Source organism: Clostridium caldaquaticum (assembly GCF_023806125.1).
Taxonomy (GTDB): Bacteria; Bacillota; Clostridia; order Clostridiales; family Clostridiaceae; genus Clostridium_AT; species Clostridium_AT caldaquaticum.
On the sequence record NZ_JAMSKT010000012.1, the window covers coordinates 57,672 to 101,015 of the forward strand.

The window sequence follows — 43,344 nt, forward strand, 5'->3', positions numbered from 1 at the left end:
TTTAGCACTTATTTACAAAAATCAGATTTAAAATAATAAAAAACGCATTAAAAGTAATAAAATTTTGTATTACTTTTGGTGCGATTTTTTATTTGCTATGTTTAATAGTTGTACGCTATTGATTAATAATATCGTTTAAAGTATAACCGTTATCATTGATTTGTTTTTAACAATTTTTAGTGTTATAATGTTTTTAAGAGGAATTTACAGAAAAATCAGCAATGTCAATATTTAAAGGAAGTTTAAATTATTTTCGTATTTATTTATAAGTTTTATGTAAATTACTTAATACATATATGTATTAGATAATACACATATGTATAAGGGACGAGCTGTTTTAATTCATTATTTTGATAGTAGGGGTAAATATTATGGAAAAAAAGTTGTTTAAAATCGATAAATTTATAAGAGAAGGAATAGAAAAATTGAAAAATAAAGAGTTTATTGAAGTAGATGATGCAGTATTTGATATTTTAATATATTATCAGGATGTAATAGAGAAGCAAAAGAATGATTTAGAGCAGCTTAACAGGTATAAGGAAAGAGAGTTAGATGCTTTTGCAATAGGAGATGCTGTATCCGATGGAATATGTATAGTGGATAAGAATGGAATTGTTACAGCCATTAATAAAGGTTATACTGAAATAACTGAAATAAATGAACAGGATATAGTTGGAAAGCATATTGAAGAAGCAATTAAACAAGGAATGTTTAATAATGCTGTTTCAATGCTTGTGATTAAAGATAAGAAAAAAGTAACTTCATTAGCCACTATAGGTAAAAATAACAAAAAAGTTTTAATAACCGGCAATCCCATCTTTAACAGAAATGGTGAAGTTGAGCAGGTTCTAACAGTTATGAGAGATTTGACGGAATTAATTAAATTAAAAGACAAACTAGAAAAGACAGAAAAAAAGAATGAGAAATATTTGAATGAATTAAATTATTATAGAAACAAAGCTGTTGATAACAGGAATTTTATTGGTGAAAGTCCCAATATGAAGGAAATAAAGGAACTAATTAAATACGTAGCAAAAACGGAGGCAACTATTTTAATAACTGGTGAAACAGGCAGCGGTAAAGAAGTTGTTGCCAAGGAAATTCACGATAAGAGCGACAGGCGAAAGGAACCTTACATTAAAGTAAATTGTGCTGCTATACCAGAGAGTCTTATTGAGTCAGAATTATTTGGGTATGAAAAAGGGGCTTTTACAGGGGCTTTAAATAAAGAAAAGCTTGGTATGTTTGAAATGGCTAATGGGGGGACAATCCTACTTGATGAGATAGGTGAAATGCCTTTAAATTTACAGTCAAAATTACTTAGAGTGCTGCAGGAAAAAGAAATTATGAGGCTTGGTGGAACTAAAAGCATAAAGCTTGACGTGAGAGTAATAGCATCAACAAATAGGGACCTAAAAGAACTGATAAAACAAGGCAAGTTTAGGGAAGATTTATTTTATAGATTAAATGTATTGCCTATAAAAATTCCAGCACTAAAAGATAGAAAAGAAGATATATCTATTTTAGCACAGACATTTTTAGATAAATTTAATATTAAATATGGAAAGAATAAGAATTTTGACAGTTTAGCAATACAGGCTTTAGAGTATTATGATTGGCCGGGCAATGTAAGAGAACTTCAGAATGTTATTGAAAGACTGACAATTATTGATGATGAAAAATATATTACCTATAATCAGGTATCAAATATAATTGGAAATAATAAAATACCTTCAGACAATGTAGAAGATAACTTACTGCTTAAGGATGCCTTGGCTAGAGTTGAGAAAGAAATTATAGAACGTGCTCTCAGGAAATACGGCAGTACTTATAAAGCGGCAAAGGTACTTGGTGTTACTCAGCCTACAGTTTTTAGAAAGGCTAAGGCTTTGGGGATAAAATTAAGCAATGAAGTGGAGAAAGTTGGCACATAAATTGCTTGAATAGTTTTTTGAAGCAATTTTTTTAAAAATTTTTAAGGAGGTTTTTTTATGGGAACTAGTATTAAAAATATTACAGTATTCGGACCAGGACTTATGGGTAGTGCTATTGCTCAAGTATTTGCAGGATGTAAGGATTTAAAGGTTACAATTTTTATAAGAGAAAAATTTGAATACGAGTGCATGGATAAAATAAAATCTAATCTTGAGCAGCTAAAGGAAAAGGGCATAATAGACGATAATACAATTGAAGACATTTTCAGCAGAATAATATTAACAGAAGATATGAAAGAAGCAACAAAGGATGCAGATTTTGTAGTTGAATGTATTCCAGAGAATATGGAGCTTAAGCAAAATTTATTTGCAAATCTTGAAAATTATTGCAGACAAGATACTATATTTGCTTCAAATACCTCTGTTATGAGTATTACAGAAATCGCATCAAAATGTAAAAACAAAGCAAGGGTAGTTGGAACGCATTTCTGGAATCCAGCTTATTTAATTCCTCTTGTTGAAGTTGTAAAGGCAGATGATACTTCTGATGAAGTTATGGACAAGACTATGGAACTTCTTACTTTGGCAGGAAAACGTCCTATAAGAGTTAATAAGGATGTGCCCGGATTTGTAGCAAACAGACTTCAGCATGCTCTCTGGAGAGAAGCAATATCTATAGTAGAGAGAGGAATTGCAGATGCAGCAACTGTAGATGAAGCAGTAAAATACAGCTTTGGATTAAGGCTACCAAAGCTTGCTCCAATGGAAAATGCAGATATGGTAGGTACTGATTTAACCCTTTCTATTCACAGTTATATTTTAAAACATCTTGAAAATTCTACTGAGCCATCACCTCTTCTGAAAGAGAAGGTTGAAAAGGGAGAGTTAGGTTTTAAGACAGGAAAGGGATTTCAAGAGTGGACTTCTGAAGAAATAGACAAGTCAAACAAGGAGTTAAGAGAATACTTAATTAAAATGATATATAATAAATAAAAAGAAAACAGGGGGACTACAATGGAAAAAAAACTTCAATATTTATTAGAGGTTATGCCAGTCATAAGAGATATAATCGATGGTGATTTTTCGTTAACTGTCACCGACACAAGCGAATGTATATATTCACAAGATGGAAACAAAGTAAAAGCTCCTTTTAAGGTAGGACCTCTGAAAAGTGATCAGCTAAGCGGAGTACAAAAGATTATTAAAGATAAGAAAAAATTAGAAAAAATCCTAACAAAAGAAGAGCATGGTATAGATATGAAAGTTAATGCTGTGCCGATATTTAATGAATATGGAGAAGCAATTGGAACTCTTGGAGTTTCACAAAGTACAGAAAAGCTGGCAGAGATACAAAACTCTTCTGTTAGTTTAATGAGTTCTCTTCAACAAGCTAGTGTAACAATAAATGAAATAGCAAATAATGCTTTAAAGCTTTCAGAACAGTTAAGTGCAATGATTGAAAAAGCAAAACAGGCGGAAGAAAGTATAAAAGAAAGCAATGAGGCTATAGGTTTAATTCATAACATATCAAAGCAATCCAATCTTTTAGGATTAAATGCTTCTATAGAAGCGGCTAGAGCAGGAGAAAATGGAAAAGGATTTTCTGTGGTAGCAAGTGAGATGAGAAAACTAGCATTACTTAGCGGAGATACTTCTCAAAAAATATCTAAAGCTCTTTATGAAATAGAGGAAAGTATAAAGGTTGTTTTAAATGCTACTAAAGAAATAGGTGAAATTGCTACAGGGCAGGCTGCTACTGTTGAGGAAATAGCTGCTACTATAGAACAAATAACTTTAAATTCTCAGGTATTAGTTGATAACGTAAAAGTTAATATCTAAATAAATTAAGCACAGCTTTAATTGCTGTGCTTAATTTATTGGAAAAAATATTGATGCTAAACATATATTCTGTTATTATTTTTGTAGCAAGTGAAAATCTTGCATCTTATAAAATATAAAAAATTAGAATATTACATAAATATTTTCACGGGAGGATTAAAAATAATGGCAGCAATAGTAAAACAATCTTTAGTTGATCAAATATACGAACATTTGAGAGAAAAAATTATAAACCTTGAAATTGAATGGGGAGAAAGAGTTAATGTAAATGAATTACAGGAAAAATTAGGAATAAGCTGCACTCCAATTAGAGAAGCAATTAACAGACTTCAGAAAGAAGGATTAATTGAGTATAAAAACAATATAGGTGCCAGAGTAATTAATTTCACAGAAAAGGATATATTAGAGGTTCAGGAAGTTGCTTTTACCTTAGATTGTGCTGCTATAACATATGCTATGAAATCAGCAAATGGTGAGGATATTGCTAAAAAGCTTCTAGAACAAATTAACTTATATAAGGCAGCAAAGAATGAGGTGGAACGTTCACGCTGTGTGGAAAAATTTATATATGTTTTTTATGAATACGCAAATAATTCCAGACTTATATCAGTATCACAGCTTATAAAAGTTCAGCAAAGTATGCTTAGAAGTGCTTACAGAAAACAGAAAAAAGATTCTTCAAACATGGAAGAACATATAAGAATTTATAATGCAGTGCTTTCAGGTGATATTGAAGGGGCAATAAAGGCTCTTAGGGAGAATTATGATAAAGGAACTGAAATACTAATGAGTATAATTAATAATAAATAACCGATAGTTTTATAATAAACATTAAAATCCTGTGTATGTACAGGATTTTAATTATGGTACATTGAAATTTATTGTAAATACTATAAAAATTATTCAATTTAAAATCTTGCAACATATATTATGCATGATATATAATAAATATATAAAAATAAATAATATATTTTCATGAAGGGGAGTAAGTTAGTATGGAAGTAAAGGTAATACAAGATGCTATGGGGACACATTTAGACTGGAAGCATGAAGGAGTAACGCCTGTAATGATAGATTGGTTCTGGAGCAATATGGAGAAGGCATTTCTTTTATGGCATCCATCACAACATGAGCCTTTAGAATGGGCAATAGCTCCAAAACATGGTAATCCAATAGGATCAGTACATATAGCACCACAAACTTGGAACGATGGAACACGTCAGAATCTATATATAAGGTTTGAAGATTTAGCTACAGTACCAGCAGAAGTTAAGGAGTATATTATTTATGAACACTGTGTTGTTGTTGCAGGTCTTGGTTTTGGCGCTGAGGCTTTAAATACAAAAGAAGTAATGGGATACAGAATACATCAATGGCAGAAAACTGACTATGGTGTAGTTGGTAAATCTTCAGCAATAGGTATGAAAAAGAAAGAAACACCTGAAGAAGGTATTATATGGTCTCAGCATTGTGCAGAAGAGATTGGTAACTGGGGAGTATTTTTGCCACAGCTATACAATTTGTATAAAGTAGTTACTAATACAAAATATAATCCTTATGCTGACCTTACAGTTGAAGGAAAAGGGAAGGATTTAAGATACAAGTACATTAAATAATAAGTATAATAAGTTAAGAATTAAGAATTAAGAATTAAGAATTAAGAGTTAAAAGTTAAGAATTAATGTTAAAAGATACTGCTATTATAATGTCAGCAGTGTCTTTTTTTTATGGGAAATTTTAAGTTATATAAACTAATATCAAAGATAATATCAATTTATAAATTGATACAAAAAATCTTATTTCAATAAAAAACAATAACAGGAAAATAATACTAAAACGTATTATATTAAATGCAAATATGTATCATACCATAGTAAGCAATAAAGCTATGTTTCAAATAATAAAAAAGCATTAATACAATTTTGTATTAGGAAAATCTATGTTTATTACCTGCAAAAAAATTAGGAGTAGAAAGTTATATGATAAATTGCAAGTGTTTACAGGCTTGGATAGTTCAGTTAAAAAAAGAGATGCATTGTTAAAAAATGGCATATAAATTGCTTGATAGTTTATTGGCTATAACAGTATTTGATGAAAGGAGGACAGGCTTTTAAACTCAAAATGGAATCATAAATAAAAATAAAGAGTTACAACATTATTAGTTGTTCTGAAATGAGTTAAAAATTTGTCGTTTTTATTGTTAAATTTAATCAGAATGGAGGAAAACTTTATGAGTAAAACAAAGTCAGGAAATAGTTTAATCGGAGGTTTCGGACGTCATGGCTGGGGCATTATAATTTATTGTGCCGCAATGTTTTGGTTTTATGTAGGTATGGTTAATGATGGATCTAACATAACTGCCCCAGCATTTGCTGCGAAAAATGGAATAGAATACTCTCTTGTGTTAAGTATGGGAACAATAGCCGGAATTGTAGGTTTTTTATTTTTTATTATATTTGGACAAATCAACATTAGATTAGGTGCGAAAAAAACTTCTGCTATCTGTATGTTTTTAGCAGGTATTTTCTATATAGGGTTAGGATTATCAACAACAATCACAATGTATGCAATCTGTTTATGTGTAATAACTGGTTCAGTAATGTCAGGGGGATACATTTCAGGCGGAGTTCTTGTTGCAAAGTGGTTCCCTAAAAGAAAAGGTGTGGTTATGGGATATACAACTATGGGACATAATTTAGCATCAGCCTTTTATGTTCCTATGATAGCATTCTTTGTAAATTCCTGGGGACTTCAGAAAGGTGTTTTGATACCGAGTATTTTAGTTATAATTTTAGGTATTATAGGTTTATTAATGGTTAAGGATACACCTCAGGAAAGAAATATGTATCCGGATAATGTTACAAAAGAAGTATATGAAGCAGAATATTTTGTTGAACAAGGGGAAGATCAAAACGGCGGCTGGACTACTAAAAAGCTTTTAACTGAAAGAGAAACTTGGCTTACTGCAGTTACAACAGGAGTATATCAGCTGGTTACTGTTGGTGTTATGACACAATTGGTTGTAAGAAATATGCAGTTAGGTTTTACACAACCTCAGGCTATCGCTTTAATGACGTTTTTGGCAGCAATAGGTGTTGTTGGATCCTGGATTTTTGGAATACTTGATGATAAATACGGTACAAAGAAAACTATGATTTGTTTTGGATTATGGTATATGGCGGCACTGTTTTTCAATGTACTTGAACTTAAGTTTACCATTTATATTTCTGTATTTATGATAGGAATGGCTATCGGAGGATCCGCAAACTTTACAACTTCACTTCCTACTGCAGTATTTGGCAGACATGGTTTTGAAAAAGTAAATAGTGTTATTTTTCCTATTCAGGGAATAGTAACTTCAATAAATTTTTTACTAAGCGGAATATCTATTGCTCTTACAGGAAGCCTAAGGGGAGCATATGTTGTTTTCATTGGTATATTAGCTTTAAATATAGTAATAATTTCATTTGTTAATGAACATAAATTTAATAAAGACTTTAATAAAGAAACTGATAAAGAAAAAGTTGTCGATAAATCATTATCCGCTGAATTAGATGTTTGAGTAAATTTTATATTTTATCATATGAAATTAGGATTAATTTACTAGTTATAAAAATTATTCACAGTGCAATAGCATATAGACTTTGTGATTATTTTTTCTGAATAAAATAGTTAATAATTAACAAAAATTAATGATTTTTAAATAATATAAGAAAGTTAATTAAGCAATTTACTTGGCTATTAATCTTGAATACTAATATTTTCATAATTTTCTATTTAATAGAACAAACTATAATGATATAATTATACTTAACATATAAAAACATACTATATTGAAATGGAAGGAGAGGTAAAATTGAAAAGCAAATATATTAAGTTTGTTTTTCTATTATTTTTTATTTTAGTATTTTTTCCAATAGTATCTGTTAAAGCCAGTTATATTCCAAATCATGCATACGCACAGCAACATAATTCTCTTACTAATTATGGTGGTTACTTTTATAATCCATATGGCCAGTCATCTTTAATTAGCAATTTTGATTCATTAAATAATTATGCGTTCATTACTAACGAAATGTGGACTGCCTTTGGAGATTCCAGCCAATGGATAGAAGTTGGAGATGTTGATGGGAATTTGAATGGTAATTATTGGGCTGGACATTTCACTGCTGTGCAACCACAAGACCCAAATAAATATCAAGAATATTCTATTGGAAGTAATTATGCTAGTAGTGGACATTCGTTTGAAATACAATATTTAGGATCATTTTGGTGGGGAGTATATGTAGATTATCAATTAGCAATAAAATTTTATATGCCATTTGATTATTCCACATTTACACAAGTTGGTATAGAAACTAATAATACTGCTGCAACTTTTTCTAATGGAATATATAATGCCAATATGCAGTATAAAGATTTATCAGGAACATGGCATAATTGGTATAGTTCTTTAAATTATGATATTAATAATTTAAATTGGACTTCAAATTATTTACCTAATTTAAATAGAATTGTCTATAACCATAATTAAGGAGGAACTTACATGATAAAACCTAATGTTAAAACAATCATTATAGTTGCTGCAATATGTTTAACTGGTACATCAAGTGTATTAGCATTATCGTCTAAAAATATAGAATTATCTAAACCAACAATTACATCTAATGCTGTAAAACCTGAAGAACATAACTCTCAGAATTATAATAATAATCCTAAGCCATTATATACTGCTAATAAAAATATTGATTCATCTTCTTTAATATCAAAAGCTAATATATTGAAAAAACTTGAATCCAATCAAATAAAAACAAAAAATTCTTTTATTAAATCAGTAAAACTTGAAACATGGAGTGAACATGTTTTAGAGAATAACAAAGAAAATACTGTTGTTAATCTTTTAATAGATCCAGAACGAATGGTTTGGGTTATACTAACATCATATCCAGATGGAATAACCACAAAGGCAGGATTTTATAGTAATGCAATTTTAACATCAGTTTATGATGCTCAGACAGGTGATTTATTAGAATCTACTGTAACAGGTGAAAATATTAATCGAAGGTTTCTAAATAAATAATTAATTCTTAAAATTTAAATATAAAACTGTATTAAATCAATTTTATATTTTATTTTCTATATTGTTAACTATGTAAATACTATGTGTTACAGGCTGAATTAAATTGTTATTAATATTAATATAAAACTATTAAAATTAAGCGAAAAATATATATGGTTTTGAAATGCATCCTAAACCTTAGACAAATAGTATACAGTCTAAAGTTTGGGATTTTTTTTAGTTTTTGAATAATTATGCAAAAGTTCTTAATGGTTACTTTTGTGCAAATATTAAATTTTTATAAAAACAAAAGTTTATTGGTATTTATGAAATTATTGTTCTGATATAATAATACTAGCTTATTAGAAATAAATGGAGGTGTCTGAGATTAAAATAGAAATAAAACTTAAAAAAATATTCATTATAATAAGCTGTATTATTTTTATTTCATTATTAGGTAATTTAACAAGAAATATTTTTTATCATGACATAGATAAAATTCAGATTTTAAGTTATGAAGATTTATGGGTTGCAGCTGATAACAGTACAGGAATTGAAAAAGATAAAATTTATATTTTAGAAAAATATGAAAATGGTAACAGCAAATGGAGAAACATAAAAGATTTTCAGGAAAATTATGATGAAATTATAGTTGATAATAGTACTGTTTATATTAAGATAAAACTTCAAGAGGGTGAGTGGACTAATCCTGCCATTTATTTAAATGGAATTAAAGCTGATAGTTATGAGGCATTTTTAAATGGAAGAATAGTCTATAAAAGTTCTTATAATGTTTTAGGTAAAGATTTAGATTTGGATACTATTTATAAAGATGTAATTATTCCTTTAGGAAAGCCTAATATAAGTTCAGATGAAAATACAATTCAGACGAAAAATATTTTTAAAGATGATATTTTAATTTTAAAATTAAACAAAGGTGAAAATAAGAACGTAACACCAATAATTGATAAAAACTCAATTCTCATGGGAGAAAATAAAGATATAATATCTTATATATTTAAAAGCGGAATAAAAAAACTAGTTTTAAATTGTATAATAATTGCTGTTTCTATTGTTTTTGCTGTTTTAGGATTATTTTTTAAAGGCAGAGAAGGAAGAATATTAACTTCATTAAGCTGTTTTACAGTGTTCATGGGATTATATGGTATTTCAAGTGTAACAAATATAAATGTTATATTTATAGATGCGCCTATAATATGGACATATTTATTTTATATAACTTTTTCTTTTGTACCTTTTGTTTTTGTTTATTTTTATGGTAATGTATTTCAAGAACAAAATAAAAAATTGATGAAAATTATAAGGGTAATCGAAATTGCAGCAGGTATAATATCAATGAGCAGCGTTATTTTATATACGATTACAAAAGGGAAATATGATATTATTAATTTTACTTCAAATGTTTTATATAGTACTTTAGTTATACTTATTATTGTAACATTAATATCTTCAATAATAGGAGCAGTGAAAGGTGTTAAAGAAGCTAAAATATTTACTTTTGGTACGGTAATATATATATATTATATAATTTATGCAGCAATTAAAAATACATATATTAATGAATTAGGATTGATATTATTTATTTTATCTTTGATAGTGCTGACTGCCAGCAGGTTTGTTCACATGAACCAGGAAATATTTGAGCTTAATAAAAACTTAGAACAAAGAGTTTTAGAAAGAACGAGAGAACTGGAAATATCAAATAATGAATTGATTGAAGCAATGGAAAAACTTCAGATTACCCAAAATCATATTGTGCAGTCTGAAAAAATGGCAGCATTAGGAGGACTTGTAGCAGGTGTATCACATGAAATAAATACTCCTGTAGGAGTTAGTGTAACAGCTGCTTCACATCTGCAGGAAAAAACTAAGGAACTTATAGATTTATATCATAATAATTCTATGAAAAAATCTGATTTTGAAAAGTATTTAAATATTACAAATGAAAGTGCAGATATAATTTTATCTAATTTACAGCGTGCATCGGAACTAATTACGAGTTTTAAGCAGGTTTCAGCAGATCAGTCTAATGAAGAGAAAAGAGTATTTAAAATAAAAGAATATATAAATCAAATTCTTTTAAGTCTAAAGCCTAAACTTAAAAAAACTAAAATTAATGTAAAAGTAAACTGTGATGAAAATCTTGAAGTTTACAGTTATCCAGGTGCTTTATCACAAATTGTTACAAATTTTGTTATGAACTCATTGTTTCATGCCTTTGAACAAGGACAAGAAGGAGAGATTGAGTTTAATATTAAAAGAGAAGAAAGCAATATTATTTTTATTTATTCTGATAATGGTAAAGGAATAAACAAAAATATTTTAGGAAAAATATTTGATCCTTTTTTTACAACTAAAAGAGGAAAAGGCGGAACAGGACTTGGCTTAAATATTGTATATAATATTGTCATTCATAAGCTTAAAGGAACTATAGAATGTGAAAGTGAAGAAGGCAAAGGAACTACATTTAAAATTATTTTTCCATTATATAACCAAGAATCAGTTTGAAAAGGAGGAAAACCATGAATGATAATATAGTGTTTTCAGATGATAATATGCTGTTTGCTGAAGAATATAATCATGAGACAGAATTAATAGATGAAAGTTGGAAAATTCTTATTGCAGATGATGAAAAAGAGGTTCATAGTGTTACTAAACTTGTACTTAGTGATTTTCAATTTCAAGGTAAGGGTTTGAAATTTTATTCTGCATATAGTGCTCAGGAAGCTATGGAGCTTATGAGAAAAAACAAAGATATAGCAATTATTTTACTTGATGTAGTAATGGAAGAAGAAGATTCAGGACTAAAAGTTATAAAATATGTAAGAGAAGTTTTACAAAATAACGATGTAAGGATAATATTAAGAACTGGACAACCAGGACAGGCTCCTGAGAAAAAAGTAATAGTTGAATATGATATAAATGATTATAAAGAAAAAACTGAACTTACTGCTCAGAAATTATATACCTGTATAGTTACTTCCTTAAGAACTTACAGAGATATAAAAACAATTAATACTAATAAGAAAGGCTTAGATAAAATCATTCAGTCTTCTTCCCGAATTTTTCAAATTCAATCTATGACGAAATTTTCACAAAATGTTTTAATAGAATTGTCTTCACTTTTAAATTTAAATAAAAATGATTTATGTTATCAAGTTTCTGGTTTTGCTGCTACAAAAGATGAAAATGATTTTTATATATTTGCAGCAACTGGGGACTATTCAAAATATATTTATAATAATGTTAAAGAAGTTGTTTCTTTAACATTATATAGTAAGCTATATAAGGCAGTTAATGAAACAAAAAATATTTTTAGTGAAAATGAAATTATTATGTTTTTTAAAAGTCAATCAGGCTTAGAAAATATAATTTATCTTAAAAGCAATAAAAAAATTAATGATATTGATATTAATTTTATAGAAATTTTCTGCAATAATATCTCAATAGCTTGTGACAATATATATTTAAATAAAGAAATTGAAAATACTCAAAAAGAAATAATATTTACACTTGGAGAGATTGTAGAGGCACGTTCTAAAGAAACAGGAAATCATGTTAGAAGAGTAGCAGAATACTCTAAACTGCTGGCACAAAAATATGGATTAAATGAAAAGGAATGTGAACTAATAAAACTTGCATCACCAATGCATGATATAGGTAAAATTGCTATTCCTGATAATATTTTAAATAAGCCTGGAAAATTAAATGATAAAGAATTTGATATAATTAAAAATCATTGTGTAACAGGTTATGATATGCTTAAAAATTCTAATAAAGAAATTATGAAAACAGCAGCAATTATTGCACATGAGCATCATGAAAGATATAACGGTAAAGGCTATCCTAATGGGCTGAAGGGCGAAGAAATACACATATATGGAAGAATAACCGCTATTGCTGACGTATTTGATGCTCTTTGCAGCAGGAGAGTTTATAAAAATTCATGGTCAGTAGATGAATCCGTAGAATATATTAAAAGTGAAAAAGGTGAACATTTTGATCCTGTTTTAGTTGATATTTTTACTGCAAATATTGATAAATTTATAAACATAAAAGAGCAGTTAAAAGATTATAATTAAATAATTAGTAGTGTAGTCGAAAAATAATTTTATAATTGAATAATCTTTGAATATTTTTAAAACCCGCAAAACTTAAAAAATTAAGTAGCTGCGGGTTTTTTTATATCTTTTTTGCAAGGTGCTTTATATAAAATTATTTAAGGTATATTTAAGTTTTTAAGTGTATTATATGTAATATCAGTAGCTTCTAAAAAATTATATAATTAGTTACCTAGTAATTTATGATATATTACAAAAAGAAAGGATGTAGAAAAAATGAAAAATTTTTTAGCAAAACCTTATAGATGGGCTGGTGTTTTTTCTGTTTTATTAGCAGCATCAGTTACTTTTACACTAATGGATACTTTTGTGCTTGAGAAATCAATGGCTAAGGTTTCAGCATCATCTTCATCAGCAGGTCAGACAGTAACAAAACAAACAGCACAAACAACACAATCATCAGTAAAAACAGCAGCTGAAATTACGGATAATTCCTATGAGGATGAAAATATTAAAATAACAATAGAAAAAGTTCGCAAGTATAACACAACTATGTATGTAGCGGATATACAGGTTTCTGATGCTTCATACCTAAAAACAGCTCTGGCGAATAACACCTATGGCCGTAATATTAAGTCTAAAACATCTGAAATGGCAGAAGAAAATAATGCAATTTTTGCTATAAACGGAGATTATTATGGCTTTAGAAATACTGGTTATGTACTTCGTAATGGTACTGTATATCGTAGTACATCAGGAAATAATGAAGCCCTTGTTGTAGATAAAGAAGGAAATTTATCCGTTGTTTCAGAAAGTGATGTAAGCATGCAGTCTTTAAGCGATGAAGGTGCATGGCAGGTATTTTCTTTTGGACCTGGACTTGTAGAAAATGGAGAAATTACTGTAGATAGTTCAAGTGAAGTTGGGCAGGCAAAAAACAGTAACCCAAGAACTGCCATTGGTCAGGTTTCTAAGCTTCATTATATTGTAATTGTATCAGATGGACGAACCAGTGAGAGCGAGGGGCTTTCCCTTCTTCAGCTTGCTCAGGAGTTTAAGGAAAGAGGCTGCACTACAGCCTATAATTTAGACGGAGGCGGATCTTCTACAATGTATTTTAACGGTAAAATCGTAAATAATCCTACAGACGGAAGAAAAATTGGAGAAAGGCAGGTAAGCGACATTGTATATTTTGGATATTAATATGAAAAATCAAAGCAGGCATCGTAGAAAGACAATATTAACTTATTTTGTATTGTCGGTAATTGCTATTGTTGTAAATAAAGTTTATGCTATTTTCAGCCACGGTGTATCTTCAGCAGCTATGACCTGGATGTTTTTATACCCATTAATTGGCGGTTTATTCTTTTATTTATTGATTTATGTGTTTGCAGGTAAGATACTTAAATTTACCGGATACAGGCTGTTTTTTAATATTTATAATTCAGGGATTGCAATTTTGACTTTTGGAAGTTTTGTAAAAGGTGTTTTGGAAATTGCAGGGGCAGACTCACCTTATTTAGTGTATTATTATGCAGTAGGAGGTATATTTATTGCAGCAGGTTTGATTTTGATGAGTATAATGGCTGTTAAACAAAAAAGAGTTAATATGTAGATGTTATAAGGTTATATAAGGGACGTTTATTAATTTTAACTAATTTAATTAGAAATTGATAAACGTCCTTTTGTTTATGAGATATGTATATTTAGTTTGATTAATTATAATATTCATAATAATATATTATAAAAGATATTTATAATAAAATGAAAGAAGAGAAGAATAGCTATGAATAGATATGAAATAGAAAAAAATAAAAAAGATAAAAAAGATTTTGCTAAAATAATAGAAAAGTATCATGCTTATAAAAGCAATAAAATGAATCTTTTATCTGTTGCTGATGAAGTATCCGACAGTATTTATGTAGTAGATAAAAATGGAGTTTTTATTGATGCTAATAAAAATTTCGAAAAAATAGTTGGTATGAAGAAAAAAGAACTTATCGGAATGAATATGAATGAAGTATGGGATAAAATAATATATACTTCTGAGGAAGCTTTTATTGAAATAAATCCAGAAAATAAAATGCCAATAATGGCATTAATAAGCGGTAATATGAAAAAAGGGCTTAAAGGAAAAAAACCTAAGCCTGTTGGCTTGATTGCTCTTGAAGAAAAAAGAAAGGTTTCTGTCATTACAAGAATTTTAAGGAGAAACATGACGGTAATAATGACAGGTATTCCTTTTTTTGATGAGAATAAAGAAATAGAATGGGTTATAACTGTAATCAGAGATATATCACAGTTTATGCAATTGGAAGAAAAACTTGAGATTTTTGAAAACAGTAAAGAAGCATATATTAATGAGCTTAAGTATTTAAGAAAAAGCCAGATGGAGACTGAACTTATAGGTGAAAGCCGTGAAATTGAAGAGATTAAAAGATATATACAAAAAGTTTCAAAGACAGATGTAACTGTACTTATTACCGGGGAAACTGGTGCAGGAAAAGAAGTTGTAGCACGAGAAATATATAAAAACAGTTTAAGAAAAGATGGACCTTACATAAAGATTAATTGTGCAGCTATACCTGAGATGCTTTTAGAATCAGAGCTGTTTGGTTATGAAAAGGGAGCATTTACTGGTGCTCAGCACAAGGAAAAACTGGGTTTATTTGAAGTTGCAAATGGAGGGACTATACTTCTTGATGAAATAGGTGAAATGCCCATTATGCTTCAGGCAAAACTTCTACGGGTGCTTCAGGATAAAGAATTTTTAAGAGTTGGAGGAACTACGCCTGTAAAAGTAGATGTAAGAGTAATAGCAGCAACAAATCAAAATCTGTTTGAACAGATAAAAAAAGGATTATTCAGGCAGGATTTATATTTCAGGTTGAATGTTTTTCCTATTAATTTACTGCCGCTTAGACAGAGAAAAGAAGATATAAAAGTTTTAGCCTATTATTTTTTAAATAAGTCTAATAAAAAATATAATAGAAATAAAAAATTCGAAAAAAATGCTGTGGTTGAACTGGAAAGTTATAATTGGCCGGGAAATGTAAGAGAATTACAGAATATTATAGACAGGCTGGTTCTGATAAATGAAGAAGAAGTAATAACAGAAAATCATGTAATAAGTGTTTTAGGTAAAAATACTGAGCTTTATGGTGTTTCAGGTAACAATTTAAATTTGAAAGAATCAGTAAACATGCTTGAAAAAAATATTATTGAAAAAGCATTAAAAAAATACGGAAGTACATATAAAGCTGCTGAGGTATTGGGAATAAAGCAGTCCACAGTTGTAAAGAAAGCCAAAGTCTTAGGAATAAAGAACTGGCGATGAAAAAAATCATTGGTATAATACAAAAAAATATTAACGTAAATAATTGCAAAATGGTTTTTAAAGTTCGAAAAATATAAATATGATACAAAAATTTATTATTTTTCAAGAAAACGTTTTTTTATTTATATTATTTTACTTTATATAAATAATAGTTTTTTATAAAAATAAATAAAAAAAGTTCTTATAAAATCACAGTTTTAACGCATTGCTAAGAAAATATGATAAAAATATAACAAATCTGGCACACTACTTGCTTACTATCTGTTTTACATAGATAGTTAAAGATAATATCTATGGTACATTCACTTATCAAATTTTAAGGAGGTTATTACATGCCAATAGAATTTAATCCTATGAGAAGTCTTATTTATGTAGATGTAGTAAAAGAGGATTACAGACACTTATTAAAGCATTGGCTCTACAAGCATCATATTCCAGACAGCATTTCACAATTTGGGCCTTATGTAACTAAGTATGCATTTTACCCGGCTCTTCCAACACCACCAGAGGGAGAAAGATTTGGAGTTACAAGAATGCAGTTAACGGAGCACTATTGGACAGTAAATCCATTTACTGCATCATTTAAAAATAAAGCTTTAACTGAGTTTTTTCCAATAGATGTATTAAAGTGGCAGGGAAATATCCCAGACAGCAATGAAGAACATATAAATATGGAAGGTGACGATGCAAGAGCAACAGGCGGTGATAATGGATGTCCTCCGTTTATATTTGCTTTTGTACCGCTTTGCTGGGAAGAAGATTTTAAAGGTTCTCAAAGAACAGTAGAAGATGGTCCAAACTATCGCTGGCAGTTTGTTATAAAATATCCTGAAGGAGTAACTTTAGAAGAAGGGGATAAATGGTTTTATGAAGAAGTTGTTCCAAAGTTTAAGGACATGCCTGAAGTTTTAAGACTTCTAACAAGCAAAATTATTCAAAACGTCAATGGATGTCCATTCCAAAGAGTAGTTGAAATGTGGTTTGAAGGTCCTTCAGCATGGTATAATGCTGCAGTAGTAAAAGCAAAAGAAATTAAAAAGCCAGAATGGGCAAAATATGATGAGTTCCCATATTTAAAGCCTAAGTTTGAAATTGCAAGTTTATTTTTGACAGATATTGCTGAAAGCGATAACTATACTCAATATCGAGGATATATTACAATGCGTTAAAAAAAGTGGACATTCTTTTTAAAATAATATTACTAAAATTTATAATTTCAATATTAAGACATTAAATACAACGATAAAGTAGCACAAAAAGTAATTTTTGTGTGAAAAATAAGGAATACTAGGAGGATTATATATGAAAATATTAGGAATAAGCTGTGGAAGAAAAATGAGCAATACTGAAATTCTTGTAAAAGAGGCATTAATGGGTGCTGAGGAAATGGGTGCTGAAGTAGAATTAGTAAGACTTCAGGATTTAAACCTTAAACCTTGTACAGGCTGTAATGCTTGTGTTATCAGTCTTCTTGAAAAAGGAGGAGCTGGTGAATGCGTTATAAAGGATGATGACTTTGCATTTATTGATGAAAAAATATTAGAATGTGATGGAATAATTATTGGTTCACCAATTTATGAAAAAACTCCAAGTGGACAATTAAAGGTACTTAATGATAGAATGGGACCATCACATGATATGGCTATGAGAATAATAGGTAAGAAAATTCGTGAAGAAAAGGGAATAACTACTGGAAAAGGTCCAGATGAAAGATCCTTTAAAACAAGAGTTGCTTCTCTTATAGCAGTTGGAGGAAGTGAATGGGATAATTTAGCATTACCAATGATGCATCTTTTCACTTTGTCAATGCAGATGGAAGTTGTTGATAAGATGCTTGTTAACTGGGTTGCACTTCCAGGAATGGTAGCTTTAAATGATGATGCTTTAGCTAGAGCAAGAAAGTCTGGCCGTCATGTTGCAGAAACTTTAATGAAGCCTATTGAGGAAGCTAAATATATTGGAGAAGAGGGAATGTGTCCGCTTTGTCACTCAAAGGTTATAGAAGTTAGAAATGAAGACAACAATTATCCAGTTATCTGCGGTATCTGCGGAGTTAAGGGAACACTTAATGTTGTTAATGGAAAGGTTAAATTTGAAGTTAAAGAAGAGGATAAGGTTCATTCACATATTAAACTTTCAGGAAAGTTTGAGCATTGTGAGGAATTAAAAAATGTATCCTTAAAGCCTCATCCAAAAAGGGATGAATTACCACAAAGATTAGAAAAGTACAGAAATTACTTAAGTTATTCAAAACCTGAACGTAAGTAAATATAATTTAGTTTAATGAAGAGGTAAAGCTGTTCTTAATAAAAGCTTGCCTCTTTTATAATTTTTTGCAAAGGAAATAATATAAGCAAATATCTATGCTATAAGAAGATTGTACTATACTTAGAATGTTAATAGAAATATATTTGATTTAGTTTATTAAAAAATACTTTATAAGTAAATACGTAGAAATTTTCACTTTTACAAATCTTTAAGGTTATTTTAAGGTATATGCTTTATTATTTAAATATGACATGAAGCAATAATGCTAACTGATAAAAAATAAATGATTATTATAAGAGGAGCAACTGCAACTTCTGATCTTGATACTTCAGAATTATTCAGTGACAGGGATTTGGAGTAGTCTGCATATCTTACAAGTGCAACACAGATTAAATTAGAAAGCGGGGAGGAATGTGTAAATAGTTTTTTATTGTGCAGTCAGCACAAATTAATAGTTGATTTTTTCAATACCCTATGATGTTTTTTAAGATTACATATTATATTATTTAATTACTGAAAAAGTAAAAAACTAGAAAATTAAATACTATAAGGAGGCCTAAAATGAAAAAGTTTGTAGATTTATTATTTAAATCAATGATTGAACATGATCCATCAATATTACCGCTTGCAGACAGATATGCAGCTACAGAAAATTCTCATGCAGCTGCATTACATGCTATGACCAGCTGGAGAACTATTACTGGTGTAAATTGTATAGGGCATTTGGTTATTGATAAGCAAGATGGGAGTATATTTGTTACTGCAAGTCTTGATGAAAACGGTTCACCAACCATATTTAATGGAAGACTTAAAATTGAAAATGAGCTTATTGCTGAATTAGAGATTAATTTAATTCGTTCCCGGGGAGATTCTGGTTTTGTATATCTGCCTGAAGAAATGGATAAGCATCATAATGGCTGGACTTCTCCAATACCAGAAGATGGACGAGCAACAAGAGAAGAGTTACTGGCTATAGGAAAAGCTATATTTGATGCAAGCAGCAAAGTAGAATATGAAGCTTCACCAGACTGTATATTAGAAGAGGTAGGAGGCATTGTTTATGAAGATCCCGATTATCTTGAAACATTACAAGGGGATGAAGGTAATAATGGTTCATCAGGGCCTAGAGAAAAAGTAACCATACCGGCAGGTTTATGGCCAATGAGGCCTCAGGACCCAAACGCAAGAGTTATAGCTGTAGATGAAGAACAGGGAATAGTTGTAAGTACAGCTCAAATTCCTGGATATGTTTGCCCTTATGTAGTTTCTAATGAAACAGGAGCTTGCTTTGTTCCAGAATGTATGATTGAGATGCATAATAAAACTCTTAATATAGAAAGTTTTAAAGGGAAAAAGGTACTAAAACAGATGCCTGCTACTGGTACTACAATTGAAATACTAAGATTTCATTCTGGAAAAATTCAAGCAATGCATCGTTATATAAATCTTCAGGGACCAGGAGCTATTTCTCCATGGGTGACAAAGTAAGATGAATTTTATATAAATTTTAATTAAATAGCCAGTAGGTTTCTACTGGCTATTTAACTAGAACAATTAAATAGTATAAGTATTTACATAAAGGTAAGGTTTACATATTTCGAATTATTATTACTAGTAGCTTTTTTAAACATTAATATTTTAAAGGAAAACTGCAGATGAAAAGAAATATCTTTATCATTTAAATCTAAATTCATGATTTCTGAGATTTTTTCTATTCTATAGCTTAGTGTGTTTCGATGAATATGAAGACTGTTTGCAGATACTACTAGATTTTTATCATTATATAGATAAACATATAAACTTTCTAAAAAATTAGTACCATGCTTTTCATCGTATTCTAAGAGCACAAATATGGATGGGTGACAGAAGGACATTATATCTTCACTTAAAGAACATATACTCATGAAGTCATAAATCATGTAATCTTCATAGTTATAAAATAATTTATCTTTTTCTAAATGAGTTCCAATTTCTATAGCTTTTAATGATTGGTCATAATACTTGCGTAAATGAGTTAATTGGTGAAAACAGCTGCTAATACCTGCTGTTAACTTATGCTTGTTTAAAAGCTGTATGATACCGTTTAAATCATTAAAAAGATTAAATATCTTCTTCTTTCGGCTTAGAATTATAACAATAGCATCATTATAAAATATAGACTTACTATAGCCTTGTAAATTAGATACTAATCCCATAATATCAGTAAAGGTCATATTACCATCTATTGGCATATTAGAACGGATTGTAAGTACATAAATATTATCCTCTAAATTTAAATCCAGATATTTTATTCTCTCATTTACTGCAGAAGAATCCTGTAAATTCCCATCTAGTAAATCCTTAATAAAATATTCGTATATAATACCTCGTGAATTTTTAAAAAATTTATTTTTCTGCATTTCCATAGAAATTACTTTACTTAACAATGCAAGTATTTCAAAATCTTCTTCGCTATAAGGCTTAAAATAACAAGGAACTGTAATATAACCTACCGGTTTATTATCTATTAGAATATTTGAGTGAAGCACATGAATTTTAGATTCTTCTATAAAAGTTGAAAAAGGGTAGTTACTTTTTCTAACTTTTTCATAAAGACCTATTGAGTTCCCCCTTGAAATATGAGAAAAAGAACCATAGCCTGTTGTAGTAAGCTCGTACCAAATAGGATCATCTACATTAATATTTTTTGTAAAAGCAAGTATCTTATGACTTAAATCAGATACATGAATAGGATTTCCAAGAATTTTATAGCTTATATCAATAATATGCTGTATACCTTTGTCTTCTACTAAAGCAGTAAACAGATTGGCAGAATCAACTGTAAGACGCTGATGAGATAATAAAATGTCTTGAATATAATTAAATAGCTCAATGATATCAACATTATTAATTATTATTAAATTTAGTTGATAACAATCATATGTATCTAATTTCAGTGAACAATCACTTACGCAAATAATATTTACAGGGTTATTTATTGGTAAAACATGCAGCAAATCTGAAGCTTTTGTAATATACAGTACATTAGGATCAAAATTTAGGCTGTTTATTGGAAGTAATTTAATTGATTTGATAGGAATTTGCTCACCTAAGGATAAGTACAGCTCAAATTTATATTGTTTTATCTTACTTATTAATGTGCCTATATTTAATTCCATAAGTTCCCCCATTAATCTTTTTAAAATCCATTTTATGTAAGTTAATTTCAAATATTTAGTATTAATATATATATTACAACTTTAACAATATAAATTAAAGATGCATTAATTTGAATTTATAAAACATTTCAAATTGAACAAAATACAATTGTTCACAAACTTCTATTTTTTTATTTAATATTCAGAAATTTTAAGTCAAAACTAAATTATATCAGTATAAAATAATGGGTTTATGAATTAAATAAATTCACTTTAATTAAATTATGTGAAGTATGACAATGAAGTACATATTTATAAGGTTGATTAAATGCGGTTTTAAGAGTCTTTAATAAATTTTTAACGAAAATAGTTAATATGGCACACTACTTGCTCCTTAGTAAAATTGTATCAGGTTTCCATATAAAAAACTGTACATTATTTGCATAAGCAACACTTAATTAAAATAGAAAGGGTGTAAAACATGAAAAAAGTAAGTATTGAGGATTTAAAAGCATATAATCCTCCAAAGCATTTTGAAATGAGAGCACTAAAGGTGCATGAAAAGGAAGCAGGACCTGAACCAAAGTATTGGATGGGTATGTCTCACTTTCTTCCAGGAGGAGGAGCAGAATATGGAGTAGTTCCTATGGAACTTGTTTATTTTGTATTGGATGGGGAAATTACAGTAAAGACTAAGGATGAAACATTTAAATTAAAAAAATGGGAATCCATTCATATTATGCCTGGCGAATCAAGAGAAGTAATAAATGAGACAAATCTGCCGGCAACTATGCTTGTAATAATGTAAAAATTTAAATTTATGAGGTGAAAGAAATGCAGGATATATTTTCATTAAAAGGTAAAAATGCTGTAGTAGTTGGAGGAGCTGGAGGAATAGGACAGGCTATAGCAAAAGGACTAGCTTTCTACGGAGCTAACGTAGCCATTGCCAGCAGAAATCTTGAAAGCTTAAATAGAGCAGCAAAGGAAATTGAGGAAGAAGTTTCAGTAAAGATTAAGGTATTTCAGGTAGATGCAGCTAATGAAGAGAGCATAAAAAGTTTAGCTCAAAATGTAGCAGCAGATATGGGAAGAGTAGATATATTAGTAAATTCTCAGGGATACAATAAAAAATACGATGCAATAGAGTTCCCTATGGATGTATGGGACGATATGTTTGATGTAAACGTAAAGGGTGTTATGATGTGCTGCAAGGAATTTGCAAAGCTTATGATACCAAATAAGTATGGAAAAATTATTAACGTATCTTCTGTTAGAGGTGCAAGAGCCTGCGGAGGAGGAAATGCAGCTTACTGCTCAACTAAAGGTGCACTTGATATGTTAACTAGAGTGCTTTGTGTTGAGCTTGCTCCTTATAATATTACAGTTAATGCAATAGGACCTACTATTACTGAAACACCAATGATGAAGGATATAATGAATAAAAATCTTGAAATTAAAAATAAAATCCTTGGAAATATTCCTATGGGAAGAATGGGAGAAAAGGATGATGTAATAGGAACAGCAGTATTTCTTGCATCTGATGCATCAAGATTTGTAACTGGACAAGTTATATATACAGATGGAGGACAAACAGCAGCTGTTTAAAAGCTAATAATTTAAAAAAGTGTAATGTGGGGGAAATATGAAAGCTGAAGATATTAAAAATATAGCATGTGTAGGAGCAGGGGTTATTGGCGCAGGCTGGGCAACTAACTTTGCAATGAAAGGGTATAGTGTAGCTGTCTTTGATATTAGCCCTGAAAGCTTAAAAAAAGCAGAAAGCATAATCGAAAAAAATCTGCAGTATCTTGCGGATAAGGATTTGATAAAAAAAGAAGATATTAAAGCTATTAAAAATAAAGTAAAGTACACAACAGATTTAAAAGAGGCAGTTGAAGATGCACAGTTTATTCAGGAAAGCGGTCCTGAAAGATATGATATTAAAGAGCAGATGCTGAAAGAAATAGAAAAATATACTTCAAAGGAAACTATAATAGCCAGCAGTACTTCGGGACTTCTTATAAGTGAAATTGCTAAAAATGCAGTTTATCCTGAAAGATGCATAGGGGGGCATCCTTACAATCCTCCTCATCTTATTCCTCTTGTTGAGATAACAAAAGGAGAGAAGTCAAGTGATGAAGCGGCAAAAACAGCTTATGACTTTTATGCTGCTTTAAATAAAGAACCGGTTATACTTCAGAAGGAAACTGTAGGATTTATTGCTAATAGGCTTCAGCTGGCACTTTACAGAGAAGCAATAGATCTTGTTGTCAGGGGAGTTTGTACAGTTGAGGATGTAGATAAGGCAACACTTTATGGACCAGGATTAAGGCTTGGTGTTATGGGGCCTAATCTTATATTTCATCTTGGCGCTGGAGAGCAAGGTATAAGAGGACTTTTGACCAGTCTACATGATTCCAGTGCAGCAAGGCTTAAAGATATGGCAAATTGGGTGGAAGAACCTGAAGGATGGCCGGATATAGCAGAAGAGGGGGTACTTAAGGAAATTGAAAATCGCCCTCAAGAAACTGGGAAAACAATACCAGAATTAATAAAATTTCGTGATGATATGTTAATTGAGCTGCTAAAGCTCCATAAAAAAATTTAGTCAGGAGGTACAATGAATGGATAAGGTAATTATAACAGCAGCTCTTACTGGCGCTTTGACTCCAAAGGAGAAGGTACCAAGCATTCCTCTTACTCCTGAAGAGATAGCAGAGGATGCTTTTAGGTGTTATAAGGCAGGAGCTGCGGTAGTACACCTTCATATGAGAGATGATGAAGGCTTAGGAACAATGGATAAAGAAAAATTTAAAAAGACTGTAGCACTTATAAAAGAAAAATGTGATTTGGTAATAAATCTGACAACCTCAGGTGATTCAAGAGCAACAGATGAAGAAAGAATGGCTCATCTTCCTGAAATAAAACCAGAGATGGCTTCTTTTGACGCAGGTTCATTTAACTGGATGCCTGGAGGAGTTTTCATGAACACACCAAAGTTTCTTGAAAAACTAGGAATGGTTATGCAGGAAAACAATATAAAGCCTGAGCTTGAGATTTTTGATTCAGGAATGATTCATATTACTGAGTATTATCTTAAGAAGGGTGTTTTAAAAGCACCGCTTCATTATCAGTTTGTGCTTGGTGTTTTAGGCGGAGCAGAGGCAACAGTTGAAAACTTAATTCATTTAAAAAGCAAAATTCCTGCTGATGCTACCTGGTCAGCTCTTGGAATAGGAAAAGACCATCTGCCCATTTTATATGCAGCAATTGCTTTAGGCGGACATGTACGGGTAGGCCTTGAAGACAATATTTATTATGCAAAGAATAGACTTGCTACAAATGAGGAATTAGTACAGAGAGCTGCAAGGCTTGTATATGAAGCAAATAAGAAGCCTGCAACTCCAGATGAAGCAAGAGAAATTCTTGGACTTAAAAAATAGTTTGAAAGGAATTTAAATTATGAGAGAAGCGGTTATAGTATCAGCAGCACGTACCGCTATAGGCAAGGCAAGGGGCACGCTTGCTCCAGTGCCTGCCCATGAGCTGGGAGCTATTGCAGTACGTGAGGCAGTAAAAAGAGCAAATATAGATCCAAATGAAATAGATGATGTAATTTTCGGCAATCTTATGGCAAATGAGGTAGCAAACATAGGAAGAGTAGTTGCACTGGGTGCGGGTCTTCCTTATTCTGTTCCAGGGCTTACTCTTGACAGGCAATGCGGCTCAGGGCTTAATGCTTTTGCCTATGCTTCAATATTAATTCAGGCTGGATATGCTGATGTGCTAGTTGCTGGGGGAGTTGAAAGCGACTCTAGAAGATGTTATGTAATGGAGAAGCCAACAACAGCTTATCAGGTAATGCCTCCGCAATGGGCAAAGATAAAATCTGCATATAAAGATGAAGATAATATTTCAATGGGACTTACTGCTGAAAATCTTGCAGAAAGATTTTCCATAAGCCGTGAGGAATGCGATAAGTTTGCGGAAGATAGTCATAAAAAGGCTGCAGCAGCATGGGAAAAAGGAGCATTTAACGAGCAGATAGTTCCTGTAGAAGTTAATATAGGGAAGGGAAAAACTATTCACTTTGTAAAAGATGAGGCTTTAAGACCAGACACTACTGTAGAAATTTTAAGCAAGCTGCCGCCTGTTTTTAAAGAAGGAGGAGTAGTTACAGCAGGTAACAGTTCACCTATGAGCGATGGAGCAGGTGCTGTTGTAGTTATGGAAAAATCAAAGGCAAAAGCTTTAGGACTTCCTATACTAGGAAAATTTAAGGGATATGCCTGCACAGGGCTGGATCCTAAGATAATGGGCTATGGGCCTGTATATGCCACTGAGAAACTTTTTAAAATTACTGGTATGAATATGAAGGATATTGACCTTATAGAGATGAATGAAGCTTTCGCAGCTCAATCTATTGCATGTATTCACGGTTTAGATATTGATACTGACAAGTTAAATGTTAATGGTGGTGCTATTGCTTTAGGTCATCCATTAGCTGGAACAGGTGCAATTTTATTAGCTAAAATGGTTTATGCACTTAAAGACAGGAATTTATCTACTGGTCTTATAACTTTCTGTGCCGGAGGAGGCATGGGTGTTTCTGTAATTATCGAAAGAGAATAGAGGTGATGTACTTATATGAATAAAGTAGTTAGTAAAGCTAAGATAATGGAGCAGTTTAAAGATGGTCAGAGAATAATGATTGGAGGGTTTGCCAATAGAGGAAATCCTGATAAAATTATAGACTTATTGGTTGAATCAAAAGTTAAAAATCTTACTATTATTGCTAATGATGCAGGCGACCCTGGTATAACTAATGGAAAGCTTGTTAGAAGCGGCCAGGTCAAGAAATATATATGTTCACATGTTGGAATGAATCCAGAGGCAGGAGAAGCAGCAAGCGAAGGAAAATTTGAACTTGAGTTAGTACCTCAAGGAACTCTGGCAGAGAGAATACGCTGCGGAGGTGCTGGTCTTGGCGGAGTGCTTGTTAAGACAGGAATAGGAACCCTTATAGAAGAAGGAAAGAGAAAAATAGAAGTAGATGGAGAAACTTATTTGCTTGAAACTCCTCTTAAAGCAGATATTTCACTTGTAAAAGCACATAAGGCTGATACAATGGGGAACTTAGTATACCGTGGAACATCAAGAAACTTCAATCCGCTGGTAGCCATGGCAGGAAAATTAGTTATTGTTGAGGCAGAAGAAATTGTTCCAGCAGGAAGCTTAAATCCAGATGAAATTATAACACCAGGTGTATTTGTTCATATGATTCTTGATAGCAGGGAGGTGTAGCTGATGAGTAATACAAAGGAGTTTATTGCTAAAAAAGTAGCGAAATATTTTAAAGCTGGGGATGTAGTTAACCTTGGAATTGGTATACCCACTTTGGTTGGAAACTATATTGAAGAAGGTGTGCTTCTTCATACAGAAAATGGTCTTTTAGGTTATGGAGGTTCACCAGAGCCTGGTAAGGAAGATGATGATTTTACAGGTGCTGGTGCTCAATATCTTACCTTAGTTGAAGGAGCCTCTACTTTTGACAGTGCAACAAGCTTTGCTATTGTAAGAGGAGGTCATCTGGCGGCTACAGTTCTTGGTGCCCTTGAAGTAGATGAGATGGGTAACATAGCTAATTGGAGCAGACCAGGGAAAATAGTCGGAATGGGCGGAGCAATGGATCTTGTTAATGGAGCAAGGCAGGTTATTGTTGCTATGGAGCATACAGCAAAAGGAAACCCAAAGATACTTAAAAAGTGTAAGCTTCCTCTAACCGGTGCAGGAGTGGTAACCAAAATTGTTACTGAGCTTTGTGTAATTGATGTAACTAAGGAAGGTCTTAAACTAAGTGAAATAGCAGAAGGTGTAACTATAGATGAAGTTATAGCTAAAACAGATGCTAAGCTAATAATTCCAGAAAATATTTCAATAATGTAGGATGTGACAAAATGAAATTTGAAAATAAAAGATGGATATATCTTATTGCTGCTATGGTTATAGCTGTATGTGCAGGAATAGGTTACTCCTGGAGCGTGTTTCAAAAGCCTCTTATAAAGATGTTTGGATGGAGTACAGGCAGAACTTCACTTACCTTTACTATTCAGGTATTTGTCTCTACAATGTCTCCAATGTTTATTGGAAAGCTTCAGGAAAAAATTACAACAAAATATTATATTATGATTGGTGCAGTACTTTATGGCGGCGGACTAATCCTTACAGGATTCGTAAACTCTCTTATTTATTTATATATAATTTTCGGAGTTATTGTCGGATTAGGAATAGGTATGCTTTATCCTTGCCTTATGGCTTATGGAGTAAAGCTCTTTCCAGATAAAAGAGGTTTGGTTTCAGGACTTTTAGCTGGAAGCTACGGAGCAGGTTCTGTAATATGGGCACCAACAGCAGCAAGAATTATGCAAAATCATAGTGTACTTACTGTATATAAAATCTTTGGTGTGCTGTTTTTCATAGCTATTATTATTTTGGCAGTTTTCTTAGGAGAGGTTCCTAAAAACTTCAGGCCAGAAATTAAAAAGACTAATGCTGTTTCTACGGTAGAAGATAAGACTTGGAAGGAGATGATAAAAACAAAGGAGTTTTACCTTATTGTTGCATTATTGACCATGGGAACTACCTCTGGACTTATGATAATGGGACATGCATCTTCAATTCTGCAGGAAATGCAGGGATTTTCACCAGAGAAAGCAGCTGTACTTATAGGTATTATATCAGTATTTAATGCCTGTGGAAGGCTTGCCTGGGGAACCTTGTCTGATAAAGCTGGAAGATATAAAACAATGATTATAATGTTTATGTTAGTTGGACTTTCAATGATTATTTTATCAACAGCAGGCGGTAGTTTGTTTATAGCAGCATTATTTGTTGTTGGTGCCTGCTATGGGGGATTTGCAGCTATGATTGCTCCAGTAGCAGCGGACAACTTTGGTATAAAAAACTTAAGCGTAAATTATGGATTTTTATATATAGCCTATGGATTTGCCGGAATACTTGGGCCGCAGCTTGCAGCAACAGCTAAAGATATGGGGGAAGGCTACGGTATTGCTTTTATAACTGTTGCTGTATTCAGTGCGATAGGTATTTTATTATGTTTATATTTATTAATGTCTAAACAAAAAAAGAAAAGCTCTATAATAAAAACAGTTCAATAAATAGTTTACTAGGAGGGAAATTATATGAAAAATATGGAAGCTGATGTAATAGTTGTAGGCGGAGGAGCCTCAGGTATTGCTGCAGCTGTTGCAGCGGCAGAAAAAGATGCAAGTGTCATAGTAATTGAAAAAGGCAGTACTTTAGGCGGTGCTGCTAATATGGGTATGGGTTTCTTTGCGGTTGAATCAAAGTATCAAAAGGCACAGATGGTTGACTTTACAAAAGAAGATGCCTTCAAGATGTTTATGGAATACACACACTGGAGAGTTGACGCAAGACTTGTAAGAAAGTATATAGAACAAAGTGCCAGCACTATTGAATGGATAGAGAGCATGGGGGTTGAATTTTTAAACAGCTATAAATATTTTGAAAAGTCTAAGCAGACCTGGCACGTTGTTAAGACCAAGGGAAGCAATGCACCAGCAGAAAGAGCAGCATCAAATATGTTTAAAGCATTAACTGACAGAGCTGAAGAATTAGGAGTAGAAATATGCTTTAAGACAAAAGCTAAAAAAATATTAATGGAAAACGGACATGTTACAGGAGTGTTAATTGAAAATGCTGATGGTGAAACTGCCGAAGCATTATGCAGCTGTGTTATTGTTGCAACAGGAGGCTTTGGAGATAACCCGGATATGATTAAGGAGAATATGGGCTATGAATGGGGTAAGGATTTGCACTCCTTTAGAATACCGGGAGTAGCAGGAGACGGTTTAAAAATGATGTGGGAGGTTGGAGGAGCAAAAACTCAGCCTAACATGGAACTTACCTATACTACTCCAGGTGTAACTGATGTATTTAAAACTATAAGTGAGACTATGAGACAGCCAAACCTTATGGTAAATTTAGATGGATTAAGATTTATAAACGAAGAAATAATGAATAACACTGTATATACAGGAAATGCAATATCAAGGCAGAGAGAAAGAGTTGCTTTCACTATAATTGATGACAGTATCATTGATGATTACAGAAAGAAGGGGCTTGATTATATTACTTTCCATCATAATATTAAAACTGTTGATAAGTGGGATCAGGAGGTTGAAACTTATCTATCAGGAAAAGAAACGGAAGCATCAGGTCTTAGCATTCTTCATAATGAGGAACAAAAGAAAACAAGAAACTTCTTTGCAGCAGATTCTCTGGAAGAATTATGTAATCAGACAGGAATTAACCTTGAAAATCTTAAAGCAACTATTAAAGAGTACAATGAGGGAGCAGGTTCTTATGATAACTTCTTCTTTAAAAATCATAAATATATGAGACCTATAAAAGGAAAGAAATATTATGCTGCAAGACATTTCCCTGCAGGTTATGGAAGTCTTGGAGGTATAAATGTAAATGATAAAATGGAAGTTTTAAACGAAAAAGGTTTCAAGATTCCAGGTCTTTATTCCTGTGGAACTGATGCCTGCAATATATTTGGTGACAGCTACTGTTTCCTTCTCCCTGGAAATACAATGGGCTTTGCTGTAAACAGCGGAAGAATGGCTGGTTATAATGCAGTAGATTATATTGATTCTGATGATTTTATTGAATAAAGAATTTATGGAGGTATATTATGTCTTTTGGAAAATTTGCAGTAGATTATGAGGAGCGTATAAATTTTGACAGACTTAGAAAGGAGCGTCTTGAAAGAGCACAAAAACAATTAGCTCAAGATGGTTTTGGAAGTATTATGACTTTTAGTGCTGATAATATACGCTACCTGACTTCCATTTATATAACTACACCGAATAGGCCAGGAGAATATCAGTTTGTATTTTGTCCTAGAAAAGGTGATCCTACCTTCCATGGCAGTCCTAACTTAGAGGAAGCAAATAAAAGAATGCCTTGGCTTAAGGGACGTGTAAGACCGAACCTTGGAAGCGGACCTGCAGCATCCGATTTAGGTGCAGATTCAGGTACTATACAAAGACAAGTAGATGCTGTAATTGAACTTATGGAGGAAGCAGGAGTAAGAGATGAGCCTATAGGAATAGATGGAACTGTACTTTCTGCGCATTATGTTGAAGCTTTTGCACGAAGAGGTATAACTTGTAAAATTGCTAAATCAACAATGGACAAAGCAAGAATGATTAAAACTGTAGACGAAATTTCAATTATGAGAATGGTTGCTGCAAATACAGAGTTTGCTTTTGCACCAATAGTTGAGGCTATCCGTCCTGGAGTTAGAGAGATGGATCTTGTTGGTATAGGAATAAAAGCTTTATATGAGCAGGGTTGCGACCATACAGAAGATCTTGTTTGTATGTCAGGCTACAATACAAATCCTTATAACTGGACTTTTACAGATAGACCAATACGTCCTGGAGATCTTGTTTATATCGACGTTGACGGAGCATCTTATTTAGGTTATAAGTCCTGCGTATATCGTACTTTCTGCTGTGGAAAGGCTACAGACAAACAAAAGGCAACCTATGATCAGGCTCTTGGATGGCTTAGAGATGCAATAGCTGCCTGTAAGCCAGGAAATACAAACTATGATATAGGAAGAGCTTTCCCACAGGATCCTGCTGTATGGGGGCATAAAGACTGGTCATCTATAGATCCATATTGTGTGGCACATGGTCTTGGGCTTTCACTTCATGACAGACCATTTGTAGCTAAAACTTATATGGACAACAAAGGACCAGAAGTTGAACTTCAGCCTGGTATGGTTTTAGCTGTTGAAACCTATGCAGGTATGAAGGGTGAGCGCGACGGTGTGCGTCTTGAAGAAATGGTATTAATTACAGAAAATGGTCCAGAAGTATTGTCAAAGTTTCCTATTGATAAGCTTATGGAATGCTGGCTTCCATATTAAAAAGTTTAAGACCTGCCAAAAGGCAGGTCTTAAACTTTTTAAGCACGTTCTTTGTTTAAAAGTCCGAAGGCCTGAGCTTTTCGAAAAACAGTGGACTGAGATATTCCAAGGGCTTTTGCAGCTTTATATGTACTTCCGTATTTTTTTAGTGCGTCTGCAATCAATTCCTTTTCAAAACTGTCTACAGCTCTGTTTAAGGAAGTAGAACCAACTGCAGGAAATGTTTTTATAGTATTACTATTAACAGGACTATTAATACTTAAAATTTCTTGAACATCCTGAGAAGTTATAGTATCCTCCATTGTTATAACAACAAGTCTTTCTATAACATTTTCAAGCTCTCTTACATTGCCTGGCCAATAATGATTCTCAAGAAAATAAAGAGCCTCTCTTTCAAATCTTTTATTTCTTCTATATTTTGTATTAAATTTGTCAAGAAAATACCAGGAAAGAATAGGGATATCATCTTTTCTTTCTCTTAGAGGAGGTATTTTTATAGGAACTACAAGCAGCCTGTAATAAAGGTCTGCACGGAATTTTCCCTCGTTAATAAGCTTTTGAAAATCCTGATTGGCTGCTGCAATTATTCTTACATTAAGCTTTATGCTTTTTGTACCACCTAAACGCATAATTTCCCTTTCCTGAAGTACTCTAAGAAGTTTTACTTGTATTGGAAGAGGAATTTCGCTGACTTCATCTAAAAGCAAGGTTCCGTTATTTGCTAGTTCAAACATACCTATTTTACCGTTGCTGAGTGCACCAGTGAAGGCACCTTTTTCATAGCCGAAAAGCTCTGATTCTATCAGGTTTTCAGGAAGGGCAGCACAGTTTACTCTAATGTAAGGCCCATTGCAGCGTTCACTTCGGGCATGAATTTCCCTTGCAACTACTTCTTTTCCTGTACCAGTTTCACCAGTAATTAAAACTGTTGCATCAGTTGTTGCAATATGCTGAATAAGATCCTTAAGCTTAAGCATGCTATAGCTTTCACCTATTATACTGCTGTTGTTTATCTGGTTAGTTTTAATTTTTTTCAGTTCTCTAAGATATCTTTCATTTTGTTCAGAGGCTTGTTCAAGATTGCGGCGAAGATTAGTAAGCTCAGTCATATCCCTTAAAATAGACAAGGCTCCTTTTATATTGCCTTCTTCATCAAATATTGGATGAGCGGTAATAAGAAAGGTTTTGTCTCCAGTTCTGTTGCTGCTTAAAGCAGTAACTTTTCTTTTTTCTTTAATAGCTTTAGGAGTTATCGATACGCTTATGAGCTTTTTTTTCAGAAGGTCTTCTGTTTTTTGTCCGATAACCTCTTCCTCTGTAAGACCAGTAAGTTTTTTATAGCTATCATTAATAGAAACAACGCGGCTTTCTAAATCAACAAGACAAACTCCATCAAGAAGAATGTCTCCCATCATATAGAGACTTATATGAGATGCACTTTCAAGTTCAAGTTTATGAAGTCTGGATTTAAGTTTATTTATTAATGCATCATAGGCATTTATTATTTTTAATACGTTTTCATCAGGAATAAAATCTTTAAGGGTATTTAATTCTTCATCTATTTCAATAAGTTCAGGGTTAGGTATATATTTATTATTCAATATAACAACGCCTCCAATCTGATGTATTGACTAAATTTTAACATAAGTTCTATATATATTCAATCCAATAGTGAATTATTCAATCCAGAGGTGAATTATAATTGATGTTTATTTTAATAAGCAGAAAGTTTAAGAAAGGTGAAAGTATTACTAAATACTATGGTTTAGCCATTTGCAAACAAAATAAAAAATGAAGAAAAAGTTTTAAATGTTGGCATTGAATTTGCTTTTAAATTTTACGTAAGAGTTTTGCAATGTTTTAACAAATATAATCTAAGGAGTTTTTATATGCAAAAGGTAGTAGTAACAATTAACGGTCTTCAAGTGGAGGCACTTCAAGGTCAAACAATATTAGAGGCTGCTTTAAAAGCAGATATATATATTCCTCACCTGTGCTTTCATCCTGATTTAAAGCCGCAGGGAGGCTGTAAGCTTTGTGTAGTTGAAATTGATGGTGTAGATGGAGCAGTTACATCCTGCAATACTGAGGTTAAGAATGGAATGGTTATCAGGACAAAAACTGATAAGTTAAGTCACTTAAGGACAGTGGCTATGGAACTTATGCTAGCTTCACATCCTGCAGACTGTACATCATGTCCGGTATATTTAAATTGTGAGCTTCAGGCTATGCTTCAGTATTTAGGTGTAGCTCATTCTAGATTAAGAAGAATTGAAAAGAAAAATATAAAAATTAATGCAAGCAACCCATTAATAGTTAGGGATATGGAAAGATGTATTCAATGCGGAAGATGCATCAGGGCATGTTCTGATATAAGAGGAGTAGGCATATTACAATACAACAAAAATAATGGTGAAGTATACGTTGGTACAGAAAAAGATTTACCTTTAAAGGAAGCTGACTGCAGGTTTTGCGGTGCCTGTGTTGAAGTATGTCCTACAGGTGCTTTAAGAGATGAAGAAGGGGTATTTAGAAAGGATATTCCAAGAGAACAGGCTCTTATACCTTGCAAAGCGGAGTGTCCAGCGCATACCGATATTCCAACTTATGTTCGTCTTGTTTCAGAAGGCAAATATAGTGATGCAGTAGCTGTAATAAGAGAGAAACTGCCTTTTCCAGGTTCTCTTGGGTATGTATGCAATCATAAATGCGAATCAGCTTGTAAACGTACAAAGTTAAATGAGCCAATATCAATACGCAATCTAAAGCGTTACGCTGTAGAACATGATACTATTGAAGTCTGGAAGGAAAAAGCAATGCGCACACTTCCTGATACAGGTAAAAAAGTAGCAGTAGTAGGTGCAGGTCCGTCAGGAATGACTGCAGCATTATATTTAAGAAAAAAAGGACATGCTGTTACTATATTTGAAAAGCTTCCTTTAGCTGGAGGTATGCTGTCAGTAGGTATACCTGAATATAGGCTGCCACGGGAAATAGTAAAAAAAGAAATAGATTTTATAAAAGCTGTTGGAGTAGAAATATTTACAAATACAGAGATAAAATCAGTAGAAGAATTAACTGGACAAGGATTTGATGCAGTTCTTATTGCTATTGGTGCACATAAGGGACGTAAATTTTTTACTGAAGGCATTTGTTCTTTAAGAGTTTATACTGCTGTTGATTTTTTAAGAAAGGTGAGCTTAAAGGAGAGAATAGACCTTGGAGAGAAAGTTGCTGTAATTGGTGGAGGAAATGTAGCCTTTGATTGTGCAAGAACAGCTGTAAGACTTGGAGTTAAAGAAGTAAATGTTATATGTCTTGAGTCTAGACAGGCTATGCTGGCTGATCAGGAGGAAATATACCAAGGGGAAGAGGAAGGAGTATTGATTCAAAATTCAAAATCTACTTTAAAAATTGAAGGAACAAGTGAACATATTCAAGGAGTAAGACACATCGATGTTAAAAACTTCTCTTTTGATGTTGAAGGAAAACTTATAATTGAAGCTGTAGATGGCTCTGAAAGCATTACAGAGGCAGATACTGTAATATTTGCTGCAGGACAGTATCCAGATATTGATGAAAACTTTGGTATAGAACTTAACAGAGGAAACCTTATAACTGTTAAGGGAGAAACGATGGAAACAAGCAAAAAAGGAGTATTTGCTGCTGGTGATGCTGTATATGGTACCAAGTCCGTAATTGAGGCAATTGCAAGCGGAAGAAAGGCAGCGGAATCAATTGATTTATTCCTTGGAGGCAATGGTGATATAAGTGAAGTATTATATGAACGTGAAAAAGTTGATGGAAATATAGGAAAGAGAATAGGTTTTGGTGATTTAAAGCGTGAAGAAACAGCAATAACTCCGGTACAGGAAAGGAAAAACTGTTTCTTAAAGATAGATTCAGGATTTGATGAGATTAAGGCTAAGTGTGAGGCAGGACGCTGTCTTCAGTGTGATTTGAGAACTGATATATCAAAGGTGAAGTTCTGGGGAGATTATAAATTTAAATAAATAAGTAAAGGTAGTGGACTTAAATGAAAATAAGTTGTGAAAAAACAGCTGGAATAATACCAGTAATAGAAGAGATAGATAAAGAAGATTTCTGTGTGGTTGAATGGTGTGAGAAAATATTCGATAAGGCAAGAAAAGAATCTTGCGGTAAATGTGTATTATGTCGTGAAGGTACTACACAGATTTATAAAATTATTAATGATGCTGCTCAGGGAAGAGGAGAAGCAGAGGATATTGAGCTTCTTAAAGAACTTTCAGAGGCAGTTAAAGAAAATAGCAGTTGTGAGCTTGCTCGTACAGCTGCAGACAAATTGCTTTTAACTTTAGAAGAGCAAGAAGAGGAGTGGGAAATGCACATTAAGAGAAAAAGATGTTCTTCTCTTGTTTGCAAAAAATATATTACAATTCATGTTCTTCCTGAAAAGTGTCAAGGCTGTGGAGAATGCAAAGAGGTTTGTCCTGAAAATGCCATAGCAGGAAGCATTGGTATGATACATGTTGTTTCAGAGGAAAAATGCAGCCGCTGCTTAGAATGTATTAAAGCTTGTAAATATGAAGCAATACAAAAGGCTGGAGCAGTAAAGCCAAAAACTCCGGAGGCACCTGTTCCTGTGGGCAGCTTTGAAGAAGTTAAAGGAAGACGCAGAAGACGCGGTGTTTAGTACAATTACTTGTTTTTATTAAGCTATATATTTCATATGTGAAGTATAAATAAATAAAATTTAGGAGGAAAAAATATGTTTGAATATCCTTTACCAATGGAGAAAATGCCATATAAAGATGATACCTATGGCACACCTTTATTAGATTACTCAACTCCTGAGAAGAATCTTCCAGGTAAGTGGTCAATTAACAGTGATATGGTTATGGTTGATTTATCCCATCCATGGGGAAATGATCAGCCCACATGGCCTGCAGGAGCACAGCCGTATACTACTCCTGTGCAATATATGTCCAAGTTTAATCGCAGAACTCAGCTTATGTATGGTTTTCCACAGCATGTTTCAACGCACTACGATGCTCCTTCTCATGTATGTCAGGAGAGTCCTTTTACAGATGAAGTTGCACTGGAAAAGTTTATTGCTCCAGCGGTTGTTTGGAGCGTTGAGTGTACGCCAATGCAGACTATTACAGTAGAAATGCTTGAAAAATGTGAACCCAAACTTCAACCTGGAGATTTTGCAATAATAGTAACCGGTTGGCATCGCTTATACAGCGATTCCGATAGATACTTCCTGTGGAGCCCAGGTCTTTCTGAAGAAGCTGCAGAATGGCTTGTACAGCAAGGTGCATCAGGTTTTGGTATTGATTGTCAGGCTCTTGATCATCCTTGTGCTACTTACATGGCTCAGCACGGTCCTGGACCTTTAGTTCCACGTGTAATTGATTTGTATGAAAATACATTTTTCCCTGGACGCAAAGCTAAGGAAGACCATCCAAAGTGGGAGCCTGTTCATGAGGTGTTTTTAAAGCGTAATATTCCTGCCTGGGAAAACGTAGGAGGAGATGTAGATAAAGTTCTTGGAAAGCGCTGCGTAATTTGTGCCTTTCCAACCCGCTGGCATAAAGGCGACGGTTCTATTGTACGTATGGTAGCCTTTATTGATAAGAAAGATCTTAACGATGTTCCAACAAGAACATATAAATATGGTACTTATTAGTTTCTAAAATAAAATTAGGATTTAGCAAAACTATTTTATATAGTTTTGCTAAACCAGATTTTATAATATTGAATCTATTTCACCAAGAAATTCTAATACTTTATAGGAATAATAGAATTTTTGAATTAGATTTCCCTCATTTAGCTCTATATTTAAGATATTCTGTATTTTTTCAATACGAAATCTCATAGTGTTGTGATGAATAAAAAGCTTTTTTGCAGAAAGGGAAATATCCAGTCCGCAATCTAAGTATGTATATAAACTTTGAGTATATTTTGTATTATTTTTCTTATCGTATTCAATAAGATTTAAAACAGCTGAATGACATAAATCTTTAAGATCAATAGTATTCATGCACAGTTTGAAAGTATGATAAATGGCATATTCTTCATAAGGGAATAAGAAACACTTTCTTTTTAAATATACTCCACATTCAATTGCAGTCAGGCATTGAGCATAGTATTTTCGAATATATGCAAGGTCGTTAAAAGGGCGGCTAAGGCCGCATCTTAGCATATTTTTTTCAGAAAATACCTCGATTTTATGCATAATTTCCTTGGATAAGATTTCGCCTTTATTATGTTCAATAATCATAACTATATGGTCATTGAATATAGCAGATTTACCAGTTACTATCATTGAATCAAGAGTATTTTTAATATAGGTAAAAGGTGTATTGGCAGTATCTTCTTTATCAGAAACAAAAGTAAGTAAATGTAAATTTTTTTTTGGATCCCAGCCTATTGTTCGTATTTTTTCTTCTATAACTAATGGATCTGTAATCTCATTATTTAATAAGCCAACAATCAAATGTTCATGCATTCTGCCTTTAGTATTCTGGTAAAACTTATTCTTATTAAGTTCTGAAGATATAATGTCGCTTAAAAATAATGCCAGTTCAAAATCTGAAGATAAAAAAGGTCTTTTGCATTCGTTTATGGCAAGATGTCCTATAATTTTACCATCAATTATGATATTGGACATAAGTAACCGGTTTTTATAAAATGGAGGATGAAGAATTAACGGGCCTTCGCTTTTAAAAACTTTTTCGATATATTTTCCGGATTTTAGCTGTACAATGTTTTTATATGAGTTGTATCCGCACTTTATATGCTCATTCCATTCAGGATCATCAACTTCCCCATCATTAGTATAAGCAAGCAAAGAGAAGCTAGTGTCAATTACCTGAATTGAATTATGTAAAAGTTCTTGTCCAATATTTAGTATGTAGGTAAGTCCTTTATCTTTAAATAAGGCTTCTAATAGATTTGTAAACCAATTAACATATAAAGTAATGATATCCTGAACTTTGTTAAATATTTTTAGTATATTATCATTACTATTAATAAAAATTATATTTCCTTTAATGTGGCTCAGGTCAGTTGTTTCGCAAGGTTTTTCACAAACAATTAAAAGGTTTGCAAAAGACGGCTTATTAATTATGTCTTTAAAATCACAATATTTTCCTACATATAAAAAATCGGGTTCAAATGTAGTCTGATCTGCTTCCAGCAATCTTACAGATTTGATAGTAGTGTAATTTATATTTTCTTTTAAGCTAGTAATATTATAATCATTGAGTTTTTCAACTATCATTGAAATGCTTATATTCATAGCAGATACTCCTTTTAATTTATATGTTATTGTAAAAAGTTATCAAAATTAATTCCATTTTTTACATTTTGCATAATGATATAAAATTAGATTTATGTTAAATTAAAGTCACAAAACGTTTTCTGAAGTATTTAAAAATTTTAATACTATGAGTTTAGTGTACCATGAAAATTTACTATTTGACAATGATTTACTAACATATCAAGCAAAAATATACTTTCAAATAATGGAAAACGTTGATGTTTTATATTTATTAAGATTTTACAGGGAGGGGGGATATTTTTAATATAGATTATATTGTAATTATCTAACAAATTTTACAGTATAATTTGAATTTTTCACAATGACTTTAATGTGTTTAAATGCTAAAATTTATACAAAACGTTTACAGAAATAATTATTCATTCAATCAAATGGGAGGATTATTATGGATCAGAAAACTTTTGAATTAATAACTTTAAAAAATGATGCTTATAGAAAAATTCAAAATGTGATGGGAACTTATGCTTTTATGCTTACAGCAGCAAAATATGATGATATTTGTGAATTGTTTACAAAAAAACAAAGTGATGTAAGAGTGGAAATGAACTGGGGAGTATATGACGGATATGAAGGAGTAAAAAGATGTTATTCTAACTATCATAAAAATGAAGTAACAGGGCCTGGGGTTATGGCAGTTCATGCATTATCTACTCCAGTAATTGAAATTGCTGATGATTTAAAAACTGCCAAAGCTGTCTGGATATCACCAGGGCATATAACAGGAGGAATGTTTTCAAAAGATAAAGCTGTAAAAGCTCATTGGGCATGGATGAGATATGGCTGTGATTTCATCAATGAAGATGGAGATTGGAAAATATGGCATCTTCATGTTTATGGAATGTTTATGACTCCATTTGATAAAAGCTGGGTAGAAATAGGTGATGCTCATGAAATGGAACCATTCCCGCCTGAATATGCACCAGACAGACCGCCTACATATTCATGGGCATATAGTCCTGAAAGAGTAACAGAATATGTTCCAGCACCTCCAAAGCCATATGCAACCTTTGATTTTTCTGAGGCATTTTAGCAAACTAATAAAAGATTAAGGGGGATTTTCAATGAAAGCAGTAAAATATCATGGTGTAAAAAATATGGAACTTATTGATATTCCAAAACCACAGATAAATGAAAATGAAGTATTAGTTAAAATTATGTATTGCGGTATATGTGGAACTGATATACATGCATACTCAATGGAAGGTATGTTTGATTGGGAACTTGTTCCAGGACATGAAGCTGTAGGTATTGTAGAAGAAGTAGGGAAAAATGTTGACTGTGTTAAACCAGGGGATCGTGTAGCTGTAGGGCCTCCTGGAGATTGCGGAAATTGCTACTCTTGTAATACAGGTCATCCTAATACGTGTGTAAATGCTTTTTTCAATACATTAGGTATTGGACCTGATACACAGGGAGCATATGCAGAATATATTGTATCTAAATTTCCTAAAAATGAGCTTTTCTTAATTCCAGATGGTGTTTCAATGGAACAGGCAGTTTTGTTTGATTTAGTTGGTGTAGGATTTCATGCAGTTAGAAGATCTGATATGAGGCTTGGAGATTGTGTTGTAGTATCTGGCTGCGGTTCTGTTGGACTAGCGGTTATACAGTCAGCTAAATTAGCTGGTGCTTCTACATTAATAGCATTTGATCCGCTTGCGTCAAAGAGAGAACTAGCTTTAAAAAGCGGTGCTGATTATGTGTTTGATCCAAATGATCCATCAAGCATTGAAAAAGCAAAAGGTCTTCTTAAACAGGCAAACGGTGCTCAGGTATGTTTTGAGGCTGCAGGAAATCCATATTCAATAGACACCTGCATATCTTTATGTATGCCAAGTGGACAAATTATGTTAATTGGAAACGATGGACGTCCATATCAGCTGGTTACTGCAGCATTAGGACCTCATCAATATGATTTAAAGTTTACCTTTACTTATACAAAGGAAGAAATAACTATGTTATTTGATATGATAAAAACTGGTAAATTTGATCTTTCAGCTTATACAACTTTAAAAGCACCATTAGAGGATGCTGTTAGTATGCTGGATAAATTGGCAGCTGGCGAAATAGATGCAGCGCGTGTACTATTGATGCCAAACTTAGACTTAATTAAGTAATTAATGTCTGCATACTTGAAACAATTAATATTAAAAGTTAAGTTGTTTCAGGTGTGCAGGTGTTATATTAAATTTTAAAGAAAGGAGGGAAAATCATGGGGAAAATTTATAAACCATTACACGTTGGTATTAGTGTGTACAATATGGATGAAGCTATTAAGTGGTATGAAAAAAATCTAGATTTTAAAGTTATCAAGGATGACTATATACCGCCGATTAAAGCACGTATTGTTTTTATAAAAAATGGGGATTTTGAAATTGAACTGTTTCAATATGACAAGCCAAAATCACTGCCAGAAGATCGGTTGTTTCCAAATATTGATTTGCAGACCGTTGGAACTAAACATGTAGCATTTTTGACAGATGATATGAAAGCGCTTAAAGAAAAATTAATAGCAAATGGAGTAGATATTGCTCACGAGGTAATAATGGAAGGAAATCCTGTTATGTTCATAAGGGATAATTCGGGTGTTTTAATTGAATTTATACAAAAATAATATTAATGGACTTTTAAATAATCATCTTAATCATCAGTTTAGAAAACGTTTTAATAAAAATAATATATTTTTAAGGAGGAAAATTTAAATGTTTGAAAATAAAAAATTTGCAAAGTATTCCATTATATTTATGATACTTGGTGTGGTATACATGTTCTTTTACTCAGGTCTTATGAACGATCATATCAATATTTTAACGCCATATATGAAAGCAACTTACGGCTGGGATGATTTAAAGGTTACAAATCCTGTTACTTATGGAAGTACATTTACTATAATATTTTATTTAATCTGTGGTACTGCATTAGTTAAGTTTGGGGTAAAAAAATTCATGATTCCCTGTACTGTTGTTTTAGGTTTAGCCTGTATGGGGTTAGCAGTTGCAGGTGATAACTATGCACTTTATACTGTAAGTCTATTTTTAGTACGTGTTTTAGTTGTACCCCTTCAGATGGGTGGTTTTATGCTATGCAGCAACTGGTTTATTAAATATCGTGGACGTGTTATGGGGGTAATTACTGCAGGAAGTCCATTATTCTCTGTTGTTGGTGTTTCTGTTTTAACAAAGCTTGCAAATAGCATTGGAATTAAAGCTTCTTATACTACAATGGGTATAATTATAATAATAACAGCTCTTTTAACAGCAGTATTTATGAAAGATACCCCTGAAGAAGCTGGGCTTTTCCCAGATGGTGCAGATAAAGCTCCTGTTTCAGAAGTAGATGACAGCGAAACAGTTACTTTTAAAGAGATTATTACAGATAAACGAGCTTGGCAGCTTATTATTTCCTATGGTATATTACAATTTGTTATTACAGCAATGATGGCTTATATGGCTGTACGTTACATCTCCTTAAGTGGTCCTAATGATGTTCCAAATCTATTTGTATCAAAAGGTCTTTTATATTTATCCATCGGTGCTATTGCGGGAATTCCTATGAGTTATGTTCTTGGAGTATTTGATGATAAATGGGGTTCAATAAAGGCTTCTTTATTATTAACTGTATTGTATTTATTTGCAGTTATTCCGCTGGCAATTATGCCTGTAGGCGGAAATTCAGTATTAATGCTTACCTGGGCCTTTGGTGTTGCCTGCATGACTGGAGGTGTGCCTACAATGCATCCTTGCGTAACTTCATATGTTTATGGACGTAAAAAATATCAGGCTGCTAACAGATGGATTATGACTCTTCAAGCTATCCCATTAGCTTTTGCAGTTTCTTATATGGCAGCAATGAACCAGGCAGGAAAGCTAACACAAGCTTATTATGGATTGCTTATAATGTTAGCAGTTGCATTTATTACACTTCTTACAATGCTTAATGTTCCAGATGCAAATGCTGCAGACCGTGAATATGGCAGTAATAAGAAAGTTTCTTACAATACTGATAGTAAACAAGTTTAAAAAATAATTCAAATATGTATTAATTTAAATCAAAAATGTATCGTTGCAAAAAGCACTTAATTGTGCTTTTTGCTTTTTACAGCATTTTTAATTTAATTATGTATTAAGAATGCATTAATAAGTAAAGTGAATAATATTAAGCTAAAAAACAAATTGCCTTATTTCAATGCTTTGCAGCTTATTTTTAATTAAATGCATGAATATATTAATTGGCATAAATTTTGCATTATATATTGTTTTGGAAAGGTTTTAAAAATATAAAATTGGAGGAGTAATATGTATAAAATAGTAGACAAAAGAATATTAGCACCAAATATTTATCTTATGGATGTAGAAGCACCAAGGTTAGCA

At 32.1% G+C, this 43,344-nt stretch carries 37 protein-coding genes (1 of these 37 cut by a window edge); 34 read left to right on the top strand and 3 right to left on the bottom strand.

Annotated features, from left to right (window positions below; translation table 11 throughout):
- From M2651_RS09295 to M2651_RS09375, 17 genes are all read left to right on the top strand, one after another.
- Nucleotides 1-5: the final stretch of an FAD-dependent oxidoreductase gene (locus tag M2651_RS09295; RefSeq protein ID WP_252132079.1), read on the top strand. 859 nt of this gene lie to the left of the window's left edge; the window shows 5 of its 864 coding nt (coding positions 860-864); its start codon lies off the left edge, out of view; its stop codon occupies nt 3-5.
- Between the two features lie 366 nt (nt 6-371).
- Complete coding sequence (locus tag M2651_RS09300; protein ID WP_252132080.1) at nt 372-1,934, top strand: sigma-54 interaction domain-containing protein; 1,563 nt, start codon at nt 372-374, stop codon at nt 1,932-1,934.
- Between the two features lie 57 nt (nt 1,935-1,991).
- On the top strand, nt 1,992-2,927 hold the full coding sequence (locus M2651_RS09305; protein ID WP_252132081.1) for a 3-hydroxyacyl-CoA dehydrogenase family protein: 936 nt from the start codon (nt 1,992-1,994) through the stop codon (nt 2,925-2,927).
- Between the two features lie 21 nt (nt 2,928-2,948).
- On the top strand, nt 2,949-3,773 hold the full coding sequence (locus M2651_RS14345; RefSeq protein WP_286207971.1) for a methyl-accepting chemotaxis protein: 825 nt from the start codon (nt 2,949-2,951) through the stop codon (nt 3,771-3,773).
- Nucleotides 3,774-3,938: 165 nt separating this feature from the next.
- Entirely contained in the window at nt 3,939-4,583 is a 645-nt protein-coding gene (locus M2651_RS09315; RefSeq protein ID WP_252132082.1) for a GntR family transcriptional regulator, read from the top strand.
- A 185-nt stretch (nt 4,584-4,768) separates the two neighbouring features.
- Nucleotides 4,769-5,389: a hypothetical protein gene (locus tag M2651_RS09320; RefSeq protein WP_252132083.1), complete on the top strand. Its 621-nt coding sequence runs from the start codon at nt 4,769-4,771 to the stop codon at nt 5,387-5,389.
- Nucleotides 5,390-6,003: 614 nt separating this feature from the next.
- Nucleotides 6,004-7,335, top strand: coding sequence for an MFS transporter (locus tag M2651_RS09325; protein ID WP_252132084.1), 1,332 nt, complete (start codon nt 6,004-6,006; stop codon nt 7,333-7,335).
- 294 nt (nt 7,336-7,629) lie between these two features.
- On the top strand, nt 7,630-8,307 hold the full coding sequence (locus M2651_RS09330; RefSeq protein ID WP_252132085.1) for a hypothetical protein: 678 nt from the start codon (nt 7,630-7,632) through the stop codon (nt 8,305-8,307).
- A 12-nt stretch (nt 8,308-8,319) separates the two neighbouring features.
- Nucleotides 8,320-8,853 (top strand): hypothetical protein, encoded by a 534-nt coding sequence (locus tag M2651_RS09335; RefSeq protein WP_252132086.1) that lies wholly within the window; start codon nt 8,320-8,322, stop codon nt 8,851-8,853.
- Nucleotides 8,854-9,210: 357 nt separating this feature from the next.
- On the top strand, nt 9,211-11,361 hold the full coding sequence (locus tag M2651_RS14450) for an ATP-binding protein (protein WP_252132087.1): 2,151 nt from the start codon (nt 9,211-9,213) through the stop codon (nt 11,359-11,361).
- 14 nt (nt 11,362-11,375) lie between these two features.
- Nucleotides 11,376-12,935 (top strand): DUF3369 domain-containing protein, encoded by a 1,560-nt coding sequence (locus tag M2651_RS09345; protein ID WP_252132088.1) that lies wholly within the window; start codon nt 11,376-11,378, stop codon nt 12,933-12,935.
- 255 nt (nt 12,936-13,190) lie between these two features.
- The gene (locus tag M2651_RS09350) at nt 13,191-14,117 is read left to right on the top strand and encodes a phosphodiester glycosidase family protein (protein ID WP_252132089.1); all 927 of its coding nucleotides are present in this window, start codon (nt 13,191-13,193) and stop codon (nt 14,115-14,117) included.
- Nucleotide 14,118: 1 nt separating this feature from the next.
- Nucleotides 14,119-14,529, top strand: coding sequence for a hypothetical protein (locus tag M2651_RS09355; RefSeq protein ID WP_252132090.1), 411 nt, complete (start codon nt 14,119-14,121; stop codon nt 14,527-14,529).
- A gap of 171 nt (nt 14,530-14,700) precedes the next feature.
- Complete coding sequence (locus M2651_RS09360; protein ID WP_252132091.1) at nt 14,701-16,251, top strand: sigma-54 interaction domain-containing protein; 1,551 nt, start codon at nt 14,701-14,703, stop codon at nt 16,249-16,251.
- 332 nt (nt 16,252-16,583) lie between these two features.
- The gene (locus M2651_RS09365) at nt 16,584-17,420 is read left to right on the top strand and encodes an acetyl-CoA hydrolase (RefSeq protein ID WP_252132092.1); all 837 of its coding nucleotides are present in this window, start codon (nt 16,584-16,586) and stop codon (nt 17,418-17,420) included.
- Nucleotides 17,421-17,553: 133 nt separating this feature from the next.
- On the top strand, nt 17,554-18,519 hold the full coding sequence (locus M2651_RS09370) for a flavodoxin family protein (protein ID WP_252132093.1): 966 nt from the start codon (nt 17,554-17,556) through the stop codon (nt 18,517-18,519).
- Nucleotides 18,520-19,080: 561 nt separating this feature from the next.
- Nucleotides 19,081-20,007, top strand: coding sequence for a hypothetical protein (locus M2651_RS09375; protein WP_252132094.1), 927 nt, complete (start codon nt 19,081-19,083; stop codon nt 20,005-20,007).
- Between the two features lie 83 nt (nt 20,008-20,090).
- Here M2651_RS09375 and M2651_RS09380 read toward each other — a convergent pair whose 3' ends face one another.
- Nucleotides 20,091-21,677, bottom strand: a complete 1,587-nt coding sequence (locus M2651_RS09380) for a PucR family transcriptional regulator (RefSeq protein WP_252132095.1) — start codon at nt 21,675-21,677, stop codon at nt 20,091-20,093.
- 460 nt (nt 21,678-22,137) lie between these two features.
- Between M2651_RS09380 and M2651_RS09385 the strand changes: the two genes are divergently transcribed.
- Genes M2651_RS09385 through M2651_RS09430 form a run of 10 tightly spaced genes read left to right on the top strand, consistent with a single transcriptional unit; the run spans nt 22,138 to nt 31,644 of the window.
- Nucleotides 22,138-22,464, top strand: coding sequence for a cupin domain-containing protein (locus M2651_RS09385; protein WP_252132096.1), 327 nt, complete (start codon nt 22,138-22,140; stop codon nt 22,462-22,464).
- A gap of 26 nt (nt 22,465-22,490) precedes the next feature.
- Nucleotides 22,491-23,264 carry an SDR family NAD(P)-dependent oxidoreductase gene (locus tag M2651_RS09390; protein WP_252132097.1) on the top strand — a complete coding sequence of 258 codons (774 nt, stop codon included), beginning with the start codon at nt 22,491-22,493 and terminating at the stop codon, nt 23,262-23,264.
- 37 nt (nt 23,265-23,301) lie between these two features.
- Entirely contained in the window at nt 23,302-24,267 is a 966-nt protein-coding gene (locus M2651_RS09395) for a 3-hydroxyacyl-CoA dehydrogenase family protein (protein WP_252132098.1), read from the top strand.
- Between the two features lie 16 nt (nt 24,268-24,283).
- Nucleotides 24,284-25,102, top strand: a complete 819-nt coding sequence (locus M2651_RS09400; RefSeq protein WP_252132099.1) for a beta-keto acid cleavage family enzyme — start codon at nt 24,284-24,286, stop codon at nt 25,100-25,102.
- A 19-nt stretch (nt 25,103-25,121) separates the two neighbouring features.
- Nucleotides 25,122-26,291, top strand: coding sequence for a thiolase family protein (locus M2651_RS09405; RefSeq protein WP_252132100.1), 1,170 nt, complete (start codon nt 25,122-25,124; stop codon nt 26,289-26,291).
- Nucleotides 26,292-26,306: 15 nt separating this feature from the next.
- On the top strand, nt 26,307-26,963 hold the full coding sequence (locus M2651_RS09410; protein ID WP_252132101.1) for a CoA transferase subunit A: 657 nt from the start codon (nt 26,307-26,309) through the stop codon (nt 26,961-26,963).
- A gap of 3 nt (nt 26,964-26,966) precedes the next feature.
- Entirely contained in the window at nt 26,967-27,605 is a 639-nt protein-coding gene (locus M2651_RS09415) for a 3-oxoacid CoA-transferase subunit B (RefSeq protein ID WP_252132102.1), read from the top strand.
- Nucleotides 27,606-27,616: 11 nt separating this feature from the next.
- Entirely contained in the window at nt 27,617-28,837 is a 1,221-nt protein-coding gene (locus M2651_RS09420; RefSeq protein ID WP_252132103.1) for an L-lactate MFS transporter, read from the top strand.
- Between the two features lie 24 nt (nt 28,838-28,861).
- Entirely contained in the window at nt 28,862-30,379 is a 1,518-nt protein-coding gene (locus tag M2651_RS09425) for an FAD-dependent oxidoreductase (protein ID WP_252132104.1), read from the top strand.
- A 20-nt stretch (nt 30,380-30,399) separates the two neighbouring features.
- Complete coding sequence (locus M2651_RS09430; RefSeq protein WP_252132105.1) at nt 30,400-31,644, top strand: M24 family metallopeptidase; 1,245 nt, start codon at nt 30,400-30,402, stop codon at nt 31,642-31,644.
- Between the two features lie 38 nt (nt 31,645-31,682).
- Here the strand turns inward: M2651_RS09430 and M2651_RS09435 are convergent, their stop codons facing one another.
- Nucleotides 31,683-33,245, bottom strand: coding sequence for a sigma-54 interaction domain-containing protein (locus M2651_RS09435; protein ID WP_252132106.1), 1,563 nt, complete (start codon nt 33,243-33,245; stop codon nt 31,683-31,685).
- A 288-nt stretch (nt 33,246-33,533) separates the two neighbouring features.
- Here M2651_RS09435 and M2651_RS09440 point away from each other — a divergent pair, with 288 nt between their 5' ends.
- The 3 genes from M2651_RS09440 to M2651_RS09450 all read left to right on the top strand — a co-directional run bounded on the left by M2651_RS09440 (nt 33,534) and on the right by M2651_RS09450 (nt 37,318).
- Nucleotides 33,534-35,657 carry an FAD-dependent oxidoreductase gene (locus M2651_RS09440; protein WP_252132107.1) on the top strand — a complete coding sequence of 708 codons (2,124 nt, stop codon included), beginning with the start codon at nt 33,534-33,536 and terminating at the stop codon, nt 35,655-35,657.
- Nucleotides 35,658-35,680: 23 nt separating this feature from the next.
- A complete protein-coding gene (locus M2651_RS09445; protein WP_252132108.1) occupies nt 35,681-36,319 on the top strand; it encodes a DUF362 domain-containing protein in 639 nt (212 codons plus the stop codon).
- Between the two features lie 75 nt (nt 36,320-36,394).
- Nucleotides 36,395-37,318, top strand: a complete 924-nt coding sequence (locus tag M2651_RS09450) for a cyclase family protein (protein WP_252132109.1) — start codon at nt 36,395-36,397, stop codon at nt 37,316-37,318.
- 60 nt (nt 37,319-37,378) lie between these two features.
- On the opposite strand, the gene M2651_RS09455 is transcribed toward M2651_RS09450, so the two are convergent.
- Nucleotides 37,379-38,932: a PucR family transcriptional regulator gene (locus tag M2651_RS09455; RefSeq protein WP_252132110.1), complete on the bottom strand. Its 1,554-nt coding sequence runs from the start codon at nt 38,930-38,932 to the stop codon at nt 37,379-37,381.
- Between the two features lie 427 nt (nt 38,933-39,359).
- On the opposite strand from M2651_RS09455, the gene M2651_RS09460 reads away from it, so the two are divergent.
- The 4 genes from M2651_RS09460 (at nt 39,360) to M2651_RS09475 (ending at nt 42,993) form a co-directional block, all read left to right on the top strand.
- A complete protein-coding gene (locus tag M2651_RS09460) occupies nt 39,360-40,004 on the top strand; it encodes a nuclear transport factor 2 family protein (RefSeq protein WP_252132111.1) in 645 nt (214 codons plus the stop codon).
- Nucleotides 40,005-40,035: 31 nt separating this feature from the next.
- On the top strand, nt 40,036-41,091 hold the full coding sequence (locus tag M2651_RS09465; protein ID WP_252132112.1) for a zinc-dependent alcohol dehydrogenase: 1,056 nt from the start codon (nt 40,036-40,038) through the stop codon (nt 41,089-41,091).
- A 95-nt stretch (nt 41,092-41,186) separates the two neighbouring features.
- The gene (locus M2651_RS09470; protein ID WP_252132113.1) at nt 41,187-41,588 is read left to right on the top strand and encodes a VOC family protein; all 402 of its coding nucleotides are present in this window, start codon (nt 41,187-41,189) and stop codon (nt 41,586-41,588) included.
- 88 nt (nt 41,589-41,676) lie between these two features.
- Nucleotides 41,677-42,993, top strand: a complete 1,317-nt coding sequence (locus M2651_RS09475; protein ID WP_252132114.1) for an MFS transporter — start codon at nt 41,677-41,679, stop codon at nt 42,991-42,993.
- Nucleotides 42,994-43,344 lie beyond the last annotated feature (351 nt).

Excerpts from the sequence above, each read along its gene's own strand:
- M2651_RS09300 (WP_252132080.1), top strand. The coding sequence starts at position 372 with ATGGAAAAAAAGTTGTTTAAAATCGATAAATTTATAAGAGAAGGAATA.
- M2651_RS09305 (WP_252132081.1), top strand. The coding sequence starts at position 1,992 with ATGGGAACTAGTATTAAAAATATTACAGTATTCGGACCAGGACTTATG.
- M2651_RS14345 (WP_286207971.1), top strand. The coding sequence starts at position 2,949 with ATGGAAAAAAAACTTCAATATTTATTAGAGGTTATGCCAGTCATAAGA.
- M2651_RS09315 (WP_252132082.1), top strand. The coding sequence starts at position 3,939 with ATGGCAGCAATAGTAAAACAATCTTTAGTTGATCAAATATACGAACAT.
- M2651_RS09320 (WP_252132083.1), top strand. The coding sequence starts at position 4,769 with ATGGAAGTAAAGGTAATACAAGATGCTATGGGGACACATTTAGACTGG.
- M2651_RS09325 (WP_252132084.1), top strand. The coding sequence starts at position 6,004 with ATGAGTAAAACAAAGTCAGGAAATAGTTTAATCGGAGGTTTCGGACGT.
- M2651_RS09335 (WP_252132086.1), top strand. The coding sequence starts at position 8,320 with ATGATAAAACCTAATGTTAAAACAATCATTATAGTTGCTGCAATATGT.
- M2651_RS09345 (WP_252132088.1), top strand. The coding sequence starts at position 11,376 with ATGAATGATAATATAGTGTTTTCAGATGATAATATGCTGTTTGCTGAA.
- M2651_RS09350 (WP_252132089.1), top strand. The coding sequence starts at position 13,191 with ATGAAAAATTTTTTAGCAAAACCTTATAGATGGGCTGGTGTTTTTTCT.
- M2651_RS09355 (WP_252132090.1), top strand. The coding sequence starts at position 14,119 with ATGAAAAATCAAAGCAGGCATCGTAGAAAGACAATATTAACTTATTTT.
- M2651_RS09360 (WP_252132091.1), top strand. The coding sequence starts at position 14,701 with ATGAATAGATATGAAATAGAAAAAAATAAAAAAGATAAAAAAGATTTT.
- M2651_RS09365 (WP_252132092.1), top strand. The coding sequence starts at position 16,584 with ATGCCAATAGAATTTAATCCTATGAGAAGTCTTATTTATGTAGATGTA.
- M2651_RS09370 (WP_252132093.1), top strand. The coding sequence starts at position 17,554 with ATGAAAATATTAGGAATAAGCTGTGGAAGAAAAATGAGCAATACTGAA.
- M2651_RS09375 (WP_252132094.1), top strand. The coding sequence starts at position 19,081 with ATGAAAAAGTTTGTAGATTTATTATTTAAATCAATGATTGAACATGAT.
- M2651_RS09380 (WP_252132095.1), bottom strand. The coding sequence starts at position 21,677 with ATGGAATTAAATATAGGCACATTAATAAGTAAGATAAAACAATATAAA.
- M2651_RS09385 (WP_252132096.1), top strand. The coding sequence starts at position 22,138 with ATGAAAAAAGTAAGTATTGAGGATTTAAAAGCATATAATCCTCCAAAG.
- M2651_RS09390 (WP_252132097.1), top strand. The coding sequence starts at position 22,491 with ATGCAGGATATATTTTCATTAAAAGGTAAAAATGCTGTAGTAGTTGGA.
- M2651_RS09395 (WP_252132098.1), top strand. The coding sequence starts at position 23,302 with ATGAAAGCTGAAGATATTAAAAATATAGCATGTGTAGGAGCAGGGGTT.
- M2651_RS09400 (WP_252132099.1), top strand. The coding sequence starts at position 24,284 with ATGGATAAGGTAATTATAACAGCAGCTCTTACTGGCGCTTTGACTCCA.
- M2651_RS09405 (WP_252132100.1), top strand. The coding sequence starts at position 25,122 with ATGAGAGAAGCGGTTATAGTATCAGCAGCACGTACCGCTATAGGCAAG.
- M2651_RS09410 (WP_252132101.1), top strand. The coding sequence starts at position 26,307 with ATGAATAAAGTAGTTAGTAAAGCTAAGATAATGGAGCAGTTTAAAGAT.
- M2651_RS09415 (WP_252132102.1), top strand. The coding sequence starts at position 26,967 with ATGAGTAATACAAAGGAGTTTATTGCTAAAAAAGTAGCGAAATATTTT.
- M2651_RS09420 (WP_252132103.1), top strand. The coding sequence starts at position 27,617 with ATGAAATTTGAAAATAAAAGATGGATATATCTTATTGCTGCTATGGTT.
- M2651_RS09425 (WP_252132104.1), top strand. The coding sequence starts at position 28,862 with ATGAAAAATATGGAAGCTGATGTAATAGTTGTAGGCGGAGGAGCCTCA.
- M2651_RS09430 (WP_252132105.1), top strand. The coding sequence starts at position 30,400 with ATGTCTTTTGGAAAATTTGCAGTAGATTATGAGGAGCGTATAAATTTT.
- M2651_RS09440 (WP_252132107.1), top strand. The coding sequence starts at position 33,534 with ATGCAAAAGGTAGTAGTAACAATTAACGGTCTTCAAGTGGAGGCACTT.
- M2651_RS09445 (WP_252132108.1), top strand. The coding sequence starts at position 35,681 with ATGAAAATAAGTTGTGAAAAAACAGCTGGAATAATACCAGTAATAGAA.
- M2651_RS09450 (WP_252132109.1), top strand. The coding sequence starts at position 36,395 with ATGTTTGAATATCCTTTACCAATGGAGAAAATGCCATATAAAGATGAT.
- M2651_RS09455 (WP_252132110.1), bottom strand. The coding sequence starts at position 38,932 with ATGAATATAAGCATTTCAATGATAGTTGAAAAACTCAATGATTATAAT.
- M2651_RS09460 (WP_252132111.1), top strand. The coding sequence starts at position 39,360 with ATGGATCAGAAAACTTTTGAATTAATAACTTTAAAAAATGATGCTTAT.
- M2651_RS09465 (WP_252132112.1), top strand. The coding sequence starts at position 40,036 with ATGAAAGCAGTAAAATATCATGGTGTAAAAAATATGGAACTTATTGAT.
- M2651_RS09470 (WP_252132113.1), top strand. The coding sequence starts at position 41,187 with ATGGGGAAAATTTATAAACCATTACACGTTGGTATTAGTGTGTACAAT.
- M2651_RS09475 (WP_252132114.1), top strand. The coding sequence starts at position 41,677 with ATGTTTGAAAATAAAAAATTTGCAAAGTATTCCATTATATTTATGATA.